We start from the raw sequence: 57,671 nt of genomic DNA on the forward strand, positions 1-57,671 counted from the left end.
ATGATATCGGCCGCACCATCCGCCGCGCTGCGCGGCGCATCCGGGCCGCCCAAGGGTGTTCGGCACCAACCTGGGCACACCGCATTGACCAGAATGTTTTGACCGGCTACGTCGGCAGCCACCACCGCCGTCAATGCGTTGAGCGCTGCCTTGGACAGCCGATAAGCGGGCCACCGCGAGCCCATCTGCGAGAGCTGCCCGAGGCTGGAGGACACATTGACGATGCGGCCGTATTCCTGTGTCTGCATATAGGGCAGCACCAGCCGGATCAGACTCAGTGGCGCGTGAAAATGGGTCCGCATCGCCAGATCGAGCTCCGCATCGGACATTTCGACGAAGCCGTGCCCGCGCGGCGCCACGCCGGCATTGTTGATCAGGACATCGACTCGACCGAGGGTATGAGCAAGCCATTGGCCGAAGGACTGCACGGAAGCCGGATCGGTCACATCCAGAACCGCCGGCTCCAAGTGCACATCGGCTTCCTGCTGGAGCACCCCTGCCGCCTGCGCCGCCTGCGCGTGACTACGGGCCGTAAGCACGACCCGCATCCCCGCGGCGGCGAGCAAGCGACAGATTTCAAGCCCGATTGCGCCTGCGCCGCCGGTCACGACGGCCACCCGCTGGTAGAGCAGTTCCGATTCCACCGTCATCATCCACCTCCCGTCGCCTCAAGGACGTCCCCAGTTGTGTAGTCGATCCCCGCTTGATCGAGCCATCGGATGAGTGCCGCCCATGACGCACCGACCAACTGGGGCTCTCCCCTCAGGCCCAGTTCGATCCAGGGACGTGCCGCCATGTGAGGAAGACTGGAGATCTTGACGCCCGGGTACTGCGCCAACAGTTGCTCCATGACCGGAATCAGCGCGCTCTCCGGCACGTTTTCGATCGTCAAGGTCCGCAGAACCGGCTTGATGGAATGCCCGAGGGTCGGGTAGCGGGTTTCGAGGACCCATTCCACCATCGGCCAAGCCATTTGCGGAAAGCCCGGTACGAAATGATGATCACCCAGCGAAAAGCCGGCAATCTGGTTGACCGGGTTGGGAATGAGTCGCGCTCGCTCGGGCAGATCCGCCATGCGAATGCGGTAGGGGTAGGCAGCCTCCCCATATCGCCTTTCGATCAGGGCAGCCGCCTCTGAATGTCGCCGCAGCGCCGTCCCCGCTGCACGGGCCGCACACTGGCGCGTGTGATCATCCGGCGTTGCGCCGATGCCGCCAAAGCAGAACACCAGGTCGGGGGTCGCCAAGGTGCGGCGCAGTTGCTCCGTCAGATACGCCGGGTCGTCGCCGATCATCAGACACCAGTCCGGCTCCCGGCCGCGGGCCTGCAACACGTCGATCAGATGCGCGAGATGCCGATCCTTGCGCCGTCCATTGAGCAACTCATCCCCGATGACCATCAAACCGATACGCATGGGCGCGCTTCCTCCGCTTTATTCCCAGAAGACGGGGGCAACGGATAAAAGGTTCCGAAAACCGGTTCGATGGCGTTCCCGGCACGCCCATTTGCGCGCTCCGGGATATCCCAGGCGTCTGGGAGGCTTGCTGGATGACCGATCCCGGCTCTGACAGCCGCGAATGCCGCGCGGGCGCGACCGTATGCGCCACGCTCGCATGCGATGAACGGCAACGCGGCACGGGCGAATCCGTTGCCTGCCTAAAACGCGTACTTCACGTTGGCAAAGAAAGTCCGCCCCGGCCATGGGTGGTAAACATAGGCCGCGTAATCGGTAAGGTTGTCGGCACCCGCACTGAAGGTCCAGTTCGCATTGGGGAAATAGGACAACTTGGCATCCAGGAAGACATACTCACTGCTGTCACCGAAACTGCGATGCGTATCAGTGTTCTCCAGATTGCCGTATTGCGCGCCGCTGTAACGCAGCCCGAGGGCGCAAGCCCAGGCGTCGGAAGGGCGATAGATGGTCAGCACAGTAGCGCGCCAATCGGGGATCCGCGGCTGCCAGTTACCCTCGGTTTCGGGATTGCGCGTGTTCTCCTTGATGCGCGAATGGGCGTAGGTGACACTGGCGCGGACATCCAATCCTATGATCAGCAGATCTGCCAGCTCCAGCACGGTTTCGATGCCGTAGAGCTGGATTTCTTCAACGTTCTGAACGCTGGTCAGATTGGGAAACACGGTCACGTCGCGTTGCGTATAGAGCGCATCCTCGCGCTTTTGGTGAAACAGCGAAGTGCGCCACAGTCCCCCCGGCAAGGCGTGCTCCACGGCGAACTCGGAAGCCAGCACCTGCTCGGGCTTCAGATCGGGGTCGTTCTGCAAGTCACTGGTGGTTCCGCTGATCTTCTGGAACAGCTCGGTGACGGTCGGAAACCGGTAGGCCTGCCCGATTGAACCGCGCAGCAGCCAATCGGCGGCAAGCTGGTAGGACAAGGACACCTTGGGCGATACCGTGGTCTTACTCCGGCTTGCATAGGGCTGGCTTGCGGTCGACGTCGCATTGACGCCGTCGAAGGCCCGCCAATACTCGGGCCGCAGGCCGAGGACCAGCGTCCAGTCCGGATCGAGCCGCCAGGCATCCTGGAGATAGACCGCGTGGGTTTCGGTCTTGCCCTCGGAGGCGGATTGGACATCACCCCGCCCTCCGGTGAGCCAATCGTCGGTGGCGTAGGCTACCGAGGCGAGCTCGTAGCGATCGAAGTGGTATCCGAAGCTGAGTTCATGCGGACTGCCGGGCTGCCCCGCGGAACGCCAGATCCCGCGACCGTCGAGGGACTGCCAGCCGGTGCCGCTCATGTCGGTGATGCGGCCGGATGGGCGCCGGGTTCCGAGACCGGAATCAGCGCCCGCATTCGCGGTTGTGCTGCGCGATTCGTCCTCGTCATAGTCGTAGAGACTGGCCACCGCCTCCCAGTCCCAAGGGCCCTCCGTGTCGGACTTCAGGCTCAAGCCGTGCAGATAGTGCAGGCTTTCCGATTGACCGGGGCTCAGGCCGCGGACGGTGTACAGCGTCCCGTCGATCGCAACCTTGCCGTTGTAGAACGGCTGGCCGGCGGCGTCGCGGAGATAGCTCTGGGCGCCGGTTTCCGAGTCGTTCTGCCACAAGCCGCTGCGATAGGCGGCGCGCAGTGTGGGCGTGAGGTCATAGGCGAGTTTGAACGTGAGGTTGTCCTGGACCGTATGATCGATGCCATAGGCTCCGAACACCAGACGTTGCGCGCCCGTGGGGTCCTCGTCGCGATAGGCGCCGCTCACCGCGGGCGGCGGCGCCTCCGGATCGATGGACGTGCGGCTGAGGGCGGCCGTGGCATAGGACATGGGCTGGCCCTGCGCGTCCAGCCGGTCGGCGCTGAGCCAGAACGAACCACGGCCCATGCGGTTGGCCAGCGAGGCGCTGAGATGGTGGCTGTCGTAGCGCTCATCGGTGCCGTAGATGGCATAATCCTGCACCGATCCCTGGGCGTTGAGGTGCCCCTCGAGACGTTCCGGGTCGCGCGTGCTGATCAGCGCCACGCCCCCTGCGCTGTTGCCGGGATACAGGGCGGAGAACGGTCCGTAGATGACATCGACACGCGCGATTTCCTCGGGCGACACCATGCCCCAGCGTGGCGGATAGCTGTAACTGTTGCCGAGGAAATTGGACAGCAGCAGCCCGTCGGCATAGACAATCGAGCCCGCGCTGTCGATCGAGCCCGTCGTGCGAGTCGCAACGATGCCGTTGCGATCGCCGATGTAGCGCTCGCGCACCAGCATGCTCGGCAGATATTTCAGCGTCTCGGCCGAGGTCATGGCGTTGACCGATTCAGCGATCAGTCCGGCATCCACGCCCGCGGTCGAAGCCGGAAGATTCTCAGGAACCGTAGGGGCACTGGCGCCCCTACCCTGCACCACCACTGCCTCCAGCATGGCGTCAGCCGGCGCCGGCTCGCCCTGCACTGCCCATGGGATCAAGACCGTGACTACGGTGAGTCGCGAAAAGACCATCCGAACCCCTTCCATGGCAAACCTCTGGCCTCCAAGCCGCTGTCAAAAGCGCGTATACTGCGCCTGAAATCGGGTTCCCGATTCGCATGCGACAAAGCGTCGCACTGCTGTGAGCGGGTCATGCCTGGATATTCGAAGACTGCCTGCGGTTTCTCACCCTTCCGATGATCCCGTCCATTCTTCCGCTTGGGGACTGTGCGCTCCAGATCACGCTGGGCGCGCAGATCAGCGAGGCCATCAGTGCCGAGGTACACGCGCTGGCCTGGCGCATCCAGAGCGCCGCACTTCCCGGCTTGATCGACCTGGTGCCGGCCTATGCCTCGCTCACCATCCACTATGATCCGCTGTACTGGGACTTCGCCGCCCTCCAGCACGCCGTGCTTGCACTGTTCAGCGCCGACGATGCCAACCAGAACCCGCGCCAGCCGACCCGTGAGATTCAAATCCCGGTCTGTTACGAAGCGGATTTCGGTATCGATCTCGCCGAGGTCTCGAGCCATGCCGGCCTGTCTGTGCAGGCGGTCATCGAGCGCCATGCGGCCCAGGTCTATCGCGTGTATTTCCTGGGATTCACCCCCGGATTTGCCTATCTGGGCGGACTCGACCCGGCGCTGGCCATGGCACGCAAGCCCACCCCGCGCGCGCGGGTACCGGCCGGATCGGTTGGGATCGCCGGCGCCCAGACAGGGGTGTATTCCCAAGCCACACCGGGTGGCTGGCAGATCGTCGGACGGACGCCGCTGACGCTTTTCGATCCGAGTCGCTCACCACCTAGTCTTCTCGCGCCAGGTGATCGCGTCCGCTTTACGGCCATCGATGCCGACCGCTTCGCCACGCTGGCCCGGGCGCCGTGATCCACATCGACTCCCCCGGCCTGCTGACCACCGTGCAGGATCTCGGCCGCCCGGGCCATCAGCAGCTCGGGTTGTCGCCGGGCGGCGCGATGGATGTCGATGCGGCCCACATCGCCAACCTGCTGGTCGGCAACGCGCCCAGCGCGGCCGTACTCGAAATCACCTTGACCGGACCGCGCATCACATTCGAACACGGCCACTGGATCGCCTTGACCGGCGCCGACCTGCCCGGGACCGTGGCGGGTGTCCGACTGCCCGGCTGGCGCCCGATCTGGGTTCCACCCGGCGCGCAACTGGTTTTCGGCAGCATCCGAAAGGGCTGTCGCGCCTATCTGGCATTGGCTGGTGGCATCGATGTACCGATTGTGCTCGGCAGCCGCAGCACGGACCTTCGCGCCGGGATCGGCGGACTCCACGGGCGTCGCCTGATCAACGGTGACCGACTTCCGATCGGCGCCTGCACGCGTCCTCCCCCGTTGCCGGACGACCGGCCCTGCTGGCCGCGCTGGTGGGCCACCCATGAAATGCCGACCGCTGACCAGCGGGTGGTGCTGCGATTCGTGCCGGGTCCCGACTGGAAAATCCTTCCCGAGGCGGCACGCCGCGCGCTGACCAGCGGCGCCTTGCAGGTCGATCATCGCTTCGATCGAATGGGTTTGCGTCTGTCCGGAATCCGGCTGAGCGTATCCGACGCTTCCAAGCGTCTCTCTGCCGGCGTGACGTTTGGCACGCTCCAGCTCCCCCCAGACGGACAGCCGATCCTGCTGGGCGCAGACCGCCAGACCACCGGCGGATATCCCGTCCTCGGCACGGTCGCGCGTGTCGATCATGCTCGCCTGGCACAACTGCGCGCCGATGACAGACTCTATTTCAGCCCACTTCCGGTCGCCGCCGCACAGACCTTGTACCGGGCCCGAGCGCGGGATATCGCCCGGTTGGCGATTGCCATCGAACTGTCCACCGATGGGGCGGAAACCGGATGATGACTCCCGAGCTCCGGGTGGAACCCCCCGTCGATGCGCCGGTCCAATCGCCACACCAGTGTCACCCCTGCACCGGGAGCTCATCTCATGCGAATCATTCATACCATGCTGCGCGTCGGTAACCTGGACCGGTCGATCAACTTCTACACCGACGTCCTGGGCATGCGTCTGTTACGCCGCCAGGACTATCCCGAGGGCCGCTTCACGCTGGCCTTCGTGGGCTACGGCGAGGAGACCGATACAGCGGTCATCGAACTGACCGAGAACTGGGACACGGATCACTATGAGCTGGGAACCGCTTTCGGACACATCGCCATTGAAACCGACGACCTCTATGCCTGCTGCGAACAGGTCCGCACGCGCGGCGGCAGCATCACCCGTGAACCGGGGCCCATGAAACACGGCCAGACTCACATTGCCTTTGTCCGCGACCCGGATGGCTATGCCCTTGAACTGATTCAGCGGAACTCGTGAAGCCGACGAATCCTGCTCCGCCATCGGATTGCATCACACACAGGGCTCGCCTATCGTAGAGCCTCTCACCGAACCTGAGGGCGCAGGTGCCGCCCCAAGGGTCGCAACGGTGACCGCATCGTCGATTGGCAACCCGACTTCCTTGTCAACCCTCTATAAGGAGAGCGATCATGGCTCATACGCTGCCCGAATTGCCCTATGCATTGGATGCCCTGGAACCGCATCTCTCCAAGGAAACGCTTGAATTCCACTACGGCAAGCACCACAAGACCTATGTGGACACGCTCAACACGCTGATTCCCGACACCGAATACGCCGAGCTCAGCCTCGAAGAAATCATCGGAAAATCGACGGGCAAGCTGTTCAACCAGGCTGCCCAGGTCTGGAATCACACGTTCTACTGGAATTGCCTGTCGCCCAACGGCGGCGGTGAACCGACCGGGGCGCTGGCCGAGGCCATCACCAAGAGCTTCGGCTCGTTCGCTGACTTCAAGAAGGCCTTCACTGACCAGACCATCGCCAATTTCGGCTCGGGCTGGGGTTGGCTGGTCAAGAAATCCGACGGCAGCCTCGCGATCGTGGAAACGTCCAACGCCGCCACGCCGCTGACCGACACCACCGTCGTTCCCCTCCTGACCTGCGACATCTGGGAACATGCCTATTACATCGACTACCGCAATGCCCGTCCCAAGTACATGGAAGCTTTCTGGAATCTGGTAAACTGGGAGTTTGTTGCGAAAAATCTCAGCGCCTGATCCACACATCAAGCAGGCAGAGCGGTCAGGGCTGTCCGGAACGGACGGCCCTGTGTTTGTTTTGCGGGCCCTGGGATTGACCGTCCCATGCCCATGACCGATCCAGAAGAAATCCAGGAAACGCGGCGCCATGAAGGAACATCTGATGTCGACCTACGCCCGCCTGCCGATCGCCTTCGCGCGTGGCGAAGGGGTCTGGCTGTGGGATGAGCAGGGTCGACGCCACCTCGATGCCCTGAGCGGTATCGCGGTCTGCGGCCTGGGTCACGCTCATCCTGCCGTCGCATCGGCCTTGGCCGAGCAGGTGGCCACGTTGCTGCACACCTCCAATCTCTACCGCATCCCGTTGCAGGAAACACTGGGCGCCCGGCTGTGTGGGCTCGCCGATATGGATCGGGTCTTTTTCTGCAACTCCGGTGCCGAGGCCAATGAAGCGGCCATCAAACTGGCCCGTCGCCTAGGTCATGCGCACGGGATCGATCTGCCGCGCATCGTGGTGATGGAAGGCGCCTTTCACGGTCGCACGTTGGCCACGCTGACCGCAACGGCCAACAGCAAGGCCCAACAGGGTTTCGAGCCCTTGGTGGACGGTTTCGTCCGCGCGCCTTTCGGTGATCTGGCCGCTCTGGAGCGCCTTGCGGCGCAGGAATCCGGGATCGTCGCGGTGTTGTTGGAGCCCATTCAGGGCGAGGGCGGCATCCGCATTGCGCCAGCCGGCTATCTGCGGGGCGTGCGCCGGCTGTGCGATCAGCAAGGCTGGCTGATGATGGTCGATGAAATCCAGTCCGGCATGGGGCGTGCGGGTGCCTGGTTCGCCCATCAGCTGGCGGACATCCAGCCGGATGTCATGACACTGGCCAAGGGGCTGGGCAATGGCGTGCCCATTGGCGCCTGCCTGGCCCGCGGCGCGGCAGCCGGGGCGCTTCAGCCCGGCAGCCACGGCACCACCTTCGGTGGAAATCCGCTGGCCTGCCGCGCGGCCCTGGCCGTGCTCGATACGCTCGAAGCCGAGAACTGGATCGACCGTGTCGCGACAAGCGCACGGCACCTGATCGACACGCTGCGTGCGACACTCGCGGACCTGTCCATGGTACGCGAGATCCGCCATCAGGGTTTCTTGATCGGCATCGAGCTGGACCGGCCGGCATCTAGCCTACCCGCTCTGGCGCTTGAGGAAGGGATCCTCATCAATGTGACCGCCGAGCGAGTAATCCGCCTGCTACCCCCTCTGATCTGGGAGGAGGAGCATACGCACTATCTGGTTCCGCGCCTGCGCCGCGCGCTGGACCGCCTCATCAGCCAAGGATGACTTTTCGTGACGGTTCGCCATTTCCTCACACTGCTCGATTTCACCACCGGGGAACTCAAGGCGCTGCTCAAGCGCGCGCATACACTCAAGGCTGCGCAACACCGAGGGGAGAGCCATCTTCCCCTGCGCCACAAGACGTTGGCCATGATTTTCGAGAAGGCTTCGACCCGCACGCGGGTCTCCTTCGAGGTCGGCATGACACAACTGGGCGGCCATGCCCTGTTTTTGTCACCGCGAGACAGCCAGCTGGGGCGCGGGGAACCGATTGCCGACACCGCTCGGGTCATCTCGTCCATGGTCGATGCGGTGATGATCCGCGCCCATCGCCATGAGATGGTGGAGACGTTTGCGGCGAATTCACGGGTACCGGTGATCAACGCACTGACCGACCGGCATCACCCCTGTCAATTGTTGGCCGACCTGCAGACCTACGAGGAGCACCGCGGTTCGATCGCTGGACGGACCGTGGCCTGGCTCGGCGATGGAAACAATGTCTGCCAATCCTACGTCCACGCTGCGAAGCAGCTGGATTTTCAGCTCCGCATTGCCTGTCCCGAACAGGATGTGCCAGATGCCGCGCTGCTGACGGAGGCGGATGGTCACATCACGGTCCTGCGGGATCCACGCCAGGCTGTCCAGAATGCCGATCTGGTCGTCACAGACGTCTGGGCCAGTATGGGCCAGGAGGCCGAACAGGCTGAACGCAGCGCCCGCTTCATGCCCTATCAGGTGGATACCACACTGATGGCGCTTGCACGGCCCGATGCACTGTTCATGCACTGCCTACCCGCGCATCGCGGCGAGGAAGTCACCGGCGAGGTCATCGACGGCCCGCAGAGCGTCGTTTGGGACGAGGCGGAAAACCGGCTGCATGCGCAGAAGGCACTGCTCGAGTTCCTGCTGGCGCCTGCGGCGGAATACGCATCGGATTAACGCCTCTCGGTCAGGAGACGCTCATGGACGATCTGGTTACCATTCAGGGGTTGACGTTCCGGCGCGGCCGCCGCGTCATCTTCAACGGCATCGACCTGACCATTCCCCGTGGCAAGATCACCGCGGTCATGGGCCCCAGCGGAACGGGGAAAACCACCCTGCTGCGGCTGATCGGCGGCCAATTGCGCCCGGAGTCGGGCCGTATCCGTGTCGATGGGATCGACGTCGCCAAGCTTCGCCGCAAGGCGCTCTACCAATTGCGGCGACGCATGGGAATGCTGTTTCAGAGCGGTGCGCTGCTGACCGATCTGTCGGTATTCGACAACGTCGCCTTCCCGCTGCGCGAACACACCGACCTGCCGGAGATGCTGGTCCGCGATGTCGTGCTAATGAAACTGGAACTGGTGGGGTTACGCGGCGCGGCGCGGTTGATGCCTGAAGAACTCTCCGGTGGGATGGCCAGACGAGTGGCACTGGCGCGCGCCATTGTGCTCGATCCGATGATGATCTTGTACGACGAACCGTTCGTCGGTCTCGATCCGATCTCCATGGGTGTCGTGGTGCGATTGATCCGTCGCTTGAACGACGCGCTCGGATTGACGTCGGTCATCGTAACGCATGACGTCCACGAGGTCACAGCGATCGCCGATGAATGCTACCTGCTCTCCGAAGGCAGGATCATGGGCTCCGGACCGCCACAAGCGCTGACGGACTCCGATTCCGAGTGGGTGCGGCAATTCATGAAGGGGCTGGATGATGGCCCAGTGCCCTTCCACTATCCGGCCCCCGACTACGCGAAGGATTTACTGGGAGAGGCTGCCTGATGGCCCAACGCCCGATCAGTCTCACCGTTCTGTCGGATATGCTGGCCGGCCTGGGCCGGGCCACCCTGTTTCTGTTGCGGGTACTGGCGGGCCTGCCTTCCTTGGTGCTACGCCCGGGTCTGGTCGTCCAGCAGATCTATTCGGTCGGTGTGTTATCACTCATCATCATCATGGTCTCGGGCACCTTCGTCGGAATGGTGCTCAGTCTGCAGGGCTACAATACACTCCGAAACTTCGGTGCAGCCGAGTCGCTGGGCGTCATCGTCGCGCTGTCCCTGTTGCGGGAATTGGGACCGGTAGTTACAGCCCTGCTGTTCGCAGGCCGGGCGGGCTCGGCCGTGGCGGCAGAGATCGGCCTGATGCGCGCCACCGAACAACTCTCGGCGATGGAAATGATGGCGGTCGATCCGGTACGTCGGGTCGTGGCGCCCCGTTTTCTGGCGGGAACCGTGGCCATGCCGTTGCTGTCGGCCATCTTCACAGCGCTGGGAATATATGGTGGCTCTCTGGTTGGTGTGGATTTGCTGGGCGTCGATGCCGGAGCCTATTGGGGTCAGATCCAGAATGCCGCAACGTTCGAGGACGACGTCCTCAACGGAGTGATCAAGAGCGTGGTATTTGGCGTGGTCGTGAGCTGGATCGCCGTGTATCAGGGCTACCACAGTCCACCGACTTCAGAGGGCGTCAGCCGCGCAACGACCAGTACCGTGGTCGTATCCTCATTGGCGATTCTGGGTCTTGATTTCATCTTGACCGGCCTCATGTTTACAGGAGACTGAAATGAACCAGACCCGCCTCATGGAACTCGTGGTGGGACTCTTTATCTGCCTGGGTCTCGCTGCGATATTCCTGCTGACCCTCCAGGTGAGTACGCAAAACGACCTGCGGCGCGAGAGCACCTATTCCGTACAGGCACGTTTCGACAACGTCGGGAGCCTGCGGGTGCGTGCACCCGTGACGCTGGCCGGCGTGCGAATCGGCCGGGTGACGGCCGTCGATGTCAATCCCGAAACGTTTCAGGCGGAGGTCAAACTCGCCATCGACGAGCGCTACAATCAATTGCCGACAGACAGTAGCGCCGCGATTCAGACCGCCGGGATCCTGGGTGAACAGTACGTTGCACTGCAACCGGGCGGATCGATGGACAATCTGAAAAATGGCGACCGAATCAGTTTCACCCAGTCGGCCATCGTGCTGGAGAATCTGATCGGCCGTTTTCTGACCCAAATGGGCAATGACCCCGAATAAATAAGAACTTCGCATCAAGCGAACGGAGGCCCCCATGCGCATCATATCCGCTGTTTTACTCGTCCTGTGCCTGTCCCTGCCCACCTTCGCGCAGGCTCAGCTCAAGACTGACAACCCTGCCCAGTTCATCCAGACCTTGATGGATCAGGTACTCGGGACGATCAAAACCGAACGCCCCCGCCTGCAGAATGACCGCCAGGCACTGCGCCAGCTCGTCAACGAAGGCATCCTGCCTCATGCCGACTTTCGAACCACTTCGCGCCTCGTTCTGGGCCCTTTCTGGAGCCAGGCAACGGACGCACAGAAAGCGGCATTCATGGATGCCTTCCAGGACATGCTGATGCGAACTTACGCCGATGCCCTGCTGTCTTATGAAGACCAACCGATTCGCGTCAAGCGTCCGACGGGCGGGTATTTCGACTGGGACAAGGCGGTCCCGACCGAAATCGTGCTGAAAGACGGACGTCCGGTGCAAGTCAAATACTATCTCTATCGCAATCCGCAGGGTGAGTGGAAAGTCTATGATGTCGTGGCCGAAAACGTCAGCTTCATCATGAGCTACCGGAACGTTCTGCAGGAGGACGCCCGGCGCCTGGGTCTTGATGGACTGATTGAGAAGATGCGCACACAGAACATTCCGGTGAAGCAGGCGCATGCCCAATAAGACCGACCAGACCGGACATCATGACGCCATCGCGCTCAGCCGGGACGGCGCCGGGCCAATTCGCGTTCGGGGTGCAATGACCTTCAGCTCGGTCACAGCGGGCATCCAGGCCTTCGAACCGTATTGTACCGAGGGCAACAATCCGGAGTTGCAGATGGACCTGTCCCAGGTTGCCCGGATGGACAGCGCTGGCCTGGCACTCCTGTTGCATTGGAAAAGAATGGCCCATTCAGCGGGCCGGACAATCCGGTTCAAGGGGCTGCCGCAGCAAACGCAGAATCTTGCCGCGGTATTCGCCGTCGATGCTTTGATCGGCACTGAGAACACCAACTGAGCCGCACCGGAATCTACCGGGCGGGAACCCATCCGGTCCGGGAGGGTGCATGACCCAACTGTCTGCTGCGCTGTCGACGGATCCAATCCAGGCCCTTCTGGCTGATATCGACGTCCTGCGTCAGTTGCTCGAGAGGACACTGCGCGAGCAGACGACCTGGCCGCTCGACCAGCTATTCCACGAAGCGCATCGGCTTTCCGAGGCACGCCGGGAAGGATCCGCTGAAGCCGAGCAGGCGCTGTGCGGCCATCTCTCCGCCTTGTCCCCCAAAGCGGCAACCGAATTCACCTACGCCTTTTCATCCTACTTTCAGGCCGTGAATATCGCCGAGAAGGTGCATCGGTTACGCCGCCGGCGCCACTACGCTCGTCAGCTCACGGTACCCCAACCGGAAAGCCTGCTCGATATGGTGACCCAGCTTCATCAGGCGGGAATGACCCTATCCGGGCTTGAATCCCTGCTTGAGAACCTGTGGGTGGAGCCGGTGTTCACCGCGCACCCCACCGAGGCTCGCCGCCGCACGCTACTGCAGAAACAGCAATGGATTGCGCAACGACTGGTGGAGCGCCTGAACCCCAATCTGACGCCCCAGGAAGCAGCTGGAATTCTGGACAACATCCACATGCATCTGTCGATTGCGTGGCAAACGGAAAGCGATCCCGATGTCCGTCCGACTGTGGATGATGAACACGAACACGTCTTGTTTTTCCTGCTTGAAGTCATCTATCGCGTCGTTCCGGCGTTTTACGAGGAACTGGAAGCCGCCGTCCGGCAGGTTTATGGCCAACAAGCGGCACGATTCACGTCTCCCGCCCTGCTGCGTTTCGCCTCCTGGGTCGGCGGCGATATGGATGGCAATCCCAATGTATCCGCCGCAAGCATCCGTCGCGTGCTGGAAAAGCAACGCAGCGAAATTCTGGCTCACTACCGCGGCGAATTGAAAGCGCTGTATCGCGAACTGAGTCAGTCAACGGGGCGCGTGCCCATCAGTGCCTCACTCAGTCAGCGCATCGACGATTACAGCCAGCGATTCCCCGAGCGACTCGCCAGCATCGCGCCGCGGCACCGGGGCATGCCCTATCGCGTCATGCTGCGCCTGATGGATGCCCGTTTGAACGCGACCATCCGTGATCTCGATGATGCCTATCCCGATGCCAAAGCCTTGCTCGATGACATCCAGTTGATGGCGGACAGCCTTGAAGCTCACAAGGGCCGCCATGCCGGATTATTCCTGATTCAGCGACTGATGAGACGAGTCGAAACCTTCGGCCTGCATGGCATGACGCTGGATGTGCGTCAGGACAGTCTGGTGCATCGGCGCGTCGTGGGCTTGTGCCTGGGCTTGGACGACTGGCTGGACCGTACTCCCGATGAGCGCTTGAGCGTCGTGCGCCGCGCCCTGATCAGCGCTGATCCGCCGCGCGTCCCGAACAATCCGGAAGTCGAACAGACACTGGCGGTCTTTCATGCCATCCGCGATATGCGCCGTCGTCATGGAGCGGACGCCATCGGTCCGTACATCATCAGCATGGCCCAAGGCGTTGAGGACGTCCTGGCCGTCCTGCTGCTCGCACAATGGGCAGGCCTCGGGGACCAAAACGGGATACCGCTGGATGTGGCCCCGTTGTTTGAAACCATCGAAGATCTCCGGAAAGGACCCGAGGTGATGTCCGCCCTGTTCGCCGACTCACTGTACCAGGCCCACCTGGCTCGGCGAAACCAACGCCAGATCATCATGCTCGGATACTCGGACAGCAACAAGGACGGCGGCTTTGCCTGCTCGCGCTGGCGCATTCAGGAAGCCCAGGGTGCGTTTGTCGAAACGGTGGACGGCACCGATGTGGATCTCATTCTCTTCCACGGCCGTGGGGGAACGGTCAGCCGTGGGGGCGGCAAGACGCACCGCGCAATCCTCTCCTCACCCCCGGGCGCCGTCCGGGGCCATCTTCGGGTCACCGAACAGGGCGAGATCATCAATGAGAAGTTCGGTTTGCGGGGCATCGCCATCCGTACGTTGGAGCAGACCGTCAGCGCGGTCGCCCTGACCACTGCCAAATCCCCGGTGATCGACGACGCCTTGCGCCGGGATGTCATGAACTGCATCGCTCAAGAGAGCCGGCGACACTACCGAGCTTTTGTCGAACAACCCAACTTCATGACCTTCTTCCGCCATGCGACGCCGATCGACGTCATCGAACGGATGCAGATCGGCTCACGGCCGGCATCGCGCCGGAAGATGGAAGGCATCAAGGATCTGCGTGCCATCCCCTGGGTGTTTTCCTGGTCACAGAATCGCTATCTCTTCACCGGTTGGTATGGACTGGGACATGGTCTGCAGGCCGCCATGGAGACATTCGGTAAAGACTACGTATCGCAACTGGCCTCGGACTGGCTCTTTTTCAGCAACCTGCTCGATGATGCCGAGATGGTGCTGATCAAGGCCGATCTGGGCATTGCCGAGCGCTACGCTCAGCTGGTTCCTGAGTCGGCTCGGCAACTGGCGGATCAGTTGCGAACGGCCTACGAACACACGGTGGCCGCGGTTTTCGAGCTGAAAGGTACGGGCAGCCTGCTCGAACAGGATCGCATCCTGCAGCGGTCGATTCGGACCCGAAACCCCTATCTCGACCCAGTCAGTCTGCTTCAGGTGGATCTACTGGCACGCTGGCGCGCTGGTGATCGTCAGGACGAGACCTTGTTCCGCGCCTTGGTGATCACCGTCAACGCGATTTCACTGGGGCTGCAGAACACCGGCTGATCCCCTTGCTTGGCCCCTGACACAGAAACGCCGCCCAAAGGCGGCGTTTTGCTGTCTAGATGGTGGAGGCTGAACGCCTCATCCGTCGGTCGGTGCGGCATTCAACGCCTTCATGCTCAGACGGATCCGACCCTGTCGATCGACCTCAAGTACCTTCACGTCAACGACATCACCTTCTTTGAGCTTATCGCTGACACGCTCGACGCGCTCGTCGGAGATCTGAGAGATGTGCACCAATCCATCGCGACCGGGAAGGATGGTCACAAAAGCACCGAAATCCATCAGCTTGCTGACTCTGCCCTGATAGACTGCGCCCACTTCAACATCGGCCGTGATGAGTTCGATGCGGCGGCGGGCTTCCTCGCCGTCGGCCCGATCCACCGAGGCGATCTTGACCGTACCGTCGTCGCTGATGTCGATCGTGGTCCGCGTTTCTTCGGTAATCTGCCGGATGGTCGCCCCACCCTTGCCAATCACATCGCGGATTTTCTCCGGGTTGATGTGGATGGTGAGGATGCGAGGTGCCCACTCGGACATTTCCTCGCGGGGACGATCAATGACCTTGGCCATCTCGCCAAGAATGTGCAAGCGTCCGGCACGGGCCTGCTCCAGCGCAGCGGCCATGATCTCCCGCGTGATGCCATTGATCTTGATATCCATCTGCAAAGCGGTGACGCCGCGTTCGCTCCCGGCCACCTTGAAATCCATGTCACCCAGATGATCTTCATCACCAAGGATGTCCGAAATCACGGCGTAGCGATCGCCTTCCTTGATCAGGCCCATGGCAATACCGGCAGCCGCCGATTTCACCGGAACGCCTGCGGCCATCAGTGACAGACTGGTACCGCACACGGTCGCCATTGAGCTGGAGCCGTTGGATTCGGTGATTTCGGAAACCACCCGTATCGTATAGGGAAAGGCGTCCATATCCGGCAGCACGGCTTCGATTGCGCGCCGCGCCAGACGGCCATGCCCGATTTCACGCCGCTTCGGCGATCCGATGAAACCTGTTTCACCGACACAATAGGGGGGAAAGTTGTAGTGGAGCATGAACGGCTCCTTGCGCTCCCCTTCGATGGCATCGATGACCTGGGCGTCACGCGCCGTGCCGAGCGTGGTCACGACGATGGCCTGCGTTTCGCCTCGGGTAAACAGCGCCGAGCCATGTGTGCGCGGCAGGATACCCACTTCAATGCTGATCGGACGGATCGTCTTGAGGTCGCGACCATCGATGCGCGGGGCGCCACTCAGAATCCGCTCACGCACGATCCGGCGTTCCAGGGACTCGAACGATTTCTTGACCGCCGCTTCGGTGAAGACCCCTTCGGTGACGACCAGCTCCGATGCCGCCCGCTGTCGCAGGCCGGCGATGGCGTCTTGTCGAGGCTGCTTCTCGGATATGCTGTAGGCTTGGGTCAGGTCCTGCCCGATGAGTTCGGTAACGGCACTGATCACGGCCTCATCAGCCTGAGTTGCCTGCCATTCCCATGCGGGCTTGGCGGCTTCGGCCGCAAATTCGTTGATTGCCTGAATGGCGGCCTGCATCTGCTCATGACCGAACAGGACCGCGCCGAGCATCACCGATTCGGGTAGTTCATTCGCGCCCGATTCGACCATCAGAACCGCCTCTGCGGTGCCAGCCACAACCAGATCCAGATCCGAACGTTCCATCTGCGGATACGTCGGATTGAGGATATAGGCATTGTTGGCGTAGCCCACCCGGGCAGCGCCCAAAGGCCCCTGGAACGGAATGCCGGAAATAGCGAGTGCCGCCGATGCGCCGATCAAGGCCGGGATATCCGGATCCACATCGGGATTCACCGACTTGACGGTTGCGATGACCTGAACTTCGTGATGAAAGCCTTTCGGAAACAAGGGACGAAGCGGACGGTCGATCAGGCGGGATGTCAGAATTTCCTTTTCCGAGGGACGTCCCTCACGTTTGAAGAATCCCCCGGGGATACGACCTGCGGCGTAGGTGCGCTCTTGGTAATTCACCGTTAACGGCAGAAAATCCGTGCCCGGAGCAGCCTCCTTGCGGCCAACCACGGTCACCAGGACCACGGTATCGCTCATGCTCACCAGAACGGCGCCGGTTGCCTGCCGAGCGATGCGTCCGGTTTCGAGCGTAACCAGATGCTCGCCATATTGAAAACGTTTCACAGTGATTGTCACAATGCTTTCCTACCGCCCCGTTCGTGTGTCCTGTCCGAAATCCAGCTGGGATCGCGTCGTAATCAGCGACGCAGGCCGAGACGGCCAATCAGATCCTGATAACGACCCACATCGGTCTTCTTGAGATAGTCGAGCAGTTTACGGCGCTGGCTGACAAGCTTGAGCAGGCCGCGGCGGGAATGGTGGTCCTGCTTGTGAACCGAAAAATGACCTGTCAGATGTTCGATGCGCTGGGTCAGCAGAGCAACCTGGACTTCAGGGGAACCGGTATCCGAGGAATCCCGCTGGAAACCGGCCACGATGTCGGCTTTGGTCTGGCCTGTCAAAGACATTGAAAAACTCCTAATTAGGCAATTCCGCCCACTTCAAATGATCAATTTTAGCCCTGAAATCCGTTTGACAACAAGTTGCGGGGCTTCTGACCAGGCACGCCCTGCATGAGCCGCTTTGGCGCACAGCGTCCATCTCCCAGCATTTCTCCCATTCCCAGAAACCGCTCGTCAGGGCCATACAATCGAACGGTTTGGCCGTTGGTCAGCGTATCCGGCACACTGACCACCTTGCCCTGCGTCATCTGAAACGCCACGGCTTCGCTCAGGGTCACGGCAGGATAATGGTGCAGAGCCGCGTCCAATGGCAGCAACAGGGCATCCAATCGCTCCCAGTCGCCCGCATCAGCGACATACTGCAGCGCCGCCATATCATGAGCCCCTTGGGATAGTTTGAATGGTCCCAGGGCCAGGCGGCGCAAATCGTGGACATGGGCGACTGTCCCCAGCGCCGCGGCAATATCCTCGACCAGGGTACGGACATACGTTCCCTTGCTGCACCGTATCCGCAGGATAGCGGTTGCGCCGGCCTGCTCTATCAAGGTGAGCTCATGAATCGTGACCGGCCGCGCGGGCCGAATGACTTCCTTCCCCTGACGTGCTAGCCGATAAAGCCGCTCGCCCTCATGCTTGAGCGCGGAATACATGGGGGGAATCTGATCGATCTTGCCTCGAAAATGGTCCAAGGCCTGAGCCAATCCTGCCAGTCGCGCGGCATCAGCAGGGCCGGTTTCGACGACTTCTCCTTCGCGATCACCGGTTACCGTTCGACAACCGAACTGGCAGACTACTTCATACGATTTATCGGCATCGAGCAGATAGCCGCACACCTTCGTCGCCTGACCAAAGCACAGCGGAAGCAAGCCCGTGGCCAATGGATCAAGACTCCCCGTATGCCCTGCTTTGGCCGCTGCATAGAGCCACCGAACGTGCTGCAACGCCTTGTTGCTGGACATACCCAGCGGTTTGTCGAACAGCAGAATGCCGTCGACGATGCGACGCCTTCGTCTGGTCGGGGTCCTGGTCAAAACCGCGTCACTCACTCTTCGGCGGCATCGGCAGATGGATCGCTGCGCAAATCATCTGCAGCACGGGCCTTGGTGATCAGCGCGTCCATCCGTTGCCCGTAATCAAGCACTTCATCGTATTGAAAATGCAACGACGGAATCACGCGCAGACGCAAGCGCCTTCCCAGCAGACCTTGGAGTGCTCGCGCTGCGTGTTGCAGGATGGCCAGCTTTTCGTCGATTCCGGCCGATTGCCCCAGGAACGATACGAATACCTTGGCATGAGAAAAATCCCGTGCCACCTGCACACTGGTGACGGTGACCGGGCCCAGGCGGGGATCACTCACTTCCTCGCGGATCAGCTGGCTCAGTTCCTGGCGCAGCTGTTCCGCCACTCGCACGGTACGCGGATATTCCCGAGGCATGTCAGACCGGCACCTCGACGCGTTGATACACCTCGATCTGATCGCCCGGCTGCACATCGTTGTAATTACGGACGGCGATCCCGCACTCGGTACCCGATCGAACCTCGTTCACGTCATCCTTGAAGCGGCGCAGCGACTCGAGTTCACCCTCGAAGACCACGACGTTGTTCCGCAGCACGCGGATCGGGCAGTGCCGGCGAACCATGCCTTCGACCACCAAGCAGCCGGCAACGGCGCCCATCTTGGAGGAACGGAACACGTCGCGAACCTCGGCGATTCCCACCACCTCTTCCTTTACCTTGGGCGCCATGAGGCCGGTAATGGCGTTCTTCACTTCCTCGATCGCCTGGTAGATGACGCTGTAATAACGCACGTCGGTGCCGCTCTCGCCGATCAGGCGTCGCGCCGCAGCGTCCGCACGCACATTGAAGGCGATGATGATGGCCGAGGAGGCAACGGCAAGGTTCACGTCCGACTCGGTGATACCACCGAGGCCGCGCGCCACGACATTGACCTTCACTTCCTCGTTGGAGAGCGCCAGGAGCGCATCGCTCAGGGCTTCGACCGAACCCTGAACATCCGCCTTGACGATCAGATTGACCTGCTGGAGGTTGCCTTCTTCCAGGCGATTGAACACATCTTCCAGTTTCGTCGTGGCCTGCTTGGCCAGACGCACATCGCGGAACTTGCCCTGCCGGTACAATGCAATTTCCCGCGCCTTGCGCTCGTCGGTCAGGGCAATGAATTCATCACCGGCATTGGGCGTTCCCGACAACCCCAGGATCTGCACGGGAATCGACGGGCCGGCCTTGGTAACCGGACGACCGCTCTCATCGAACATGGCGCGAACCCGACCCCATTCCTGCCCGCACAGCAGCACATCGCCACGCTCCAAAGTCCCTTTCTGAACCAGAACCGTTGCCACCGATCCGCGCCCCTTCTCGAGACTGGATTCGATCACCACGCCCGCCGCGCGCCCTTCGGCCACAGCGGTGAGTTCCATAACCTCGGCCTGCAACAGAACGGCCTCCAGCAAGGCATCCATATTCGTGCCCTGCTTGGCGGACACGGGAACGAACATCGTATCGCCGCCCCACTCTTCGGGGACGACCTCATGCTGAACCAATTCGTTCTTGATGCGCTCCAGATCGGCACCTGCCTTGTCGATCTTGTTTACCGCAACGACAATCGGCACTCCGGCTGCTCGCGCATGCTGAATGGCTTCGATGGTCTGCGGCATGACGCCGTCATCGGCGGCGACGACCAGGATCACGATATCCGTGGAGCGGGCGCCGCGGGCGCGCATGGACGTAAAGGCCGCATGGCCCGGGGTGTCGAGGAAGGTGATCATCCCACGGGGCGTACCGACATGATAGGCACCAATATGCTGCGTGATGCCACCGGCCTCGCGATCGGCAACCTTGGTCCGCCGAATATAGTCCAGCAACGTGGTCTTGCCATGATCGACATGCCCCATGACGGTGACCACCGGAGCGCGCGCGACGGCTTCTGCCTGATGAGCTTCGCCCTCGCTGACCAATTCTTCCTCGAGCGCCGATTCCTTGAGAATCTTTGGCACATGGCCCATCTCGTCAACTAGCAATGACGCTGTTTCCTGATCGATGACCTGGTTGATCGTCGCCATGACGCCCATTCCCATCAAGGTCTTGATCACTTCGGGTGCCTTCACGGCCATCCGTTGCGCCAGCTCACCGACGGTAATGGTTTCCGGAATCTGAACCTCGCGCACGACCGGCTGCGATGGCTTTTCGAACTGGTGCCGAGCCGGCGCCGATTCCGATCGCCCACCTTTGCGCCTGCCTCCACGGCGCGTGACCTCCAGGCCACGCTCGTTGCGATCCCGGCGCTCGACCTGGCCTCCACCGCCCTTCTTGCGCCCATCGCCCCGCTTTCCAGCCGGCTCGGGCTGACTTGGCGCCATGGCAGGCCGTCCATGCTCCGGGCCGCGACGGGATGCACCCGCCGGGCGACTCGTATCGCCGCGCGTCTTTTGCTGCGTCTCGCGTGCTCGGGAGTCGATCTCGCCCGGCGGCGTCACCTCCGGAGCCAGTCCAGGCACGTCCGCCTCCGACGACGTATCAGCCGGCCCGGCAGCCAGTGCCGGTGTCGTGCCGTCCTCGGGCGCGCTCGCGGCGGCAGGAGGCACCTCGACCGCTTCATTCAAAACCGGCGGCGCCTCGACCTGCGGGATTTCGACTGCTTCCGCCACCTGGGCCGTTGAACCCTCTGCAGTTTCGGCGACGGCATCCTCACTGACGGGAGCGCGTTTCACATAGGTGCGCTTCTTGCGCACCTCGACGGTGACCGTTTTCCCACGGCCTTGCGCGCCGGCGAGCCGGATTTCGCTAGTGGTCTTGCGCTTGAGGGTGATGCGCTGGGGCTCGGGCGTTTGCCCCCGACTACGCCGCAGATAGCCGAGCAACTGTGTTTTTTCATGATCCGTGATGGGATCTTCAGGGCCCTTTGTCGGCATACCCGCTTCGGCCAGCTGCTCCTGCAATCGCTCGACAGGAATCCCGACTGTTTCCGCAAATTGTTTTACCGTCACTTCAATCATGCTCACCCCCACGCCTGCGAACCATCCTTACGATTACCCCTGTTGATCCGCAAACCAGTGTTCACGAGCGGTCATAATCAAGGCGGCCGCCCGATCCCGGTCCAGCGCCTCGATCTCGATCAAGTCATCCACAGCCTGCTCGGCCAGATCTTCCCGAGTTTGAATCCCATGGCGTGCCAATCGATGCGCCAGCTCTGGATCCATGCCGCCCAGGTCCAATAGATCCTGGGCAGGACCTGTCTCACTCACATGCTCTTCGGTGGCGATCGCCCGGGTCAGCAATGCATCCTTTGCAGCTTCTCGCAATGCATTGACGACCTCTTCATCGAATTCTTCGATCTCCAATAGCTCGCCTGCAGGAACATAGGCCACTTCTTCAACGCTGGAGAACCCTTCGCGCACCAGAATGGCGGCGATCTCCTCATCGACGCCGATTTCCCGGACGAAGAGGTTGATGAGATTGTTAGCCTCTGCCTCGCTCTTGGCGTGCGCCTGCTCCTGATCCATGACATTCAAGGTCCAACCGGTCAGCTCGCTGGCCAGCCGCACGTTCTGGCCGCCGCGACCGATGGCCAACGACAGCTTGTCGGCATCCACCGCCACATCCATGCTGTGCGATTCCTCATCGACGACAATGGATACCACGTCGGCCGGGGACATGGCGTTGATGACAAACTGAACGGGATTCGAATCCCAGGGGACGATGTCGACGCGCTCCCCCGATAGCTCATTGGAAACTGTTTGCACACGCGAACCCCGCATTCCAACGCAGGCGCCCACCGGATCGATGCGCCGATCATGTGCCATCACGGCAATCTTCGCCCGCAGTCCCGGATCACGCGCGGCCCCCTTGATCTCGATCAACCCCTGGCCGACTTCTGGAACCTCCAGCTTGAACAGCTCGACCAGGAACTCGGGGGCTGTGCGACTCAGAAAAAGTTGCGGTCCCCGCGACTCGGAGCGGACATCCTTGAGATACCCCCGCAGGCGGTCGCCGGTATGAACCATCTCGCGGGGGATCATCCACTCGCGCGGAACGATGGCTTCCACGTTGCCACCCAGGTCGAGAATCACATTGCCGCGCTCGACCTTCTTGACCATCCCCATCACCAGCTCGCCGACGCGATCGCGGTACTGATCGACGATCTTCGCTCGCTCCGCTTCGCGCACCTTCTGCACGATCACCTGTTTGGCGGCCTGGGCGGCGATGCGCCCGAAGGGCAGCGACTCCAGCGATTCCTCGACAAATTCGCCCACGTCGATCTTCGGCTGTTTGGCACGCGCCTCGGACAAGGTGACCTGCGCCAGCGGATTGATCTCTTCCGCATCATCGGTCACAACCTCCCAACGACGCGTGGTCGTGTAGGCACCTGTCCGGCGATCGATTCTCACCTGCACGTCGACCTCATCGAGCGCCATGCGCTTGCGCGCGGCGGATTCGAGTGCCGCCTCGATCGCCCGAAAGATGACTTCTTCGTCCACGCCTTTTTCGTTCGAAAGCGCTTCGACAACCAGCAGAATTTCTTTACTCATCGTTTTGATCCTCGGCGTGGTCCGGCGGTATCGAGCTGTGGTGCCAATCGCGCCATTTCGAGCTCATCGAAACGCAAGTTCACCTGCTCACCATCGACATTCAGCACAATGGATTCCGGCGCGACCTCAACCAGCTGCCCGGTAAAATTACGGCGCCTGGCTATCGGCGCCAGTGTCCGCACCCGGATACGCTCCCCTTTGAAACGCATGAAATGCTGTGGCTTGACCAACGGGCGGTCATCGCCCGGAGAGGACACTTCCAAGACATACTCCCCCGGCACCGGGTCATGGACGTCAAGAATGCCGACCACCTGCCGACTGACGCGCTCGCAATCTTCAAGCCCGATTCCGTCAGGCCCGTCAATGTACAACCGCACCCGCTGCGGATCGCCTTGACGATATTCCACGCAGATCAGCTCATAGCCCATCTCTTCCACCACCGGCTCAAGCAGACGCTTCAGGCGTTCGTGCAACGAGCCTACCGCGACCAAACCCGTCAACAAACTTCCTCCCAAACCGAGCCCGGATCATCCATCACCGGCTTTTTGCAAGCCTCCAGGAACAAAAAAGCCCCTTAACCGGGGCTCTAATGCACGCAAAAAAATCGTTTGGTAGCGGGGGCAGGATTTGAACCTGCGACCTTCGGGTTATGAGCCCGACGAGCTGCCAGACTGCTCCACCCCGCATCCGGCTAAGCAGCCATTATACGAAGCCTCGCCCGATTAATCAACCAGCAGGTCATATCAGAACGCGGTGAGGCAGGCGCGGATCAATTGATCGGGCATGATACCGAGCGCCAGGACCAGTCCACCATTGGCCATCAGAAGCCAGCGGACGTCCGTGTTCGTCGCAACGGCAGTGGACTCGCCCGGACTCTCGAAATAGAGCTGCCAGACCACTCTCAGATAGTAAAAGGCGCTCACGACCGCGAACAGGACCGCAACGATTGCCAGTCCGCTGAAGCCTTGCTCGACGACAGCATCGAGCACCATCAGCTTGGCATAGAAGCCGGCTGTGGGCGGAACCCCAGCCATGGAAAACATGAATATCGCCAGAACCGCAGCCAACCACGGACTGCGGCTGTTCAGCCCCTTGAGATCATCGAGCGTCTCGGCGTCATGCCCGCCTCGGCTCATCAGCGTCAAAGCGCCGAACGCGCCGAGCGCCATGAGGACGTAGACCAGGATGTAGAACAGTGCGGAGGCGTATCCAACCGGATTGGCTGCCAGAATTCCGAGCAACAGGAATCCGATATTCGCAATCGCAGAGTAAGCCAGCAGGCGTTTGACGTTAGTCTGGGCGATGGCCACGATACTTCCGATTGCCAACGATAGAACTGCCATCGCAATCAACAAGTCGCGCCAATCCTCCGACAGCCCTTCCATTCCCTGCGCCAGCAGGCGGATAGCCATTGCGAACGCTGCGAGCTTGGATGCCGAAGCCACCAGCATCGCCACCGGCGTGCTGGCGCCTTGATAAACATCCGGCATCCAATTGTGAAAAGGCACGGCGCCCAGCTTAAAAGCGACCCCGGCCACAATAAACGTCATCGCAAGCAACAGCGGAAGGCTCCCGACCGGCTGAGCCAGAATGGTTTCTGCCACCACCTCGATTTCCAGGCTGCCGGTCACGCCGTAGAGAATCGACATGCCGTAGAGCAACATGCCTGACGCGATAGCACCCAGCACGAAATACTTCATCGCGGCCTCGGAACTGCTCGAACGCTCTTGATTGAAAGCAACCAGTGCGTAGAGGCTCAGCGACATCAATTCCAGGCCCAGATAGAGCGTGATGAAGTGGGCCGCGGAAATGAGCACCAGCATCCCCAGCACCGAGAACAACACCAGCAGATAAAATTCGCCCTGATCCATCTCCCGGGAACGCAGATAGTCCCGCGCGTAAATCAGCATGACGCCGGCGACCAGCAACACGGCAACCTTCATTAGCACCGCCAGCCGATCGAGCACGAACATTCCGCTGAATGTGACGATGGGTTCCTCGAGCCCTTGCCCCACCTGAAGCACAGAGGCTGCGGTCAGCAACAAGGCCAGCAGGCTGAAACTGTGCGTCAAATGGCGCAATCGCGGGGGAAGAAACAGGTCAATGACCAGAATTGCGCAGACCGCGGACAGTAGCACAATCTCCGGTGCGGCGAGCCTTACCCAGGAGCCAATCAACGTCATGTCCATTCCGAAATCATCCTGCGGTTGGGAGCGATCACAGCTTGCCAGGCACGATCTGGAGCAGCAGCTGTTGTACAGAGGGTTCGATCACGGCCAGCAACGGTTTAGGCCATACCCCCAGGGCAAGCACCATCAAGGCCAGCACACCCAGCATCACAAACTCCCGCGCACTCACGTCGGTCAGCTTTTCGACTTCGGGATTGGTCACTGGCCCGAACGCCACGCGCTTGACCAGCCACAGCGAATAGGACGCGCCCACGATGAGCGTCGAAGCGGCCAGAAAAGCGATCCAGGGATTCGCCTGGAAACTGGCGAGAATCACCAGAAACTCACCCACAAAACCCGACGTACCCGGCAATCCCGAGTTGGCCATGGCGAACAGCACGAAAAACGCAGCGAAAACGGGCATCCGGCTCGTCACGCCTCCATAGGCCGCAATCCGCCGGGTGTGCATCCGGTCGTACAGAACGCCCACGCAAAGGAACATCGCCCCGGAAATGAAACCGTGGGAGATCATTTGCACCATCCCGCCGGTCACCCCCATCGCCAGCGCGGGCGCATCGACACCGTCGCTGGCCCAGTAGGGCAGGAAGAAGCCCAATGTGACGAATCCCATGTGCGCGATCGACGAATAGGCGATCAACTTTTTCATGTCTTCCTGGACCATCGCCACTAGCCCAACGTAGACGATCGCGATCAGACTGAGTGTGGCCATGAACCCGGCCATTTCGCCGGCGGCATCCGGCGCGATCGGCAAGGCGTAGCGCAAAAAGCCATAGGCCCCCATCTTGAGTGTGATGGCTGCCAGAATCACCGAGCCGCCTGTCGGTGCTTCCACGTGCGCATCCGGTAACCAGGTATGGACGGGCCACATTGGCACTTTGACGGCGAAGGCCACAAGGAATGCCAGGAATATCCAAGTCTGCTCGGCCGCGCCCAATGGCAGCCGCTGCAGCGCCAGCACGTCAAAGCCGCCGCTCTTTTGATAGAGGTAAATGAACGCCACCAGCATCAACACGGAACCGAGGAAGGTGAACAGGAAGAACTTGATCGTGGCGTAAATACGGCGTGGGCCGCCCCAGATGCCGATGATCAGAAACATCGGGATCAGCATGGCTTCCCAGAAGACATAGAACAGCAACGCATCGATGGCAGCGAACACGCCGACCATGAACCCTTCCATGATCAGGAATGCGCCCAGATATGCTGCGGGACGCTGTGTCACCGACTCCTTTGCGGCAAAGATCGTGAACACCGTCATGAACGTGGTCAGGATAATCAGGGGCATGGAGAGGCCGTCGACACCCAATGCGTAATCAGCGCCCAGTGAGGGAATCCACAAGGCCTTCTCCACGAACTGCAGATCTGCGCTTCCGATCTCGAAGCCTGTCCAAAGCCCCAGGCTGAGCAAAAACGTCAGCATCGACACACCCAGCGCCAGGCCGCGTGCGAGCGAAAGCTTCTGGTCCCCCAGCCAGAGGACCAACAGACCGCCGACGATAGGCGTCCAGATCAAGAGGCTCAGCAGCGGCAGATCGGCAAACATGCGGACTTTCCTTTCCCCTTGCGACAGAGCGCGGCAATCAGCGAATAAACAACATCCAACCCAACAGCAGCGTCAGGCCGATGAGCATGGCGAAAGCATAGTGATAGAGATACCCGGATTGCAGCGCGCGACCCTTGGCCGCCCAGGCGACGATTCGCTGCGCCGTCCCGTTGACGAGGCGGCCATCGATCAGGTCCATGTCCCCACGCTCCCAGAACAAGCGGCCGAGGGCTCGCCCCATTCCGGCGAATCCCTGAATGTACAGCGCGTCGAACCCGTACTTCCGCTGCAATACCCAGTTGGCGAGACGTCCCGGTATGAAACGGTTCGCGAAAAATTCGGCCACGCCCGGATTGAACAGGTAGACGTAACCGGCGCTGACCACGCCGGCCAAGGCCAGATAAACCGCGGGACCCTGGAACCCATGCACGACAAACGCCAAGGGACCATGGAAGTGCGCAGCCAGTTCGCCAAGAACGTCGTGCGAATGCGCCACCGTGATCACGCCCCGGAAGAAGTCACCGAACAGAATCGGCTCCATCGTCATAGCGCCGATGAAGATCGACGGTATGGCGAGCAGAACCAACGGCAGCGTCACCACCCAGGGTGACTCATGGGGAACATGCGCACCGTGGTGCCCATGATCGTCGTGATGACCGTGCGTCTCGTCATCGTGGCCCACGGCCGCCGTGAACCGTTCCGGCCCGTGAAAGACCATGAAGATGAGCCGGAAGGTATAGAAAGCGGTGATGAACACCCCGGACAACACGGCAACATAGGCGATGCCGGCACCGGGCAGATGAGACTCGGCGACGGCCTCGATCAGCGCGTCCTTGGAAAAGAAGCCCGAGAACCCGGGAAAGCCGATCAGCGCCAAGGCCCCGATCAGGCACGTGACATAGGTGATCGGCAGGCGGCGCCACAAGCCCCCCATGCGCCGCATGTCCTGTTCATGGTGCATGGCGATGATGACCGAGCCGGCCGCGAGGAAAAGCAGCGCCTTGAAGAAGGCGTGGGTCATCAGATGAAAGACCGCAGCGGAATAGGCCGACACTCCAAGCGCGACGGTCATGTAGCCAAGCTGCGAGAGGGTGGAATAAGCCACCACCCGCTTGATGTCCGTCTGGATGATGCCCAGCAATCCCATGAAGAACGCCGTTGCCGAACCGATCAACAAGATCGTCATCAGTGCGGTTTCCGACAGCTCATAGATCGGCGACATGCGCGCCACCATGAAAATGCCGGCGGTGACCATCGTTGCCGCATGGATGAGAGCGGAGATCGGCGTCGGCCCTTCCATCGAGTCGGGCAACCAGACATGCAACGGCATCTGCGCCGACTTGCCCATCGCGCCCACGAACAACAGCAAGCAGATCAGCGTCAGGACTGACCACTCGACCCCCGGGATGAGACGGATCGTCTCTCCTTGCAGCGCTGGAATGGCCGTGAAGACTTCGCGATAATCGAGCGATCCGGTGTACTGCAGGATAGCGGCGATCCCGAGCAGGAAGCCGAAATCCCCGACCCGATTGACCAGAAAGGCTTTCATGTTGGCGAACACCGCGCTTGGGCGCGTGTACCAGAATCCAATCAGCAGATACGAAACCAGACCCACCGCTTCCCAGCCGAAAAACAGCTGGAGAAAGTTGTTGCTCATCACCAGCATCAGCATGGCGAAGGTGAACAGCGAGATATAGCTGAAGAAACGCTGGTAGCCCGGATCCTCCTGCATGTAGCCGATGGTGTAGACATGCACCATGAGCGACACGAATGTGACAACACACATCATCAGTGCCGTCAGATTATCGACCAGAAAGCCGACCTCCAGACGCAAGCCACTCACCACGCCCCAGGTGTAGAGCGCTTCATTGAAGACCGGAACGCCGTCAATCGCGTGACTCTTGAGCACCCATGCCGACAACCCGAAGGACAGGCCCACGCCGGCGATCGTCAGCACATGCGCGCCAGCGCGGCCGATCCTTCTTCCGAACAAGCCCGCAACGATCGCGGCGATCAAAGGGGCCAGGACAATCGTCAGATAAGTCTCGCGCATGTTCGATCAACCTTTCATCCCGTCGAGATCCTCGACGTTGATGCTGCCTTTGCTTCGGAAAAGCACAACCAAAATAGCCAGACCGATTGCGGCTTCGGCCGCTGCAACGGTCAAGATGAAAAATACGAAGACCTGCCCGGCGAGATCGCCACTGAAGCGGGAAAAGGCAACGAAATTCATGTTCACCGAAAGCAGCATCAACTCGATGCACATGAGCAGCAGGATGACGTTCTTCCGGTTGATGAAGATGCCGGCAATGCTCAGCACAAACAAAATCCCGCTGAGCACCAGATAATGTGACAAGGTAATCATTTCGCCCCCGCTGAGTCGCTCATGATGCGCGCCCTATTCCCGGCTCTCGGATGACATCTTGATGATCCGCAGCCGATCCTCGGGCCGAACCTTCGCCTGAAGACCGGGATGCTGGATTCGCCGGCCGGTACGGCGCCGCAATGTGAGGGCAATGGCTGCCACGATTGCGACCAGCAGAATCACCGAAGCGATTTCAAACGGATAGACATACTGGGTGTACATCACCTCGCCAAGCGCACGAATATTGCTCTCCCCTTCTGTCTGTTGGACGAGGCCTTGGGCGCCAAGAAACTCGCCGCCCCCCAACACCACCGACAGTTCCAGCACGATCAATACAACGATCCCCAGCCCCAGCGGCAAGGAGCGATTGAACCCCTCTCGGACCGTCGCCAGATCGACATCGATCATCATCACCACAAACAGGAACAGCACCATGACCGCGCCGACATAAACGAGCACCAGGACAATCGCCAGAAATTCCGCTTCGATCAATAGCCACAATGCGGCACTGGTGAAAAATGCAAGCACGAGAAACAGTACGGAGTGAACCGGGTTGCGCGCTGTGATTACGGCCAATGCAGCAGCAATCAGAACAGCTGAAAATACGTAAAACAGCACGAGTTGAAACATCGGATTCGGCTCCGCCTGGTCTTGCGGGTGAGTCTGGAATTGACGATCTAGCGATAGGGAGCGTCCATCGCCCGATCACGGGCGATCATCTCCTCATATTTGTCCCCAATAGCAAGCAACTGGTCCTTGGTCATGATGTTCTCGCCACGCTGCTCAAAATGATATTCGTAGACGCGCGTCTCGACGATCGAATCAACTGGGCAGGCTTCTTCGCAGAACCCGCAATAAATGCATTTGAACAGATCGATGTCATAGCGCGTCGTGCGTCGAGTTCCGTCTGCGCGCATCGACGACTCAATGGTAATGGCCAACGCGGGACATACTGCTTCACACAGCTTGCAGGCAATGCAACGCTCCTCGCCGTTGGCATAGCGGCGCAGTGCGTGCAGGCCACGGAACCGTGGACTTTGCGGCGTTTTTTCCTCCGGGTACAGCACCGTCACTTTGCGCGAAAACAATTCCCGCGCCGTCACAGACAACCCCACGACCAATTCCCATAACAGGAAGGTCTTGAAAAAGTCGCCAATCTGTCGTGTCACAGCGGTCATATTCCGTCTCCCCTTTCCAGACTCAGAACCAAGGCCCGAATCCGGTGTGGACAAATACCCCGACCACGGCCAGCCATACAATCGTCACGGGAATGAACACTTTCCACCCCAACCGCATGATCTGGTCATAGCGATAACGCGGGAAGGTCGCCCGGAACCAGAGAAAACAGAACAGGAAAAATGCCACCTTAAGTGCCAGCCAGTGGAACCCGTTCTGTCCCAGCAACGGCAACTGTCCCAACACCGGCAGCCCTTCGAGCGGTGACAGCCATCCCCCGAGGAACAAGGTGGCCACCAGGGTGGCGATGAGCGTCATGTTGGCGTATTCGGCCAAGAAGAACAGCGCAAACCCCATGCCCCCATATTCGACATGGAATCCGGCAACGATCTCTGACTCACCTTCCACGACGTCGAACGGCAGGCGGTTTGTCTCCGCAACGCCCGAGATCCAGTACACCAGAAAGAGCGGAAACAACGGAATGAAATACCAGTGCCAAATGCCGCCTTGCTGCGCCAGCACGATATCGTTCAACTTCAGGCTATTGGCCGCCATGAGCACGCCAATGAGCGCAAAACCCATGGCCAGCTCGTAAGACACCATTTGCGCGGCCGCACGCATCGCACCCAGAAAAGCGTATTTGGAATTACTGGCCCAGCCGGCCAGCATGATGCCATACACGCCAAACGAGGTCAGCGCCAGAATGAACAGCAATCCCGCATCCACATCGGCCAGCACCATTCCGTCGGCGAAGGGCACCACAGCCCAAGCCACCAATGCCGGCAGAAAGGACAACACCGGCGCCATGATGAACAGCGTCCGGTTGGCCTGAGTCGGGATCACGATTTCCTTGAAGGCCAACTTGGCGGCATCCGCAATGGGCTGCAGCAAGCCCAGCGGACCGACGCGGTTCGGCCCTACCCGGGCCTGCATGAAACCGATGACTTTGCGTTCGGCGTAAGTCAGATAAGCGACCACGCCCAGCAACGGCAGAACGATCGCCAGAATCTTGAGGACGATCAGCACACTCATCCGCAGTGATTCGGGAATCTGTGACCAGATTGCGAGAATCGGTTCCAGCATGACGCACCCGCTTCCTTGAAAAATACTCAGCCGGCCGTCACCGGCATGATTTCGAGAGCGCCGAATCGCGCTCCACCAGCCGGCGCATTCAATACGCCAGCCGGCCACCACACGCAGCCCTGTATCAGCCCCTCGTCCGCCACCCACGGCAGCTCGACGTACCGATCCCCCTGCCTCACTTGCACCGGTTCACCGGCTTTCAGGCCCACGCGAGCCGCATCATCGGGATGGACGTGAAGCAAGCGCGCGCTTTCGCCTTCTGGCGATGCCTGCAGCGCTGGCGATCGCCGCACCACGGCGTCGCTGCCATACAGCCCCAACGGTCCAAGCCGCTGGAGAGCCGGCAGTATCGGGCGCTCCCAACTGCCATGGCGATGCCACTGCGGTGCGGTCGCCTCCAGCGTGCCGATCGCCGCACGCGCCGCCTCGGTCACTTCGCGGCAGTCCGCGTAATCGAATCCGGCGACGCCAATCTGGTTCCCCAATACCCGCAACACTTTCCATCCGGGTCGTGCCTCGCCGACAGGCTGCGTGCAGCCCTCGAACCCGAGCCAGTGGCCATCCCGGGTAATGAAACTCCCTGCGGTTTCTGCGAAGGTGCCCACCGGAAGCAGCACGTGGGCCACTGCTTTCAGGGATTCGGTGATATAGGGCGTCAAGGCCACACCGAACTCGGCGCCCGTGAGGGCGGCAACGGCTGCTGAAGGATTGGCAGCCTCGGACTCCGGCTCGACACCGAGCATCAAAAACCCGCGCATTCCGCCCGTAAACAGTTCCACGGCCGAGCGACCCGGGGCCGCAGATGCCACCCCCCCAATACCGCGGTGGGGCACGATACCACAGAGCCAGGCCCCCGCGGTGTTTCCACCCACCGGAAGCGTACCGAGCACCGATCCCGTCGCCTCTGCGATGAAGGCCGCCAAAGCCAGCAAGGTGCTTGCCCCGGGCTGCTCCAAGGCGAGTTGACCGGCGAGCAATCCCGTCCGGGCGCCGCGCGTGAGGGATTCGGCAATCTGGACGTGCGCCTGCAGGGGCTGAATCCCCTGAACAGCCGGTTCAAGCGCGGTCGGGATCGTCTGGTTGACAAGCTCCGAAGCAGCCAGAGCCACCGCGGCGAGTTCCTCACACAAGTCTTTGGCCTTGCGCTGGGCGTGGATGGGGAAACGGAAATCCCCCTCAACAGGGTTGATCACGCTCAGCTGAGCACCGCGCAAGCCAGCCTTACGCAGCCGCAGATGCAACAGCGGGATTTCGCGGCGCAGATCGCTGCCGACGATCAAGGCAGCGTCGACACGCTCCCACTCAGCAATCGACAGCCCCAGATCCGGATACAGCCCGGCATGCTCCTGCCCGGCCACATCGCTCGTTCCCAGCCGATGATCGAGATTCACGCATCCCAGATGTTCGGCCAGCCGTCGCAGCAGAAAATATTCCTCGACCGTGGCCGAAGGTGAGGCAAGAATACCCAAGGCGTCCGGGCTAACCTGCTGCAGACCCTGTGCAGCCACGCTCAGTGCCGTCGACCAATCAACCGTTCGCCAATGTCCATCCTCTCGAACCATGGGCGCAAGCAGACGGTCCGGCGAGCAGATCGCAGTGTAGCTGAAGCGATCCCGGTCGGCGATCCAGGTCTCGTTGAATGCTTCGGCCTCGCGAGGAACCATGCGCATGACCTGCCCACCACGCACATGGGCGGCAAGATGAGTCCCCCAACCATCATGCGGGGCCAGCGTAGGCCGCTCGGTCAGTTCCCACGGACGGGCCGTGTAGCGTGACGGTTTGGCGGTCAGCGCTCCCACTGGGCACAGATCGATCACATTCCCGGCCACTTCCGACGTCAAGGCGTGCTCGACATAGGTTCCGATGGACATGAACTCACCGCGACCGGTAGCACCCAGTTCACGTACACCAGCGATCTCTTCGCCGAAACGGACACAGCGGGTGCAGTGAATGCAGCGTGTCATGTCGGTAGCCACGAGCGATCCGAGATCGGGGTCCGGAATGATGCGCTTACGTTCGTCGTAGCGCGATGCGTCCTGACCGAAACCGAGAGCGAGATCCTGAAGTTCACACTCGCCGCCCTGGTCGCAGATCGGGCAATCCAGCGGGTGGTTGATGAGCAGGAACTCCATCGTGCCCTGCTGCGCATCGAGCGCCTTGGGTGACCGCGTGGATATTTTCATTCCGTCGGCCACGGGTGTCGCACAGGCCGGCACTGGCTTTGGTGCCCGCTCCATTTCCACCAGACACATCCGGCAGTTGGCCGCGATGGAAAGTTTCTTGTGATAGCAAAATCGCGGGATATAGATACCGGCCTGATCGGTCAGTTCGATCAGCATCTGTCCCTTGCGTCCCGTGATGGCAACGCCGTCGACCTCGATTGTGACCTCATCAGTGCTCATATCGCGCCTATTCGATCCTTCACATGTCACCGGCGGCCATCAGGCGACCGCGGCCGCATTTACCGGCGCGCCCACCAGGCAGCGCTTGTGGTCCACGTGGTATTGAAACTCATCTCGGAACTGCTTGACGAAGCTGCGCACCGGCATCGCCGCCGCATCACCCAGCGCGCAAATGGTACGCCCTTCGATGCGTGCTGCCACCCGATCCAGCAGATCCAGATCCTCAGGACGTCCCAGACCATGCTCGATTCGCCGCACCACACGATGGAGCCAGCCGGTTCCTTCGCGACACGGTGTGCACTGACCACAGGACTCGGAGAAGTAGAACCGCGACACGCGCTCGAGCACCTTCACCATGCAGGCACTCTCGTCCATCACGATGATCGCACCAGACCCCAGGAGCGAACCGGCCTTCATGACCGAGTCGTAATCCATGTTGACGTCCATCATGACCTCGCCGCGCACGACCGGCACGGACGAGCCCCCGGGAATCACCGCCTTCAGCTTTCGGCCATGACGCACCCCGCCGGCCATTTCCAGCAGTGTGGCAAACGGTGTTCCCAAGGGAACCTCGAAATTACCCGGCTGATTGACATGACCGGAAACGGAGAAGATCTTGGTGCCGCCGGCCTTTTCCACCCCCAAACCGGCAAACCAGTCCGGACCGCGCCGCATGATCACGGGCACTGACGCGTAGGTCTCCGTGTTATTGATGGTGGTCGGGCGACCATAGAGGCCATAGTTGGCAGGGAACGGCGGCTTGAACCGCGGCTGGCCTTTTTTCCCTTCCAACGATTCCAGAAGGGCGGTTTCCTCGCCACAGATGTAGGCGCCAGCGCCCAGATGTGCATAGAGATCGAAATCCACCCCGCTGCCCTGGATATCGCGCCCCAGCAATCCCTGTTCGTAGGCTTCCTTCAGGGCGGTTCGGAACCGCGTGAACGGCTCATCCATAAATTCGCCGCGCAGGTAGTTGTATCCGACGGTTGCGCCCATCGCATACCCGGCAATCGCCATCCCTTCGATCACCGCATGTGGGTTGAAACGCAGAATGTCTCGATCCTTGCAGGTTCCGGGCTCACTCTCGTCCGAATTGCAGACGACATACTTTTGTCCGTCCACATTGCGCGGCATGAAGCTCCACTTCAGACCGGTTGGAAAACCCGCACCGCCACGCCCGCGCAACCCGGAGGCCTTGAGCTGTTCGATCACTGTCTCTGGCGAGATCCGCTCGGCGAGAATCCGTCGCCAGGACGCATAGCCGCCGACCTGGAGATAGTTATCCCACGTCCAGGGCTCATCGAATTGTCGGGTCACATAACAGACCGCGTTGAGTTCCATTGCGTTACTCCAGCGTGTCGATGATGCGATCAACCTGATCGGGCGTCAGGTTCTCGTGGTACACGTGATCGACCATCATCATTGGCGCCCCGCAACAAGCGGCCAGGCACTCTTCTTCGGGCTTGAGAAAAATCCGCCCATCCGGCGTGCTCTGCCCCACCTTGATGCCGAGCTTGGCTTCCAGATGGGCCAGGATCTCCTCACCGCCACGCAGCATGCAGCTAATGTTGGTGCAGACCGACACGCTGTGCCGCCCCACGGGCTGCGTCTCGAACATGGAATAGAAGGTAGCCACTTCGTAGACTGCGATGGCCGGCAACTCGAGATACTCGGCCACCGCATCCATCAATTCGGGGGTGAGATAACCCTGGTTCTCATGCTGAACCGCATGCAGCGCATACAAGACCACTGACTGCTTGCGATTTTGAGGGTATTGAGTGAGCCAATGATCGATTTCCTCGCGCACATGGGCAGACAACCGCCCTGCGGGATGCTGGGTCTGCTCTCCTGTCACCGGTCGATCTCCCCAAACACGATATCCATGGTACTGATCACCGCCACGACATCCGCCAGCATATGCCCCTTGACCATCTCATCCATGGCCGCCAAGTGTGGAAAGCCTGGCGCACGAATCTTGAGCCGATAGGGTTTGTTGGCGCCATCGGAAACCAGATAGCAGCCGAACTCGCCTTTCGGGGCTTCCACGGCAGCGTAGGCCTCTCCCGCCGGGATGCAATAGCCCTCGGTAAACAGCTTGAAATGATGAATCAGGGACTCCATGTCCTCTTTCATTTCGGTTCGGCTCGGCGGCGTGATCTTGTGGTTCTCCAGCATCACCGGCCCAGGATTCCGGCGCAGCCAGTCGATGCACTGCCGGATGATCCGGTTGGACTGACGCATTTCCTGGACGCGCACCAAGTAGCGGTCATAGCAATCGCCTTCCACACCCACAGGGATGTCGAAGTCCATCTGACCATAGACCTCATAGGGCTGCTTCTTGCGCAAGTCCCAAGCGACTCCGGAGCCGCGCAGCATGGGGCCCGTGAATCCCAGCGCGATGGCGCGCTCGGGTGAGACCACCCCAATCCCTACCGTTCGCTGTTTCCAGATGCGATTGTGGGTCAACAGCGTCTCATACTCATCGACACAGGATGGAAATCGATCCGTAAAGCTTTCGATGTAATCCAGCAACGAACCCTGACGGTCCTTATTGAGCGCATCAAGCGACGCCTTACCACGTACCGGGCTTGGCTGATACTGCGGCATTCGGTCAGGCAAATCGCGCGCGACGCCGCCGGGTCGGTAATAGGTCGCATGCATGCGGGCCCCGGAAACGGCCTCATAGCAATCCATCAGCGCCTCGCGCTCGCGGAAGCAGTAGAGAAAGACCGTCATAGCCCCGATATCGAGACCATGCGAACCGAGCCAAAGCAGATGATTCAGAATCCGGGTGATTTCGTCGAACATCACGCGGATGTACTGGGCGCGCAGCGGCGGCGTAATCCCCAGTAGTTTCTCGATGGCCAGCACATAACCATGTTCGTTGCACATCATGGACACATAGTCGAGCCGGTCCATGTAGCCGATACTCTGGTTATACGGTTTGCTCTCGGCGAGTTTCTCCGTCGCTCGATGCAGCAGGCCGACATGCGGGTCAGCCCGCTGGATCACCTCGCCATCCATTTCCAGAATGAGGCGCAGCACCCCATGTGCCGCTGGATGCTGGGGACCGAAATTGAGCGTGTAATTCTGAATCTCAGGCATCGGCACTCTTCCCTTCGGCAGCTGCCATGCTTGCGGCGGCAGGACGAATCACTTTGGGTACCAGAACCCTCGGTATGATCTGGACGGGCTCATAGACCACACGCCCCTTGCCCGGGTCATAGCGCAACTCGACATTACCCGACAGCGGGAAATCCTTGCGGAACGGATGTCCGACGAAACCATAATCAGTCAGTATGCGCCGAAGGTCGGGATGTCCGGAAAAATGGATGCCATAGAGATCGAACGCCTCGCGTTCGAACCAATTCGCGGCCGGCCAGATATCCTCAACCGAATCAATCACGGGGAACTGGGTATCTGCCAGCCAGACCCGCAACCGCAGACGCTGATTGCGGCTGAGCGAAAGAAGGTGATAGACGACTGCAAAACGGCGCGGAGATTCCTGATCCGGATCATGGGCACCCTCGTAGCGTTTCACGCCGCGGCTGTAGCCGCGCGAGGTCGCCTCTCGCGTCATCCACTCCGCATCCCCATAAGCCAGATAATCCACCCCGCACACATCGGTCAGCTGGGCAAAATCGAATGCCGCGTCAGTCTTGAGACTTTCAGCGACCTCGTGGATCCGGTCGGGTGAAACTTCCAGGGTTACCTCGCCGGTTCGCGCATCGTGATACACCCCACCATCCGGATGGACATTGCGCAGCGCGGCAGCCAGATCAGCCATGGACTGAGACATCAACCCTCCTAGCGGGCAATGGTATTGGTGCGACGAATCTTGTTCTGCAGCTGGATGATGCCATAGAGCAGTGCCTCAGCCGTCGGTGGACACCCGGGCACATAGATATCAACGGGCACCACGCGATCGCACCCGCGCACGACGGAATAGGAATAATGGTAATACCCGCCCCCATTGGCGCAGGACCCCATCGAGATGACCCAGCGCGGCTCAGTCATCTGGTCATAGACCTTGCGCAATGCCGGGGCCATCTTGTTGCACAGGGTGCCGGCAACGATCATGACATCGGACTGCCGGGGGCTTGGACGAAACATGACGCCGAAGCGGTCCAGATCATAGCGCGCGGCGCCCACATGCATCATTTCCACCGCACAACAGGCCAATCCGAACGTCATCGGCCACAAAGATCCCGTTCGCGCCCAGTTGATCAGTTTGTCGGCGGTTGTCGTCACGAACCCTTTTTCGAGAACGCCCTCTACTCCCATTCCAGCGCCCCCTTTTTCCATTCGTAGATGAATCCGACGACCAGGATGCCCAGAAAGATGGCCATTGCGATGAGACCCGCTCCCCCGATCTCCCGCAAGGCAATGGCCCAGGGAAACAAGAAGGCAACCTCAAGATCGAAGACGATGAACAGAATCGCGACGAGGTAGTAGCGAACGTCGAACTTGACGCGCGCATCCTCAAAGGCCTCGAAACCGCATTCGTAAGCCGACAGCTTCTCCGCATCCGGCCGTCGCGGCCCGAGAACGAACCCGGCGGCCAACGGAACGATTCCGATGACAGCGGCCAATGCGAAGAAGATCAGAATGGGAAAATAATTTTCCAGCACGATAAACCCGCCTCCTTTCGGTGCAGCGAATCCCGTTCGGGCGCGCCAAACAGGACAGTCCTGGATTTCTGGTGCCGATGGTCGGACTCGAACCGACACGACTTGCGTCACCACCCCCTCAAGATGGCGTGTCTACCAATTCCACCACATCGGCTAACGTATTTACGGATGAGCACCCTTGCCAAGAGCCCAGGGCACCCAAGCGGGCGCCCATTGTATACCCGCCCGAAGCTATTTCCCAGCCTCTTCAGGCGCGGGCAGATCAGATGCCTGAGTGTCTCCGCCCGACTCGGCACCCACCGCCCCGGGAGGCAGATCGGTAACCTCAGGCTGCAACACCTTGGCTGGCGGCGCAACGCGGTTCATGACACTGTCAGGCGCTTCCGGCCGAGCAAAGAAATAGCCCAGACCCAGGCTGGTAATGAAAAACAACGTGGCCACCACGGCCGTGGAGCGGCTCAGAAAATTGGCGGAACCTCGGGCACCGAACATGGTATTCGAGGCGCCCGCACCGAATGCGGCGCCCGCGTCGGCACCTTTGCCGTGCTGCAACAGGGCAAGCACGATGATGGCGATCGCCAAAGCCAAGTGAAGAATGAGTAAAGCCGTCTGCATGGTAATTACGTTCCAGCGCGTGCGGTCTCGCCGGCCATCCGGCAGATCGCAATGAAATCCGACGCCTTGAGCGAGGCGCCGCCGACCAAGCCACCATCCACGTCGGGCATGGCGAACAGAGCCGCCGCATTATCGGGCTTGACACTGCCGCCGTAAAGGATGCGCAGGTCATCGGCAATCTCCTGGTCAGTCTGCTCAGCCACCCACGAACGAATAAAGCCATGAACAGCCTGAGCCTGATCCGGCGTGGCGTTACGTCCGGTTCCAATCGCCCAGACCGGCTCATAGGCAACGATGCACCGCGCGAATGCGTCGTTTCCAGCCACATTGACCACGGCCTGCAGCTGGGTCACGACCACCGCTTCGGTTCTCAAGCCCTCGCGTTCGGCCAAGGTTTCGCCCACACAAAGAATCGGGATCAGGCCGGCATCCAGCGCAGCAACGAGCTTGGCGCCGACGCTTTCATTGGTTTCACCCAACAGCTGACGTCGCTCGGAATGTCCAACCAGGACGTGCGACACGCCGGTATCCAGCAGCATTGCACCACTGATCTCGCCGGTTCTTGCGCCATCTTCGCCTTGAGCGCACAGGTCCTGCGCGCCCAGCATCACGCGCGCGGACTCGCCGAGCACGCCCTTGATCGCTTCTAGGTAGATAGCTGGCGGACACACCAGCACATCGATTGGCAAAACGGCGGGCAACCCGTCCTCAATCTCGCGCGCCAGAATTCGGGCGCTCGCCCGACGCCCATACATCTTCCAGTTCCCCGCAACCATCTTTCGACGCATGATCTACTCCAGGAAAATCCAATCCATTCACGTTCCTGACACTGCCGAGGCCTGACGCTCGGATATGCCGCACTGCTCTGCAATATCGACCAAGCGCTGTACATGCAATCGCACAAGCGCTGCATCACGCCCTTCCACCATCACCCGCAGCACAGGCTCGGTTCCGGACGGACGAAGAACGATCCGGCCCTCACGCCCCAGAGCCGCGGCCGCATCCTCGACGGCCTGCACAAGCAGCGGATGCCGCGCCACCATCCGGGCATCGGAAACCGCCACATTGATCAGCTCCTGAGGGTAGCGTGGCATCGGCGCCACCAATTCCGCCAAACTCCGGCCGCCGGCGACCATCACGCCCAACATCTGGAGCGCAGCGACGATACCGTCCCCAGTTGTCGTCCGGTCGAGGCAAATCAGATGCCCCGAGGGCTCTCCACCGAGCATGCCGTGTTCACTGCGCAGCAGATCCATGACATGGCGGTCGCCGACTGCGGCGCGCTTGAATTCGATCCCCCGTGCCTTCAGCGCATGCTCCAGACCCAAGTTGCTCATCTGCGTACCCACGACTGGACCTCGCAAACGGCCGATTCGCTGGAACTCCCGCGCCAGGACGTAGAGGATCTGATCGCCGTCGATCACCGCTCCGCCGGCATCAACCATTACGACCCGATCACCATCGCCATCGAGCGCCAAACCGACATCGGCACCCGAATCACGCACCAAGCGCTGCAACGCCTCGGGATGCATACTGCCACAGCCGTCGTTGATATTGAGGCCGTTGGGATGAACACCCAAGGGGATGACTGCAGCGCCCAGCTCCGAAAACACATTGGGCGCAATGTGGTAGGTCGCGCCGTGGGCGCAATCCACGGCGATACGCATCCCCTTGAGACTGATCCCTGGGCTCAGCGTGGATTTGCAAAACTCGATATACCGTCCGGCAGCGTCGGTAATTCGTGAAACTTTTCCGAGCCGCGCCGAGTCCACCATGGGCAGCGCACCCGCCAATGCCTGCTCGATTTCGAGCTCGGCCTCATCCGACAGCTTGTCTCCGCTTGGCGAAAAGAACTTGATGCCATTGTCGCCAAACGGGTTATGGGATGCGCTGATCACGACGCCAGCGCTGGCCCCGAATGTCTTGGTCAGGTACGCGACGGCGGGTGTGGGCATCGGCCCCAGCAGCCGAACGCCAACTCCAGCCGCAGAAAATCCCGCTTCCAAGGCCGATTCGAACATGTAGCCTGAAATACGGGTATCCTTACCAATCAATACACAACCCCGGCCTTCCCGATCAAGCACTTTTCCGGCCGCCATCCCCAATTTAAGGATGAAATCCGGCGTCATAGGGGACTCGCCCACGCAGCCGCGAATGCCATCGGTTCCGAAGTACCGGCGTTTCCCCATCTTGCCCTTCCTCATCATCTGGCCTCATTCCCAGCAGCCCGCAGCCGAACCGCACCGATCGCCCCCCAAACCCGTAGTGCATCCACCGTGGGCGCCACATCATGCACCCGCACGATGGCCGCGCCGTATGAAGCGGCCCAAAGCGCCGCCGCCACACTGGCTGCCTGCCGCCCCGACGCTGGCCGCCCCCCAAGAATCTGACCCAGCATGGACTTTCGGGAAACCCCCACCAAAATGGGACAGTCCAGCACCCGGAGCCGATCGAGTTCGGCCAAAAGGGCCAGATTATGCGCCAAATGCTTGCCAAAACCGAACCCCGGATCGATGATCAACAACTCTCTGTTCAAGCCCGCCTGCTCGCAGGCCGCAATTCGGCCAGCCAGAAAATCCGTGACATTGAGGACAATATCCGGCCCGTAGCGAGGGTCGTCCTGCATTGTTTCGGGATCACCCTGCATATGCATCAGACAAACGGCCACCTGCAGCTCGGCAGCAACCTCCAGTGCCCCAGGGGCCCGCAGAGCACGCACGTCGTTGATGAGCGAAGCGCCGGCCGCGACGGCAGCGCGCATGACCTCGGGTTTACTAGTATCAATCGAGATCGGCCTGTTCGCGCGCCGTGCCAGGCATTCAATGACCGGTATGACCCGATCAATTTCTTCAGCCGCCGAAATTGGGCGCGCGCCCGGGCGCGTCGATTCACCGCCGACATCGATGACATCCGCGCCGGCTTCGATCATCTGCAATCCCTGCTCGATGGCCGGTTCGGGCCGATCGAATTGGCCGCCGTCGGAAAACGAATCCGGCGTCACATTCAATATTCCCATCACCTGGCAACGACCGGGCAGACATTCAAAGCGCACGGGTCCTTCCTTATCCATTGGATTCATTCGCGGTTGTCGTTGTTTTGTCCCGTTGCAAATACCGGCAACGAGCAACGGTCAGATCACACTCGGCGCGACCGATAAGGTCCGTGTGGCTGCACATCCCAGACGGAAATGCGCGCGAACCATTCACTAAACGAAACGCTTAACGATAAAGAGCCGATGCCCCAGTAACTGGGCATCGGCTCCGCAGGAAGCAACGTCGACAGGGAGCAATCAGGCAATCGGTCCGGGCAACTCTGGAGAACCGCCGGTTCCTGAAACGTTAGGCTTCGAATCAGTCGCAGCCGTTTTCCCGGAGGACGAATCCGAATCATCATCGCGCTTCTCGTCCCAGCCCTTGGGGGGCGGCGGCTCATGCCCGGCCATGATCGCATCAATCTGTTCGCGATCGATGGTTTCATATTTCATCAGGGCGTCGGCCATCACATGCAGCTTATCCATTGAAGCCTGGAGAATGCTGCGCGCCTGATCGTAGTTTCGATTGACAATACTGCGTACCTCCTCATCGATGGCATGGGCCGTATCGTCCGACATGGCTTGAGAACCACTGCGGCCACCGTAGCCACCACCCATGTAACCGGCCGCCTCATCGTCGCCATAGGCGAGTGGTCCGAGCCGCGTCGACAATCCCCATCGGGTGACCATGTTGCGTGCGATTTCCGTCGCCCGCTCAATGTCGTTCGACGCGCCGGTCGTGACAGCATCGAAACCGAAAATCAGTTCTTCTGCCACACGTCCACCGAACAGACTGGCCAACTGACTTTCCAGCCGGCGCTTACTGTAGCTGTACCGATCATCCTCGGGCAGGAACATCGTCACGCCCAAGGCACGCCCACGCGGCATGATACTGATCTTGTAGACCGGATCATGATCAGGGACATTCAGCCCGACGATTGCATGACCAGCCTCGTGGTAGGCCGTCAACCGCTTTTCGTCCTCGCTCATCACCATTGAGCGCCGCTCGGCGCCCATCATGATCTTGTCCTTGGCGCGTTCGAACAGATCCATGGTCACCACGCGGCGACTCAACCGCGCAGCGATCAAGGCGGCCTCATTGATCAGGTTGGCCAACTCGGCGCCGGAAAATCCGGGTGTCCCCCGCGCAATCAAGGCAGCGTCGACATCTTCGCCCACCGGCACCTTGCGCATGTGAACCTTGAGGATCTGCTCGCGGCCCCGCACATCCGGCAATCCCACCGTCACCTGACGGTCGAACCGCCCCGGCCGGAGCAATGCCTTGTCGAGCACATCCGGACGGTTCGTGGCCGCGATGACGATGACGCCCTCGTTCCCTTCGAATCCATCCATTTCCACCAGCAGCTGGTTCAGAGTCTGCTCGCGCTCATCATGGCCACCGCCAAGACCGGCACCGCGATGTCGACCCACAGCATCGATTTCGTCGATGAAGATGATGCACGGTGCATGTTTCTTGGCCTGCTCGAACATGTCACGAACGCGGCTGGCGCCCACACCGACAAACATTTCCACGAAATCCGAACCCGAAATCGTGAAGAAAGGCACCTTGGCTTCACCAGCGATCGCCCGAGCAAGCAAGGTCTTGCCGGTTCCCGGGGGGCCGACCATCAGCACGCCGCGCGGGATCTTGCCGCCCAAGCGCTGAAACTTCGACGGGTCGCGCAGGAACTCGACGAGTTCGACCACATCTTCCTTGGCCTCATCGCAACCGGCCACATCGCCGAAGGTCACCTTGACCTGATCTTCCTGAAGCATGCGCGCCTTGCTCTTACCGAAGCTCATGGCGCCACGGCCCGCACCGCCGCCCTGCATCTGCCGCATGAAGAAGATCCATACGCCAATCAAGAGCAGGAAGGGGAACCAAGAAATGAAGATCTGCATCAGTAGCGACTGCTGCTCAGGTTCCTTGCCGATAACGGTGACATTCTGATTCAGCAGGTCAGAGACCAGTTCGGTATTGCTGGTTTCAGGATTGTAGGTCGTGAAACGCTCTCCGCTGGAGAGCTGCCCCACGATCTTGCGCCCATCGATCTCAACCCGAGCGACGGCGCCATCCTGGACCTGAATTAGAAAGTCCGAATACGGAAGTTTTTGGGCGCTGGGCGCTCGTGTTCCGAAACCGTTGAAAACGGACATCAGGACGGCCGCGATCACGACCCATAAAATCAAGTTCTTTGCCATATCGTTCAATGTGTCGGCCCTCGTTAAGGTGCCTGCAGGAAATACCGGTCAAACTGACCAAGCCGGATCAACTCTTTTGATTAGACCCTACTATAGAGCATAGTTCCGGGCCAGCAAATAAACTTCGGGGCTACGTTCCCGGGAAGCCTTGGGCTTGCGGACCACGACCTTTCCGAAATGGCCCCGCATGCGACGAACGAAATCGTCGAACCCCGGACCCTGAAATAACTTCACCAGAAAATCTCCACCGGGGCGAAGCGCATGGATCGCGAATGCTTCTGCCGCCTCCGCCAGGGCCAGCGAACGAATCTGATCAACGGCCTCGACGCCGCTGGTATTCGGCGCCATGTCACTGAGCACCAGATCGACGGCGCGCCCATCCAGCGCATCCGTCACCGCATCCAGGGCCTCGCGTTCGCGAAAATCCCCCTGTAAACAGACCACGCCCGGCAATGGGGTTATCGGCAGCAGATCGAAGGCCACCACCCGCCCCTCTGGACCGACTTTGCGTGCGGCGTACTGTGACCAACCGCCGGGAGCGGCACCCAGATCGACAAGGTGAAGCCCGGGGCGCAGCAGCCGGTCACGTTCGTCAATCTCTTCGAGCTTGTAGACCGCACGGGAGCGCCAGCCCTCGGCCTTGGCGCGCTGAACATAGGGATCGGAAAAGTGCTCGCGCAGCCACGCGGCACTGCTTTTTCGGCGTTTGGGCATAGGGATATGGGCAGTCCGGTGTCGGTTCTTGAAAATCGCGCGCCTCACGAATGCGCGCTGAGGCTCGGCCAGGCCGCTCGCAGATAGGCCATCATTGACCAGAGGGTCAACAAGGCTGCTGCATACAAGCCGACCATCCCCACAGTGTACAGGACATGCCCGGGCTCGAAGCCAATCAGCACTACCAAAGCCCCCATCTGCACACTGGTCTTGAGCTTGCCGATCCAGGAGACAGCCACCTTGGTCCGTTGCCCGATCTCGGCCATCCATTCCCGCAGCGCCGAAACCGTGATTTCCCGACTGATGATGATCACGACCGGAAGGGCGATGAGCACCCGGGCATCGCGCTGCAACACCAGAATCAACGCGACCGCCACAATCAGCTTGTCGGCCACTGGATCCAGAAACGCACCGAATGCTGAGGTCTGGTTCCAACGCCGTGCGAGATAACCATCCAGCCAGTCGGTAATGGCCGCCACCACGAAAATCGACGCTGCAAGAATGCCTGCACCCGACCACGGCAGGTAAAACACGAGCACGAACAGTGGGATCAGCAAAATGCGGGATGCGGTCAACCAGATGGGAAAATTCAGATGCATGAGCAGTTCATTCCAGTTCCGGATGCAGATCGGCGTGAATCCTCCGCGCCAGACTATCACTGATTCCAGGGACCTGGGACAACTCCGCCACACCCGCATGCATGATCTGCTTCAGTCCACCGAACTGACGCAGCAGCTGCTGCCGTCGTTTGGGGCCCAGACCTGGAATGTCCTCGAGGACCGAACGGGTACGCGCCTTGGCCCGGCGTTGGCGATGGCCCGTGATAGCAAAACGATGCGCCTCGTCACGGATCTGCTGGATGAGATGCAGAGCGGGCCGGTGTGGCGCCAGGCGCAGAGGCGCCGACGCACTCGACAGGAACAGTTGTTCTTCTCCCGCTTTGCGCGCAGGCCCTTTGGCGACCCCCACCAGTCCAATTTCCGGGATACCGAGTTCGGCAACCACGGCCTCGGCCACTCCCAGCTGCCCGCGCCCGCCGTCGATGAAGACGATATCGGGCAGCGCAGCCTCTTCCCGAATCAAACGCTCGTAGCGCCGATAGATGGCTTCGCGCAATGCACCGTAGTCATCTCCACCCCCGACCGAGGTGATATTGAACCGCCGATAGGCGCTCTTGACCGGACCTTCGGCATCGAACACCACACAACTGGCGACGGTTGCCTCGCCCTGCGTATGACTGACATCGAAACACTCCAGTCGTCGCGGCACCTCAGACCATCCCAACGCCACCGCCAAATCGCCGAACCGTGCTTCCAAATTGGCGCGACTGGTCTGCTGGAGCCGCAAAGCTTGCGTCGCATTGGCCGATGCCGATTCAATCCACCGCTGGCGCTGTCCGCGCTGCGGTTGACGCACCATCACGGCATGCCCGGCCTGAATTGAAAGCGCCTCGATGATCAATTCGGCATCGTCGATCTCGCCGTCAAGGAGAATTTCCGGTGGCGGTGGCACATGCTCGTAATGTTGACTCAGGAAGGCGGCACGCAACTCGGCGGGCGAGGTATCTGCAGGCACCTGGGGTATAAACACCTGGTACCCCAGATGCTGTCCACCGCGGACGAGGCCCAGCGAAACCACGGTCGTGCCCCCATCCATCGCCACCGCGATGATGTCGGCATCACCGCTTTGGGTCGTCACATCCTGACGAACCGCCACCTGCTGCAAACGGGCAATGCGATCGCGATAGACCGCCGCGCGCTCGAACTCGAGCCGCGCCGCAGCTGCCTCCATGCGCCCCGCCAGATCGTCGATGACCTCCTGCCCCTGACCGGCCAGAAAGCGCACGGCGTCTCGAACATCCTGGGCGTACTCCGCTTCAGTAATGAGCCCCACACAGGGCGCCGAACAGCGCCCCATCTGATGCTGCAAGCAGGGGCGTTCCCGATGGGCGAAATCGGTGTCTTCGCAAACCCGCAGCCGGAACAAGCGTTGCAATTCCTTCAGGGCGGCGCGCACGGCACCCGCGTTGGGATAAGGACCGAACAGACGGCCGTCGCGCCGATAAGCTCCTCGGTAAAACCGGATACGTGCAAAAGCATGATTGCCTGTCAGATGCACATACGGATAGCTCTTGTCGTCGCGCAGCACCACGTTGTAGCGTGGCCGGTGCGCCTTGATGAGATTGCTCTCCAGCAGCAGCGCCTCGGCCTCCGTCCGCGTCATAGTCACCTGGATATCAGCCACGTGCTTCATCATCGCGCGGGTCTTGGCACTCTGTCCGGTGCGGCGAAAATAGCTCCCCACGCGCGCTTTCAAGCGCTTGGCCTTGCCAACATAAAGCACCGCGCCTGATTCCCCGCGCATGCAATACACCCCCGGACGGTCCGGCAGGGCGCGCACGAATCCGCGAAAATCGAAGTGCCTCACGGGCAAGTCAGGCATGCGGCCCCACCAGTTTCCGTGCTTCGGCCATCACGGCACGAAACATCTCCGGGGTCAGTCGACGTGTAGATGTGTTGTATCGACTGCAATGATACGAGCTCAGCAGGATTCGGCCATCGGGCAAGTCATGCCGCGCACCATGGCCGAACGGGTAACGCAGTGGCCGCAGACCCAGCGCTCGCAGTACCGTCTCATGCGCCACGCGCCCCAAAGCAAGGACGACACCATCGGCGGGATGCTGATCCAGATCGAACTTCAAATAACCCAGACACTTCCTGACCTCCTCGGGCGCAGGGCGGTTCTGCGGCGGCACGCAGCGCACGGCATTGGTAATGCGACAGTCCCGCAAGCGCAGACCGTCGCCGGCGTGACGGGATTCGGACGCCGCGCTGAAACCGAACTCGTGAAGCGTCCGATACAGCAACTCTCCGGCGTAATCACCGGTAAATGGCCGCCCCGTGGCGTTGGCACCATGCAAGCCGGGCGCCAATCCGACGATCAGAAGATACGCATGACTCGATCCAAAAGCCGGGACCGGCGCGTTGTAATAGTGGGGATAGGCCCTACCGTTTTCATCCCGATAGGTGCTCAGGCGAGGACAACGGCGGCAGGCGGGATCAAACATGGTCGCTGAAGCGATTTGCGGAGGACTTGACGACTGATTCACGTGCGAGGCGGATTTCAAAGCATGGTACCCGGTGGGATACCCCCAGCCGAAAGTGGCAAGTGAGGCACTGGAGGGCGAATGTGACGACTCGAGGCTTACAGGATCCAGAACAACCCGAGCAAACGAAGACGTTGACGCCCTTCAGCCGGTATTGAGGTCGATGAGTCCATGACGCATGGCGAGCCGAGTCAGTTCGACGTCATTGTTGACCGCCAATTTCTCAAACAGACGGTAGCGGTAGGTGTTGACGGTCTTGGGACTGATGAAAAGCTTGTCCGAGATGTCCTGAATCGAGTGTCCCTGCACCACCATCAGCATCACCTGCATCTCGCGCTGCGACAGATCGGCAATCCCGCCGCCGGCTTTTCCCCGCGGCAGCCGCGACAACGCCATCCCTTTGGCCAGCTCGGCATCCAGATAGCGCTCGCCGCCGTGCACCTTGTAAATGGCCTGGATGAACTCGTCCGCGCCGCAATCCTTGGTCAGGTAGCCGCTCGCTCCCGCCGCAAGCAACTGCTCCGGATATGGATCCTGGCGCTGAACGGAGAGACTGATGACCTTGACGTCGGGATGATGGTGAACAAGCTTGCGTGTCGCTTCCAACCCGCCGATCCCCGGCATGTGGATATCCATCAACACCACATCGGGCTGCAAGTCGCCCACCCGGGCCAAGGCCTGCTCGCCACTTTCAGCCTCACCCACAACCTGAATGTCGCCGGAGGCTTCCAACAAGCGGCGAATCCCGCTGCGGATGAGTTGATGATCATCCACCACAAGGACCTTGATCATGAACGCCTTACTCCTTACCACCCGTAACTGCCGTCCAGCGCCGCCGATAACGGTCTGCCCGGGCGCGGGCTTCAGCCAATGCCGATGATCGATTAGCTTAGCATCATTGCCTGCGCGATGCGGCCCACGGGTCAGCCTGGCGATGCCAAAAATTCCCGAATCAAATCGGCCGACCGTCCGTCATCCATATGCCAGAACAGATGGCCGCAATCCATCAGCATCTCAAAGCGCGCATTGGGAAGCCGGGTTGCCAGACGTTGCCCGTTCGCCATTGGAATGAGCCGATCCTTGTCACCGTGAATCACCAGCGACGGCGATGTCAGTTGCCGGACTTGATCCGCCATGTCGAAACGGCTGATGGCACTGATCTGCCCCAGGATGCCGCGGGCTCGACGTCGATACTGCCCGGCCCGATCGACCAGGCTCTGGAAATGCACCGGATTCCGTTCAATCCAATCGGGCGTGTAGTTGATGGCCAACGCCTTGGCCAAGGCGTCGCGCGGGCTGGTCCCGGCCGTCGGCATCATGGCACTCATGGCCTCGCGGTCCGGCGCGGGATTCAACCGGCCGCAATCGGACGTGCAGCCCAACACCAGCCGGCCCACCCGCTCCGGCGCGGCAAGCGATAGCGCCAGAGCGATCATACCGCCCATGCTGATACCCATGACATGGGCATGATCCCAGTTCAGGGCATCCATGAGGGACAGGGCATCGTCGGCGAGCTGTTCAATGGAATAAGGTCCCTCGGGAACATCGCTGTCACCCATGCCGCGATTGTCAAAAACCGCGACTGGACGATCCCGGGCCAACCACTGCGGCAGGTCATGCCAGTCTTCCTTCACGCCCGACAAACCCATGATCATCAGCAGCGGCGCCGCCGATACCGATTCGCCGTAAACCGAATACGCCAGCCGAACAGTGCCGGAATATGCCTGACGTGGATGCCTCGCAGTCATGCCAGGGCCCTCCTTGGCCACTGCCCAAATCACCGGAGGCAGTCTATCAAGTCCGACAGCCGTCGTGTTTAACTCCACCGAGTATGAGCGGGGCCCCACACGAGAGGACCCGATAGCGCAGCGATGGCGCGCCCTGAAATCTCTGGGACCTGGGTGCTGTTCCCGGCTGCAGCCTCAAGCTACGCTGATCTCGTAAGTCAGCCCAAATGGCCCCTTGCCGGTGGGCCCGCGTTGGGAGCTGAAATACAGACGGCGACCATCGGGAGAAAACGCGATCCCCGCAATCTCCGACCGGTCCTGTCCGACGACCTGTAGCAAAGGCGTCAATCGGCCCGCCTCATCGAGCACCACCACCTGCATGTCGCCGCCATCCTCGGCCACCAGGACTTCACCACTGGCGGCCACGGTCAGATTGTCGACTCCCGAGAGAATGTCGGCCGGTCGTGCCGGATCGCGCCGATAGAGCACGCTCAGAACGCCGCTGCCCGCCGCGCCGGGCTGATAGCACCAGACCGTGTCGTCTCCCTTGGTTGTGAAGTAGATCCGTCCGGCATGCCAGCCGATCCCTTCACCCCCACGAAACGCCGTGCTCTGCGGAACCTGCAGCCGCGTCGGGGTCTTTCGGCCCAAGCCACCCAGCACCGGCATCGGGTCCGGTAGCGGATGCCACATCACGGCTGCCGGCGCTACCAGCGGATCGCCTTGAACCTCCGCCACCTCGAGCAAGCCATCGCCCAAGTCCGGATAGGCCTTCGGGGTAAAGCGATAGAGGCGCCCGTCTGGCTCATCCTCCGTCAGGTACAAGTATCCCTGATCCGGGTCCACTGCCACTGCTTCGTGCTTGAAAATCCCCAGCGCCGGGCGACGCCGCGGCAGGCGGCGACGGCGCGGGTCGCATTCCCACACGGCACCCCCGCTCCACTCCTCGCATGACAGCCAGGTGCCCCACGGCGTCGCGCCCCCTGCACAGTTCAGCGACGTTCCTTCGAGCAAGGAATAGGCGCGAATGACCTCGCCACGGGCATCAAATCGAATGGCCCCAACGCCGCCAGCGGCCGGAACTTCGCTATTGGACACATAGATCCAGCCCCCGCGCGGCGCTGGAAATGTGGCGCCACCATCAGGATACAGATGCCAGCGGTAGCCCAGCTTCGCGCCCACCGGCTCGCCGGACCGCGCGATCAATCGCGCATTGAGTCCGGCCGGTAGCCGAATCCCCAGCTCATCCGGCTCGCCCAAAGGTCCGAGATGGCGCAAAAGACCATCCCCTGGCGCCAGCACGGCCTGAGCCAGACGTTGCCAGCTGGCGAGCGAGCCGGCCATTACCAACCCGCTCCCCGCCAATGCCTGGATCAGAAAACGACGCCGCCCCTGATTCGGAGCTCCCCGGGACTGTTCAACCATGGCCATCTCCTCCACCGCGCTGCAGGGCCCACCCACCACAGGTCATGATCCGTCCTTATCGATGACGGCTTCATGACCCTCTGCGGATGGCGCGATGACAGTGGCCGCGCATCCGGGCGAGCCGCTGCCTGACCACAGGGGATGATATGACCGATTACGGCCGTGCGATTACGTACCCCGAATGGCTCCGGAACCGCTGCGATTCTCGCGCGAGGTGACCAGACCGGCGTTGACCGACAGTACAATCACCACGCTCTAACCCCTCGCCCATACGAAGCGATACCATGAGACCGCACCGCATCTGAATCAAGGCGCCCCCTCAGCCCTCGAGCAAACTGCGCAACATCCACGCCGTCTTCTCGTGCAGTTGGATGCGCTGGGTCAGCAGATCGGCAGTGGCTTCATCACCGGCAGATTCCACATCGGGGAATAGGCTTCGCGCGGTACGCACGACGGCTTCCTGGCCTTCGACCAGCAGGCGGATCATGTCCTGCGCCGCCGGAACGCCATCGGTTTCAGGTATGCTCCCGAGCCCGGCGAACGCTTTGTAGGTCCCCGGCGCCGGAAAACCCAGTGAACGGATCCGTTCGGCAATCTGATCGACAGCAAGCGCCAGCTCGGTGTACTGCGTCTCGAACATGAGATGCAGCGTCTGAAACATGGGACCCGTGACGTTCCAATGAAAGTTATGCGTCTTCAAATAGAGCGTGTAGGTATCTGCCAGCAGCCGCGACAATCCATCTGCAATTCGGGCGCGGTCGGCTTCTTTGATCCCGATATCGATTTTCATGGGAACACTCCTCTCACCGTGACTCGGCGATTGATCAGGTTATGGCCAGTAACGCTTGTGGATAATCCAATCCCATTGGCGACGCTTGTTGACCCAGCGGAAAACTGATCGGGAGACAGACTCAGTCCGCGGTCAGCTGGATCCGGCCATTGACCCGCACCACCAGTTCGGTAACGCCCGATTCGCTCGCCAGGGGCACGGCGGACTGTTTGCTCAGCATCATCATCCGCGATTCCGCCAATTGACCGCCCCCATTTCGTATATCGTCCAGATTCATCTCGACAATGCGAAAGCCTGATGCATCCAAGGCCTGTTGCACCACCTCGGCCCGATGGCGAAACGCGGCGATCGCCGATTGCGTCAAAGCCTCTTCGGCTTCCCGACGTCGATCGGGCGAAACGGTGAAATCAACCCGCTGAACCACCATTCCCTCCGCCTGCAGGGCACCGATCAAGGCGCCATTCTTCTCGAAATCAGCGCCTTCCAGCGAGAACTGGGCTTGCGCGCGCCAACCGATGAATGCTCCGTCTTTATCGACCTCCGGCACGGTTTGGTAGTTCCGGCTTTGAAAGCGCACGTGCGAATAGGCGCGCGCGCCAGCGAGTGCCTGCTCGATTTTGCGGTTCATCACCCGGCCCAGTCGTGCCGGATCCGGATCACGCAGCTCGAACGCCAGTAACGCCGACATCCAGTCATTGGTGATTTCCTGGCGGGCTTCGCCCGAGAGCGTCACCAGATCGTAATCGATGGACGGTGTGCCCGCCGGGGCACTTCCGTCGCCCACCGAGCTATTGCACGCTGTCAGTGCGGTCAGGGCTGTTGCCGCCAATCCAATCATCCACGCCCGAGCCCACAGTCCACTATTCATGTTCGGTCCTCACTCAGATGGCAATCGATCATTGCGTTCTACCTGCTTGGCCTGATCCCACAGCGCCTCCATGCGCGCCCGCACAGCAGGATCGGGAGCAAGCCCCTCACGGGCCAATGCCTGCTCGACCCATTGAAACCGACGAATGAACTTGGCATTGGCTCGGCGCAGGGCGGCTTCTGCATCGAGATCCAGAAAGCGGCTGAGTTGCGCCACCGAGAACAGGACGTCTCCCAACTCCTCTTCCACCCGGTCCGCTGACTCTTGGGCCGCAAGCGCCTGTTCGACCTCATCCATTTCCTCGCGCACCTTGGCCACGATATCCGCGACAGCGCCCCAGTCAAACCCCACCCGGGCGGCGCGCCGTCCCAGTTTTTGCGCACGCATCAGTCCAGGCAGAGCGGCCGGCACATCCACAAGCGCCCCGTCCCCCTTTCCCGATACCTGCCGCTCGCCCTGCTTGATGCGCTCCCAACGTGCCGGGTCATGCGTCAGGTTCGGATCCGCAAACACATGGGGATGCCGGCGTACAAGCTTATCGGCCATTCCGGCGGCAACGGCCGAAAAATCGAACCAGCCCCGCTCTTCGGCCAAACGGCTATGAAAAACCACCTGAAACAGTAGATCCCCTAGTTCCTCACGCAGCGCAGCCGGATCCGGAAACTCCCGGTCCAATACATCGACAACCTCATAGCTTTCCTCCAGCAGATAGGGAATCAGCGAGCGGAAATCCTGGTCACGGTCCCAGGGACATCCGGTCTCCGGATCCCGCAGCTGAGCCATCACGCGTAGCAACTCTTCCATATCAGGCGCCCTCTGGCGGAACGAGGGCCAGTTTCTCGGCAAGATTGATGATCATCGCAGCGGTCGCCCCCCAGATATTCCACGGTCCATAGACGATGGTGTGATAGGTGAGTTCGCGATCTTTGATCTGCACCGTGCGTCGCTGATGATTTGCCGGGTCCATGAGAAAGGTGAGCGGCACCTCGAAGACCTCGGAAACCTCATTCGGATCCGGCTGCAGCGACAGATCCGGCGGGACAAATCCCACCACGGGCGTGATACAAAACCCGCTCACCGTCACATGCGGATCGAGATAACCGATCACATGTACCTGATCCGATGGAAGCCCCAATTCCTCCGCGCTCTCACGCAGGGCGGTCTGGATGGCATCGACATCCTCCGGCTCTGCGCCGCCACCGGGGAAACTGATCTGCCCGCCATGATGGCGCAGATGGGCGGTCCGCTGGGTGAGCAAGATTCGTGAGCCGGCTGGATCGCGCACGATCGGGACCAGGACCGACGCCGCACGCAGGCGCTCCAGCGGTACCGGGAGAAGATCCAGCGGCAGGTTGAGTGGACCGGGGAACTCATGCAGACACGCCGGCGCCGGTGCCGGAAGCGAATTCGCCAACCGGCTGATAATGTCGTCCAGGATCGGTTCTTTCATCGATTCTGCCTGCGAAGCCCGCATCATCTTCAGTGCGGGACCGGACCGGGGCGCCAATCCGAGATACGTAGCGATGTGCCCGTTCAGCCCGGCGGCCAAGTCATCTGACGCCCGCCCAGCACATGCAGATGAATATGGTATACCGTCTGCCCTCCGGCCAGATTGCAGTTCATGATTGTGCGATAGCCCTGGTCGGCAATGCCTTCCTGGTGAGCAACCGCCTGGGCGGCGAGCACCATCTCGCCCATCAGAGACGCATCTTCGGGCATCAGGTCGTTGAGCGTGGCAATGTGGCGCCGCGGAATCACCAGCACATGGGTCGGGGCCTGCGCATGCAGATCCCGAAATGCGATCACCGACTCGGTCTCATACACGATCTGAGCAGGTAGCTCACCCTTGACGATTCGACAAAAAATACAGTCGGCCATGCGATTCGCTCCTTGCGGTCCTCAAACGTTCAGAAAGACTCATCGGCCGGATGAGACCCCGGATCGGTCTGCGCCACCCGGTGGCGACCGCTGAAGGCATGCGACAGGGTGCCACTGTCGACATAGGTGAGTTCACCCCCCATCGGCACCCCATGCGCAATCCGGCTGGCATGAACGCCGATCTGCGCTGCCTGCGCGGCCAGATAGTGCGCCGTGGCCTCCCCTTCCACGGTTGGGTTGGTGGCGAGAATGACTTCACGCACACCGCGCCGCAGCCGTTCTGAAAACCGGTCCAGACCCAGTTCCTCCGGCCCAACGCCGTCGAGTGGCGACAAATGCCCCATCAGTACAAAGTACTTGCCCCGATAAAAGCCCGCGTTTTCGATGGCGACCACATCCGCAGGCGTCTCAACCACGCACAACAATCCCTCGTCGCGATGGCTGGAACGGCAAATGGGACAACGATCGCCTTCGCAATACATGCGGCAATCCTGACAATGATGCAGGATTTCCAGGGCATCACGCAGCGCGCCGGCCAGGACCAGCGCACCCTGCCGATCCTTCTCCAACAGATGGAACGCCATGCGTTGCGCCGATTTGGGCCCCACACCCGGCAACAGGCGCAATGCTTCGATCAGTCGGTTCAGTGGCGGCGCAAACAACGACATGATCAAGCGCCCGGAAAGCCGCCCGGCATCTTGAATCCGCCTGCCATGCCCGTAACCTTCTGCCCCAGCGCCTTCTCCAGTTTACGCAACGCATCGTTCATGGCACCGGCCAGAAGATCTTCCAGAAGCGCCTGATCGCGCAGCAACTGGGGATCGATGCGAACCTCGTTCACTTCACGCCGTCCATTGAGTTTCACCTGAATCAAGCCGGCGCCAGCCTCGCCAGTCACTTCCAGGTTGGCCAGATCATGCGCGGCACGCTGCATATCGTCGCCAAGACGCCGGGCCTGTTCAAACAACTTATCGAATGGTCCTGCCATTGAGTTCATTCTCCATCGTGAGAGCGCACCGAATCCCGGGGCCGAACGCCCTGCAGGCGCGCATCGAGCCGGGCCTCCATCATCTGAACCACGGGATCTTCCCGGATCGCTGCCTCGGCCAGGGCTTGCCGCTGCGCGCGCTCGTCCTCGTCGCGCTGAGCCGGAGTCGGATGTGTTGCCTGTTCGATCGTCTCGATCTGCAGCACCAATTCGGGTTGCCGAAGATGCGCGCGCAAGGCGTGCACCAGCCCCTGCTCCGCCGCAGGACGCCGCAACGCATGCTGCTGGCGCGGCAATTCCAGCACCATGCGGCCCGTGCTCCGCGATTTCAAGGCACAGTGACGCGCAAGCTCCAAAGCTCCACCGCGCAGTCCGAGCTGACCAAGGAGATCGTGCCACTCGTCCGCCGCGGCTGCAGGCGAATGGGCGACCGGACGGGCAGGCGCGGGCATCACGCGCGAGGGCTTCGATGCCGCTTGCGCAGGCCGGTCTGCAATGGGCTGGGGGGCGGATGCCGCCGTCCCTTCATCGCCCGCGGCGGCCGCGATGACCGGCGCCTCACGCACAGCGCCGGTCCCCTTATCCGATGGAGGCCGAAAGGCATGCAGACGCAGAACCACCATTTCAAAGCCGCTGGCGGGATCCGGGGCCAAAGCCAGATCGCGCTTGCCGAGCAAGCAGATCTGGTAATACACCTGTACCGTCGCGGGAGACAGTGCCGCCGCCAGCTCAGGACTGACGGGCTCCTCTTCTTCACTCACGCAGCCAAAGGTCTGTGTAAATGCAATCGCCTGAAGACGCAGCGCCAACGCATCGAGCAGACCCGCGTAGTCCAGACTGCGCTGGCGCCAGGCCGCGAGCACTTGCCAGATCGCCTCGGCTTCACCATTCACCAGGGCGCTGAGCAAGGTATCGACCTGCAAGCGGTCCACCGTTCCCAGCATCGCATCGACATCGGCTACGGTCAGTGGCCCGCCGGCATAGGCAATCGCCTGATCGAGCAGGCTCAGGCTGTCCCGCACGCTCCCGTCGGCGGCACGTCCCAGGGCACGCAGCGCCACTGGATCAAAGGTGACCTGTTCAGCCTGCAGAATGGTCGCAAGATGGGACGCGATTCGATCCGCGCTCAAGCGGTGCAGATTGAACTGCAGACAGCGCGACAGCACCGTCACCGGCAGCTTCTGCGGGTCGGTGGTCGCGAGCAGGAACTTCACATGTTCGGGAGGCTCCTCCAGTGTCTTGAGCAAGGCATTGAAGGAATGGGTCGAGAGCATGTGGACTTCGTCGATCAGATAGATCTTGAAGCGGCCCTTGCCGGGCGCGTACTGGGCATTGTCGAGCAAGGCGCGCGTGTCATCCACCTTGGTCCGGGAGGCCGCATCCACCTCGATCAGATCCATGAAGCGGCCCTGATCGATTTCCTCGCAAGCCTCGCACCGGCCGCAGGGCTCGGCGCTCACACCGTCGCGGCAATTCAGACACTTGGCCAAAATCCGGGCCAGGGTAGTCTTGCCGACTCCACGCGTCCCGGTGAACAGATAGGCGTGATGCAGCCGCTGCTGGGACAACGCGTTGGACAGCGCCCGAACCACGTGTTCCTGTCCAATCAGTTCGTCAAAGCTGCGCGGACGCCATTTGCGGGCAAGTACGGTGTAGCTCATCGACCTTCCCATTCCGGCGGATTGAAGCCCATGCCCGAAATGGGCGGCGGCCCCGGCCAGCCACACTCCGGCGCCCGAGTCCACTGCTGCCGCTGCTCCCTTCCGGATCTCACGGGGTTCACAATGTATCGTCGCGAAGGGACCAACCGGGGCCA

At 61.0% G+C, this 57,671-nt stretch carries 56 protein-coding genes, 2 tRNA genes and 1 other RNA gene (1 of these 59 cut by a window edge); 12 read left to right on the plus strand and 47 right to left on the minus strand.

Features of this window, described 5'->3' with window-relative positions:
• The 3 genes from E4680_RS06365 to E4680_RS06375 all read right to left on the minus strand — a co-directional run.
• On the minus strand, positions 1-650 hold the 5' portion of the coding sequence (locus E4680_RS06365; RefSeq protein ID WP_135281564.1) for an SDR family NAD(P)-dependent oxidoreductase. It extends 73 nt beyond the left edge of the window; 650 of the gene's 723 nt are visible here — the first part of the coding sequence; the start codon lies at positions 648-650; its stop codon lies off the left edge, out of view.
• Positions 650-1,414, minus strand: coding sequence for a competence/damage-inducible protein A (locus E4680_RS06370; protein WP_135281565.1), 765 nt, complete (start codon positions 1,412-1,414; stop codon positions 650-652). Before E4680_RS06370 ends, E4680_RS06365 begins: the two co-directional genes overlap by 1 nt.
• A 242-nt stretch (positions 1,415-1,656) precedes the next feature.
• Entirely contained in the window at positions 1,657-3,957 is a 2,301-nt protein-coding gene (locus E4680_RS06375) for a TonB-dependent receptor (RefSeq protein WP_135281566.1), read from the minus strand.
• A 149-nt stretch (positions 3,958-4,106) separates the two neighbouring features.
• Between E4680_RS06375 and pxpB the strand changes: the two genes are divergently transcribed.
• The 12 genes from pxpB to ppc all read left to right on the plus strand — a co-directional run bounded on the left by pxpB (position 4,107) and on the right by ppc (position 15,078).
• Positions 4,107-4,796 (plus strand): 5-oxoprolinase subunit PxpB, encoded by a 690-nt coding sequence (gene pxpB, locus E4680_RS06380; RefSeq protein WP_135281567.1) that lies wholly within the window; start codon positions 4,107-4,109, stop codon positions 4,794-4,796.
• Positions 4,793-5,779, plus strand: coding sequence for a 5-oxoprolinase subunit C family protein (locus E4680_RS06385; protein ID WP_135281568.1), 987 nt, complete (start codon positions 4,793-4,795; stop codon positions 5,777-5,779). The genes pxpB and E4680_RS06385 overlap by 4 nt, the downstream gene beginning before the upstream one ends.
• Before the next feature lie 87 nt (positions 5,780-5,866).
• Positions 5,867-6,253, plus strand: a complete 387-nt coding sequence (gene gloA / locus E4680_RS06390; protein ID WP_135281569.1) for a lactoylglutathione lyase — start codon at positions 5,867-5,869, stop codon at positions 6,251-6,253.
• A gap of 170 nt (positions 6,254-6,423) precedes the next feature.
• Positions 6,424-7,008, plus strand: a complete 585-nt coding sequence (locus E4680_RS06395) for a superoxide dismutase (RefSeq protein WP_135281570.1) — start codon at positions 6,424-6,426, stop codon at positions 7,006-7,008.
• 130 nt (positions 7,009-7,138) lie between these two features.
• Complete coding sequence (locus tag E4680_RS06400) at positions 7,139-8,317, plus strand: aspartate aminotransferase family protein (RefSeq protein ID WP_135281571.1); 1,179 nt, start codon at positions 7,139-7,141, stop codon at positions 8,315-8,317.
• 6 nt (positions 8,318-8,323) lie between these two features.
• Positions 8,324-9,250 (plus strand): ornithine carbamoyltransferase, encoded by a 927-nt coding sequence (gene argF, locus E4680_RS06405; RefSeq protein WP_135281572.1) that lies wholly within the window; start codon positions 8,324-8,326, stop codon positions 9,248-9,250.
• A gap of 23 nt (positions 9,251-9,273) precedes the next feature.
• Positions 9,274-10,074, plus strand: a complete 801-nt coding sequence (locus E4680_RS06410) for an ABC transporter ATP-binding protein (protein ID WP_135281573.1) — start codon at positions 9,274-9,276, stop codon at positions 10,072-10,074.
• Positions 10,074-10,853 carry a lipid asymmetry maintenance ABC transporter permease subunit MlaE gene (gene mlaE, locus E4680_RS06415; protein ID WP_135281574.1) on the plus strand — a complete coding sequence of 260 codons (780 nt, stop codon included), beginning with the start codon at positions 10,074-10,076 and terminating at the stop codon, positions 10,851-10,853. The genes E4680_RS06410 and mlaE overlap by 1 nt, the downstream gene beginning before the upstream one ends.
• Before the next feature lies 1 nt (position 10,854).
• Positions 10,855-11,322 carry an outer membrane lipid asymmetry maintenance protein MlaD gene (gene mlaD / locus E4680_RS06420; RefSeq protein ID WP_135281575.1) on the plus strand — a complete coding sequence of 156 codons (468 nt, stop codon included), beginning with the start codon at positions 10,855-10,857 and terminating at the stop codon, positions 11,320-11,322.
• Positions 11,323-11,356: 34 nt separating this feature from the next.
• Positions 11,357-11,986, plus strand: coding sequence for an MlaC/ttg2D family ABC transporter substrate-binding protein (locus E4680_RS06425; RefSeq protein ID WP_135281576.1), 630 nt, complete (start codon positions 11,357-11,359; stop codon positions 11,984-11,986).
• Positions 11,976-12,320, plus strand: coding sequence for an STAS domain-containing protein (locus E4680_RS06430; RefSeq protein WP_135281577.1), 345 nt, complete (start codon positions 11,976-11,978; stop codon positions 12,318-12,320). The genes E4680_RS06425 and E4680_RS06430 overlap by 11 nt, the downstream gene beginning before the upstream one ends.
• Before the next feature lie 49 nt (positions 12,321-12,369).
• Positions 12,370-15,078, plus strand: coding sequence for a phosphoenolpyruvate carboxylase (gene ppc, locus E4680_RS06435; RefSeq protein WP_135281578.1), 2,709 nt, complete (start codon positions 12,370-12,372; stop codon positions 15,076-15,078).
• A 78-nt stretch (positions 15,079-15,156) separates the two neighbouring features.
• On the opposite strand, the gene pnp is transcribed toward ppc, so the two are convergent.
• The 44 genes from pnp to ffs form a co-directional block, all read right to left on the minus strand.
• Complete coding sequence (gene pnp, locus E4680_RS06440) at positions 15,157-17,253, minus strand: polyribonucleotide nucleotidyltransferase (RefSeq protein ID WP_205688784.1); 2,097 nt, start codon at positions 17,251-17,253, stop codon at positions 15,157-15,159.
• Between the two features lie 62 nt (positions 17,254-17,315).
• Entirely contained in the window at positions 17,316-17,585 is a 270-nt protein-coding gene (gene rpsO / locus E4680_RS06445) for a 30S ribosomal protein S15 (protein ID WP_135281579.1), read from the minus strand.
• A 47-nt stretch (positions 17,586-17,632) separates the two neighbouring features.
• Entirely contained in the window at positions 17,633-18,610 is a 978-nt protein-coding gene (truB, locus tag E4680_RS06450; protein WP_135281580.1) for a tRNA pseudouridine(55) synthase TruB, read from the minus strand.
• A gap of 11 nt (positions 18,611-18,621) precedes the next feature.
• Positions 18,622-19,014: a 30S ribosome-binding factor RbfA gene (gene rbfA, locus E4680_RS06455; RefSeq protein ID WP_135281581.1), complete on the minus strand. Its 393-nt coding sequence runs from the start codon at positions 19,012-19,014 to the stop codon at positions 18,622-18,624.
• A gap of 1 nt (position 19,015) precedes the next feature.
• Positions 19,016-21,592, minus strand: a complete 2,577-nt coding sequence (infB, locus tag E4680_RS06460) for a translation initiation factor IF-2 (RefSeq protein WP_167792412.1) — start codon at positions 21,590-21,592, stop codon at positions 19,016-19,018.
• A 33-nt stretch (positions 21,593-21,625) separates the two neighbouring features.
• Complete coding sequence (gene nusA, locus E4680_RS06465) at positions 21,626-23,125, minus strand: transcription termination factor NusA (RefSeq protein ID WP_135281582.1); 1,500 nt, start codon at positions 23,123-23,125, stop codon at positions 21,626-21,628.
• A complete protein-coding gene (locus E4680_RS06470; protein WP_240696138.1) occupies positions 23,122-23,625 on the minus strand; it encodes a ribosome maturation factor RimP in 504 nt (167 codons plus the stop codon). The genes nusA and E4680_RS06470 overlap by 4 nt, the downstream gene beginning before the upstream one ends.
• 109 nt (positions 23,626-23,734) lie before the next feature.
• Positions 23,735-23,811: transfer RNA gene (locus E4680_RS06475), tRNA-Met, on the minus strand.
• Between the two features lie 57 nt (positions 23,812-23,868).
• Entirely contained in the window at positions 23,869-25,314 is a 1,446-nt protein-coding gene (gene nuoN, locus E4680_RS06480) for an NADH-quinone oxidoreductase subunit NuoN (protein ID WP_240696139.1), read from the minus strand.
• Positions 25,315-25,342: 28 nt separating this feature from the next.
• Positions 25,343-26,854: an NADH-quinone oxidoreductase subunit M gene (locus tag E4680_RS06485; RefSeq protein ID WP_135281583.1), complete on the minus strand. Its 1,512-nt coding sequence runs from the start codon at positions 26,852-26,854 to the stop codon at positions 25,343-25,345.
• Between the two features lie 37 nt (positions 26,855-26,891).
• Positions 26,892-28,907, minus strand: coding sequence for an NADH-quinone oxidoreductase subunit L (gene nuoL / locus E4680_RS06490; RefSeq protein WP_135281584.1), 2,016 nt, complete (start codon positions 28,905-28,907; stop codon positions 26,892-26,894).
• A 6-nt stretch (positions 28,908-28,913) separates the two neighbouring features.
• On the minus strand, positions 28,914-29,219 hold the full coding sequence (gene nuoK / locus E4680_RS06495; protein ID WP_135281585.1) for an NADH-quinone oxidoreductase subunit NuoK: 306 nt from the start codon (positions 29,217-29,219) through the stop codon (positions 28,914-28,916).
• A gap of 33 nt (positions 29,220-29,252) precedes the next feature.
• The gene (locus tag E4680_RS06500) at positions 29,253-29,849 is read right to left on the minus strand and encodes an NADH-quinone oxidoreductase subunit J (protein ID WP_135281586.1); all 597 of its coding nucleotides are present in this window, start codon (positions 29,847-29,849) and stop codon (positions 29,253-29,255) included.
• Positions 29,850-29,896: 47 nt separating this feature from the next.
• Positions 29,897-30,397: an NADH-quinone oxidoreductase subunit NuoI gene (gene nuoI, locus E4680_RS06505; protein WP_135281587.1), complete on the minus strand. Its 501-nt coding sequence runs from the start codon at positions 30,395-30,397 to the stop codon at positions 29,897-29,899.
• A 22-nt stretch (positions 30,398-30,419) separates the two neighbouring features.
• Positions 30,420-31,478, minus strand: coding sequence for an NADH-quinone oxidoreductase subunit NuoH (gene nuoH / locus E4680_RS06510; protein ID WP_135281588.1), 1,059 nt, complete (start codon positions 31,476-31,478; stop codon positions 30,420-30,422).
• Between the two features lie 26 nt (positions 31,479-31,504).
• Complete coding sequence (gene nuoG / locus E4680_RS06515; protein ID WP_135281589.1) at positions 31,505-33,880, minus strand: NADH-quinone oxidoreductase subunit NuoG; 2,376 nt, start codon at positions 33,878-33,880, stop codon at positions 31,505-31,507.
• 39 nt (positions 33,881-33,919) lie between these two features.
• A complete protein-coding gene (gene nuoF / locus E4680_RS06520; protein WP_135281590.1) occupies positions 33,920-35,221 on the minus strand; it encodes an NADH-quinone oxidoreductase subunit NuoF in 1,302 nt (433 codons plus the stop codon).
• 4 nt (positions 35,222-35,225) lie between these two features.
• The gene (locus E4680_RS06525; protein ID WP_135281591.1) at positions 35,226-35,735 is read right to left on the minus strand and encodes an NADH-quinone oxidoreductase subunit NuoE family protein; all 510 of its coding nucleotides are present in this window, start codon (positions 35,733-35,735) and stop codon (positions 35,226-35,228) included.
• Positions 35,732-36,985 (minus strand): NADH-quinone oxidoreductase subunit D, encoded by a 1,254-nt coding sequence (locus E4680_RS06530; RefSeq protein WP_135281592.1) that lies wholly within the window; start codon positions 36,983-36,985, stop codon positions 35,732-35,734. Before E4680_RS06530 ends, E4680_RS06525 begins: the two co-directional genes overlap by 4 nt.
• Positions 36,978-37,679 carry an NADH-quinone oxidoreductase subunit C gene (locus tag E4680_RS06535; protein WP_135281593.1) on the minus strand — a complete coding sequence of 234 codons (702 nt, stop codon included), beginning with the start codon at positions 37,677-37,679 and terminating at the stop codon, positions 36,978-36,980. The genes E4680_RS06530 and E4680_RS06535 overlap by 8 nt, the downstream gene beginning before the upstream one ends.
• A gap of 8 nt (positions 37,680-37,687) precedes the next feature.
• A complete protein-coding gene (locus E4680_RS06540) occupies positions 37,688-38,164 on the minus strand; it encodes a NuoB/complex I 20 kDa subunit family protein (RefSeq protein ID WP_135281594.1) in 477 nt (158 codons plus the stop codon).
• Positions 38,155-38,511, minus strand: a complete 357-nt coding sequence (locus E4680_RS06545; protein ID WP_135281595.1) for an NADH-quinone oxidoreductase subunit A — start codon at positions 38,509-38,511, stop codon at positions 38,155-38,157. The genes E4680_RS06540 and E4680_RS06545 overlap by 10 nt, the downstream gene beginning before the upstream one ends.
• A gap of 69 nt (positions 38,512-38,580) precedes the next feature.
• Positions 38,581-38,665 (minus strand) — tRNA-Leu (locus E4680_RS06550).
• 77 nt (positions 38,666-38,742) lie between these two features.
• Complete coding sequence (gene secG / locus E4680_RS06555) at positions 38,743-39,126, minus strand: preprotein translocase subunit SecG (protein ID WP_135281596.1); 384 nt, start codon at positions 39,124-39,126, stop codon at positions 38,743-38,745.
• Positions 39,127-39,131: 5 nt separating this feature from the next.
• Positions 39,132-39,914, minus strand: a complete 783-nt coding sequence (gene tpiA / locus E4680_RS06560; RefSeq protein ID WP_135281597.1) for a triose-phosphate isomerase — start codon at positions 39,912-39,914, stop codon at positions 39,132-39,134.
• A gap of 27 nt (positions 39,915-39,941) precedes the next feature.
• Positions 39,942-41,315 carry a phosphoglucosamine mutase gene (gene glmM / locus E4680_RS06565; RefSeq protein WP_135281598.1) on the minus strand — a complete coding sequence of 458 codons (1,374 nt, stop codon included), beginning with the start codon at positions 41,313-41,315 and terminating at the stop codon, positions 39,942-39,944.
• Positions 41,316-41,329: 14 nt separating this feature from the next.
• The gene (gene folP / locus E4680_RS06570) at positions 41,330-42,196 is read right to left on the minus strand and encodes a dihydropteroate synthase (RefSeq protein WP_205688789.1); all 867 of its coding nucleotides are present in this window, start codon (positions 42,194-42,196) and stop codon (positions 41,330-41,332) included.
• Between the two features lie 219 nt (positions 42,197-42,415).
• Entirely contained in the window at positions 42,416-44,359 is a 1,944-nt protein-coding gene (gene ftsH, locus E4680_RS06575) for an ATP-dependent zinc metalloprotease FtsH (RefSeq protein WP_205688790.1), read from the minus strand.
• A 90-nt stretch (positions 44,360-44,449) separates the two neighbouring features.
• Positions 44,450-45,073, minus strand: a complete 624-nt coding sequence (locus E4680_RS06580) for an RlmE family RNA methyltransferase (RefSeq protein WP_135281601.1) — start codon at positions 45,071-45,073, stop codon at positions 44,450-44,452.
• Positions 45,074-45,117: 44 nt separating this feature from the next.
• A complete protein-coding gene (pgsA, locus tag E4680_RS06585; RefSeq protein ID WP_205688785.1) occupies positions 45,118-45,672 on the minus strand; it encodes a CDP-diacylglycerol--glycerol-3-phosphate 3-phosphatidyltransferase in 555 nt (184 codons plus the stop codon).
• 7 nt (positions 45,673-45,679) lie between these two features.
• The gene (uvrC, locus tag E4680_RS06590; protein WP_135281602.1) at positions 45,680-47,515 is read right to left on the minus strand and encodes an excinuclease ABC subunit UvrC; all 1,836 of its coding nucleotides are present in this window, start codon (positions 47,513-47,515) and stop codon (positions 45,680-45,682) included.
• Positions 47,508-48,140: a uracil-DNA glycosylase gene (locus tag E4680_RS06595; protein ID WP_135281603.1), complete on the minus strand. Its 633-nt coding sequence runs from the start codon at positions 48,138-48,140 to the stop codon at positions 47,508-47,510. Before E4680_RS06595 ends, uvrC begins: the two co-directional genes overlap by 8 nt.
• Before the next feature lie 183 nt (positions 48,141-48,323).
• Complete coding sequence (locus E4680_RS06600; RefSeq protein WP_135281604.1) at positions 48,324-48,971, minus strand: response regulator; 648 nt, start codon at positions 48,969-48,971, stop codon at positions 48,324-48,326.
• Positions 48,972-49,102: 131 nt separating this feature from the next.
• Positions 49,103-49,927: an alpha/beta fold hydrolase gene (locus E4680_RS06605; protein WP_135281605.1), complete on the minus strand. Its 825-nt coding sequence runs from the start codon at positions 49,925-49,927 to the stop codon at positions 49,103-49,105.
• Between the two features lie 174 nt (positions 49,928-50,101).
• Positions 50,102-51,331: an alkaline phosphatase PhoX gene (locus E4680_RS06610; RefSeq protein ID WP_205688786.1), complete on the minus strand. Its 1,230-nt coding sequence runs from the start codon at positions 51,329-51,331 to the stop codon at positions 50,102-50,104.
• A gap of 319 nt (positions 51,332-51,650) precedes the next feature.
• Positions 51,651-52,121, minus strand: a complete 471-nt coding sequence (locus E4680_RS06615) for a Dps family protein (RefSeq protein ID WP_135281606.1) — start codon at positions 52,119-52,121, stop codon at positions 51,651-51,653.
• Between the two features lie 121 nt (positions 52,122-52,242).
• A complete protein-coding gene (locus E4680_RS06620; protein ID WP_135281607.1) occupies positions 52,243-52,989 on the minus strand; it encodes an SIMPL domain-containing protein in 747 nt (248 codons plus the stop codon).
• A gap of 9 nt (positions 52,990-52,998) precedes the next feature.
• On the minus strand, positions 52,999-53,793 hold the full coding sequence (gene mazG, locus E4680_RS06625; protein ID WP_135281608.1) for a nucleoside triphosphate pyrophosphohydrolase: 795 nt from the start codon (positions 53,791-53,793) through the stop codon (positions 52,999-53,001).
• 1 nt (position 53,794) lies between these two features.
• Entirely contained in the window at positions 53,795-54,439 is a 645-nt protein-coding gene (locus tag E4680_RS06630) for a CoA pyrophosphatase (RefSeq protein WP_167792413.1), read from the minus strand.
• Positions 54,440-54,522: 83 nt separating this feature from the next.
• Positions 54,523-54,867, minus strand: coding sequence for a histidine triad nucleotide-binding protein (locus tag E4680_RS06635; RefSeq protein WP_135281610.1), 345 nt, complete (start codon positions 54,865-54,867; stop codon positions 54,523-54,525).
• A gap of 29 nt (positions 54,868-54,896) precedes the next feature.
• Positions 54,897-55,535, minus strand: coding sequence for a recombination mediator RecR (gene recR, locus E4680_RS06640; RefSeq protein WP_135281611.1), 639 nt, complete (start codon positions 55,533-55,535; stop codon positions 54,897-54,899).
• A 2-nt stretch (positions 55,536-55,537) separates the two neighbouring features.
• A complete protein-coding gene (locus E4680_RS06645) occupies positions 55,538-55,855 on the minus strand; it encodes a YbaB/EbfC family nucleoid-associated protein (RefSeq protein ID WP_135281612.1) in 318 nt (105 codons plus the stop codon).
• A gap of 5 nt (positions 55,856-55,860) precedes the next feature.
• Positions 55,861-57,516 carry a DNA polymerase III subunit gamma/tau gene (gene dnaX, locus E4680_RS06650; RefSeq protein WP_135281613.1) on the minus strand — a complete coding sequence of 552 codons (1,656 nt, stop codon included), beginning with the start codon at positions 57,514-57,516 and terminating at the stop codon, positions 55,861-55,863.
• A 51-nt stretch (positions 57,517-57,567) separates the two neighbouring features.
• An RNA gene (gene ffs, locus E4680_RS06655) (signal recognition particle sRNA small type) lies at positions 57,568-57,664 on the minus strand.
• Between the last annotated feature and the right edge of the window lie 7 nt (positions 57,665-57,671).

Source organism: Candidatus Macondimonas diazotrophica, from assembly GCF_004684205.1.
Lineage (GTDB): Bacteria > Pseudomonadota > Gammaproteobacteria > UBA5335 > UBA5335 > Macondimonas > Macondimonas diazotrophica.

Bases quoted from the DNA above. Each gene is read 5' to 3' on its own strand.
- E4680_RS06370 (WP_135281565.1), bottom strand. From the start codon at position 1,414: ATGCGTATCGGTTTGATGGTCATCGGGGATGAGTTGCTCAATGGACGG.
- E4680_RS06375 (WP_135281566.1), bottom strand. From the start codon at position 3,957: ATGGAAGGGGTTCGGATGGTCTTTTCGCGACTCACCGTAGTCACGGTC.
- pxpB (WP_135281567.1), top strand. From the start codon at position 4,107: ATGATCCCGTCCATTCTTCCGCTTGGGGACTGTGCGCTCCAGATCACG.
- gloA (WP_135281569.1), top strand. From the start codon at position 5,867: ATGCGAATCATTCATACCATGCTGCGCGTCGGTAACCTGGACCGGTCG.
- E4680_RS06395 (WP_135281570.1), top strand. From the start codon at position 6,424: ATGGCTCATACGCTGCCCGAATTGCCCTATGCATTGGATGCCCTGGAA.
- E4680_RS06400 (WP_135281571.1), top strand. From the start codon at position 7,139: ATGAAGGAACATCTGATGTCGACCTACGCCCGCCTGCCGATCGCCTTC.
- E4680_RS06410 (WP_135281573.1), top strand. From the start codon at position 9,274: ATGGACGATCTGGTTACCATTCAGGGGTTGACGTTCCGGCGCGGCCGC.
- mlaE (WP_135281574.1), top strand. From the start codon at position 10,074: ATGGCCCAACGCCCGATCAGTCTCACCGTTCTGTCGGATATGCTGGCC.
- mlaD (WP_135281575.1), top strand. From the start codon at position 10,855: ATGAACCAGACCCGCCTCATGGAACTCGTGGTGGGACTCTTTATCTGC.
- E4680_RS06425 (WP_135281576.1), top strand. From the start codon at position 11,357: ATGCGCATCATATCCGCTGTTTTACTCGTCCTGTGCCTGTCCCTGCCC.
- E4680_RS06430 (WP_135281577.1), top strand. From the start codon at position 11,976: ATGCCCAATAAGACCGACCAGACCGGACATCATGACGCCATCGCGCTC.
- ppc (WP_135281578.1), top strand. From the start codon at position 12,370: ATGACCCAACTGTCTGCTGCGCTGTCGACGGATCCAATCCAGGCCCTT.
- rpsO (WP_135281579.1), bottom strand. From the start codon at position 17,585: ATGTCTTTGACAGGCCAGACCAAAGCCGACATCGTGGCCGGTTTCCAG.
- rbfA (WP_135281581.1), bottom strand. From the start codon at position 19,014: ATGCCTCGGGAATATCCGCGTACCGTGCGAGTGGCGGAACAGCTGCGC.
- infB (WP_167792412.1), bottom strand. From the start codon at position 21,592: ATGATTGAAGTGACGGTAAAACAATTTGCGGAAACAGTCGGGATTCCT.
- nusA (WP_135281582.1), bottom strand. From the start codon at position 23,125: ATGAGTAAAGAAATTCTGCTGGTTGTCGAAGCGCTTTCGAACGAAAAA.
- nuoN (WP_240696139.1), bottom strand. From the start codon at position 25,314: ATGGACATGACGTTGATTGGCTCCTGGGTAAGGCTCGCCGCACCGGAG.
- E4680_RS06485 (WP_135281583.1), bottom strand. From the start codon at position 26,854: ATGTTTGCCGATCTGCCGCTGCTGAGCCTCTTGATCTGGACGCCTATC.
- nuoL (WP_135281584.1), bottom strand. From the start codon at position 28,907: ATGCGCGAGACTTATCTGACGATTGTCCTGGCCCCTTTGATCGCCGCG.
- nuoK (WP_135281585.1), bottom strand. From the start codon at position 29,219: ATGATTACCTTGTCACATTATCTGGTGCTCAGCGGGATTTTGTTTGTG.
- E4680_RS06500 (WP_135281586.1), bottom strand. From the start codon at position 29,849: ATGTTTCAACTCGTGCTGTTTTACGTATTTTCAGCTGTTCTGATTGCT.
- nuoI (WP_135281587.1), bottom strand. From the start codon at position 30,397: ATGACCGCTGTGACACGACAGATTGGCGACTTTTTCAAGACCTTCCTG.
- nuoH (WP_135281588.1), bottom strand. From the start codon at position 31,478: ATGCTGGAACCGATTCTCGCAATCTGGTCACAGATTCCCGAATCACTG.
- nuoG (WP_135281589.1), bottom strand. From the start codon at position 33,880: ATGAGCACTGATGAGGTCACAATCGAGGTCGACGGCGTTGCCATCACG.
- nuoF (WP_135281590.1), bottom strand. From the start codon at position 35,221: ATGGAACTCAACGCGGTCTGTTATGTGACCCGACAATTCGATGAGCCC.
- E4680_RS06530 (WP_135281592.1), bottom strand. From the start codon at position 36,985: ATGCCTGAGATTCAGAATTACACGCTCAATTTCGGTCCCCAGCATCCA.
- E4680_RS06535 (WP_135281593.1), bottom strand. From the start codon at position 37,679: ATGTCTCAGTCCATGGCTGATCTGGCTGCCGCGCTGCGCAATGTCCAT.
- E4680_RS06540 (WP_135281594.1), bottom strand. From the start codon at position 38,164: ATGGGAGTAGAGGGCGTTCTCGAAAAAGGGTTCGTGACGACAACCGCC.
- secG (WP_135281596.1), bottom strand. From the start codon at position 39,126: ATGCAGACGGCTTTACTCATTCTTCACTTGGCTTTGGCGATCGCCATC.
- tpiA (WP_135281597.1), bottom strand. From the start codon at position 39,914: ATGCGTCGAAAGATGGTTGCGGGGAACTGGAAGATGTATGGGCGTCGG.
- glmM (WP_135281598.1), bottom strand. From the start codon at position 41,315: ATGGGGAAACGCCGGTACTTCGGAACCGATGGCATTCGCGGCTGCGTG.
- folP (WP_205688789.1), bottom strand. From the start codon at position 42,196: ATGGATAAGGAAGGACCCGTGCGCTTTGAATGTCTGCCCGGTCGTTGC.
- ftsH (WP_205688790.1), bottom strand. From the start codon at position 44,359: ATGGCAAAGAACTTGATTTTATGGGTCGTGATCGCGGCCGTCCTGATG.
- E4680_RS06580 (WP_135281601.1), bottom strand. From the start codon at position 45,073: ATGCCCAAACGCCGAAAAAGCAGTGCCGCGTGGCTGCGCGAGCACTTT.
- pgsA (WP_205688785.1), bottom strand. From the start codon at position 45,672: ATGCATCTGAATTTTCCCATCTGGTTGACCGCATCCCGCATTTTGCTG.
- uvrC (WP_135281602.1), bottom strand. From the start codon at position 47,515: ATGCCTGACTTGCCCGTGAGGCACTTCGATTTTCGCGGATTCGTGCGC.
- E4680_RS06595 (WP_135281603.1), bottom strand. From the start codon at position 48,140: ATGTTTGATCCCGCCTGCCGCCGTTGTCCTCGCCTGAGCACCTATCGG.
- E4680_RS06600 (WP_135281604.1), bottom strand. From the start codon at position 48,971: ATGATCAAGGTCCTTGTGGTGGATGATCATCAACTCATCCGCAGCGGG.
- E4680_RS06605 (WP_135281605.1), bottom strand. From the start codon at position 49,927: ATGACTGCGAGGCATCCACGTCAGGCATATTCCGGCACTGTTCGGCTG.
- E4680_RS06610 (WP_205688786.1), bottom strand. From the start codon at position 51,331: ATGGTTGAACAGTCCCGGGGAGCTCCGAATCAGGGGCGGCGTCGTTTT.
- E4680_RS06615 (WP_135281606.1), bottom strand. From the start codon at position 52,121: ATGAAAATCGATATCGGGATCAAAGAAGCCGACCGCGCCCGAATTGCA.
- E4680_RS06620 (WP_135281607.1), bottom strand. From the start codon at position 52,989: ATGAATAGTGGACTGTGGGCTCGGGCGTGGATGATTGGATTGGCGGCA.
- mazG (WP_135281608.1), bottom strand. From the start codon at position 53,793: ATGGAAGAGTTGCTACGCGTGATGGCTCAGCTGCGGGATCCGGAGACC.
- E4680_RS06630 (WP_167792413.1), bottom strand. From the start codon at position 54,439: ATGAAAGAACCGATCCTGGACGACATTATCAGCCGGTTGGCGAATTCG.
- E4680_RS06635 (WP_135281610.1), bottom strand. From the start codon at position 54,867: ATGGCCGACTGTATTTTTTGTCGAATCGTCAAGGGTGAGCTACCTGCT.
- recR (WP_135281611.1), bottom strand. From the start codon at position 55,535: ATGTCGTTGTTTGCGCCGCCACTGAACCGACTGATCGAAGCATTGCGC.
- E4680_RS06645 (WP_135281612.1), bottom strand. From the start codon at position 55,855: ATGGCAGGACCATTCGATAAGTTGTTTGAACAGGCCCGGCGTCTTGGC.
- dnaX (WP_135281613.1), bottom strand. From the start codon at position 57,516: ATGAGCTACACCGTACTTGCCCGCAAATGGCGTCCGCGCAGCTTTGAC.